The following is a 57,671-nucleotide window of genomic DNA, read 5'->3' as shown; positions in this document are numbered from 1 at the left end:
CGGAGGATTCCCGTGACGCAAGCCAGTAAGATCAAGAAAACAGCCGCCCCAGACGCCGCCCAGTTGGCGCAAGATGCTGAAGCCGGGGCACTGACAGCCCTTCAGGCACTCCTCAGAACCGCCCTGCCTGACCTGAACTTAGACGTGCGTGAAGCCGTCAATCCCGCCGCACTGAGTGCCGCCCTGACGCGCGCGCACGAGGCGTGGGGATTGGGTCTTCGGCACATTGTCCATGAAGTCCGGGCGGAAGAAGGCGGCGCATTGGGCCTGTACGCAGATGGCGCACGCGTGGGAAGCGCCCAAGACGCCCCTGAAGTCTTGGCTTCGGCCTACGCCACCATGCAGGCGCTTGACGCCGATGGCCTGAGCAGTTGGCCTGTGCTGCCCGAAGGCCACCGCTTCATGCTGGAAGCTGGAACCCGCCAGATTCGCGTATTGGTTGAAGATGGGCGCGACTTTGAGAGCCAGTGGACGCTGCATACGGGCGGATTGCATTTTAGAACCGGGCGGCGTGGCGATGACCTGTGGGTCGAAGCCTTCCGTGCTGCACCGGGCCGCGATCTGGTACAAGACGCGGCTTGGGAAGTCGTGGAACGGATTAAAGACCGTGCCCTACGCCGTGAACTTCAACGCCGGGCCGAAGAAAAGGGCATTTTGGGTGCGGTGCTGGGCGCACGGGGCGAAGCCGTAGAAGCCAGCATGCGCCGTTCGCCGGGGCTCCACTTTACGGTGAGCGCCGCCGTGATGCATTCCTCCACTCGCACACTAGAAGCATGGAAGGCATTACAGAAAGAAGCGGTAGCTGCACTGGAAGCCGCGCAGAAAGCACAGGTAGACCGCTTGGTAGACCTGCTGGGACGCACTGGACGCTGATAACTTAGCCACCAACTCAAATCTACGTCATCCCCGCCTCACTGATTTCCAGTGCAGAGCGGGGATGCTTTATGCATTACAAAGCTCCCTTTGATCAAAAATAAAAATGTAACTACTGTTACTAAATGTAAGTTTGCAACTTTTGCACTTCCAGCTTAAATGTTTGCCGAGTAGTAGGCCAAGTTCGACAGTTTCAATCAGCAGGGGTTGTTGACTCAATTCTTATGGACTTGATCAATTCGGCATAAACCCTAACCCAAGACAAACCTCGGTAGGCATTAAGAAAACACTCAGCAGCGGGGCGAGGCACTCTGCTTAAACTTGCTCCTGACCCTGACGGACGGCCTGAACACAGGGAACGCTGGTTGTTTGTGTAAGACCGGACATTCAGGACTACATGTATTTCCCTATCCCCTTCACCGGAGGTTTTCCCATGACACAGCCCCAACTTGCACTGCTTTCCGAACTGACCCGCACGCACGGCGACACCCTGACTGGAGAAGGCGTCTATTTGCCTAACGGCAGCATCGCTTACGGTACCAACGGCGAGAAGATCGGCACCATTCGTGACGCCCTCGTCGATCCTTCCAGCGGCAAGTTGCGCTACCTGATCGCTGATGTCGGCGGTTGGTTTTCTTCTAAGGAAGTGCTGATTCCAGTAGGCCACGCCCGCATTACCGACGACGGCGTGTACTTCGACAGCCTGACCCGTGAGCAGGCCCGCGATTTGGGCGAGTACCGCTCCGGCGAAATGTACGCCGACGAGTCGTATGAATCCGACGAGCGCGTGCTGCTGGGAGCCGACAAGACCGCCGCAGTTGACGAAACCGCCCGCGCCGCCTACAAGGAAACCGCCTACCGCACGCCTGACCGCTTGCAACTGTTGGAAGAGCGTCTGGTCGTCAACAAAGACCGCTTCCAAGCCGGAAGTGTAGAAGTCGCCAAGCGCGTCGAAACCCGCGAACAGCAAGTGAACGTAGCTCTAGAGCGCGAAGAAGTGATCATCGAGCGCCGCGCCGTAACCGATGGGCAAGCTGTTGTCGGGGCTGTGTTGGGCGAGGGTCAGACCACGATGCGCGTGGACTTGGAAGCCGAGCGTGCCAACGTGGGCAAAGAAGCCTACGTGGTGGAAGAGATCGAGATCGGCAAGCGCACCGTGACCGACAGCCAAGTCGTGACCGAAACCGTGGGCCGCGAAGTGTTGGACGTGACCAAGACGGGCGAAGTCCGCATCGACGAGGGCAGCACGACGACCACCGAAACCAGCACCACCAACCGCAAGGTCTGAGCTTTAAAACGCGGCTGCTGATCAGATTTGCCGTAGACCACTGACCATCACTCGGAGCAGCGTGGACACTATCCGCCCTGCTCCGAGTGTTCCGTTTCCGACGCTGCACCTTACCTTTACCGTCCAACTGCGAGGCTTCCCATGACTGACCCACGCGATCACGCCAGACCAGATGACGACCTCTCCCTATTGCCCGGTCAGCTGCCAAGCACTCCGGCCAGCACGGGCTTAAGCGCCTCTCCCGAACTTTTGGCCGCCTTAGAACAGCAGCGGTCTTCCAAAGTCCATCTCGAACATATGACCTTGCACGAGGAACGCGCCCGTGTAGATGTGACGCGTGAGGTCTACGGCTCCGTGACCATCAATAAAGTGGTGACTGAAAGGCAGGAACTCGTGCCTGTGATGCTGCGAACAGAGAAGCTGGAAATTACGATTGCGCCCGGTGCAGGTGAAGTGACGATCGACGGTGTGGCCCTAGAGCCGGGGCGCACCCATGAAGTGCTGCTGCTGGAAGAGCACGCCACTGTTCAGAAGGAAGTGTACCCAGCCTTAAATGTTCATATCTGGAAGGAAAGCCGCGTGGTGGATCAGAGCGAAACGCTGTCGCTACGGCGCGAGGTGTTGGAAGTGATCGATCCGATGGGCTTGGCGCACGAGAGCAGCCAAATAGACGCGGCTGTGTCTCCCACTGCGAGTGCGGCCAATATTCAAACTGAGTCTGACGATCAGAAGCGCCCGTAAATAGGCCGGAAATAGGCGGGCGTCCTTAATTGTCGCCTTGCCGCGCAGGTTGCAACACCGCTTGCTCTGCGAAAGCCAGATGGGCCACGCCCTTAATTTCTGCGGCGGGCAGAGGCCGGGCAAACAAGTAACCCTGAACATGGGTGCATCCCAAGATTTGCAGGACTTCCAATTCGGAAATTTCCTCGACGCCCTCGGCCACCACCATGATTCCTAGGCGGTGGCCGAGCAAAATGACGGCGGCTAAGAGTGCCTGACGCCGGGTGTGTTGCGCGACGCCCTTCACAAACAGCCGGTCTACTTTGAGCACATCAATTGGCAGCGTGCCCAACACGGCCAAGCTAGAAAAGCCGGTTCCGAAATCGTCGAGAGCTACCCGCATTCCTAGGTCACGCAATGCCTGAAGGCGGTTGTTGACCAGTTCCATATCCTGAATGACGACAGCCTCGGTAATCTCCAGAATGAGGGAAGAGGCCGCCGCGCCAGTGGCTTCCAGTGCCCCCAGAACTTGCTCTAAGAAGTCGCAGCTCATCAACTGGGTAGAACTGACATTCACGCTGATGGACACGGGCTTGTTCCATGCTTGCGCCCAAGCTTTGCCTTGCCGGAGGGCGCAGTGCAGCACCAGCGCCCCCAATTCGTGGATCAGGCCGCTTTCCTCGGCCACGCGGATAAATTCCAGCGGGCTGACCCAGCCAAGTTCAGGATCGTGCCAGCGTGCCAAAGCTTCAAAGGCCACCGCTTGCCGCCCCAGCAGGCTCACGATGGGCTGATAATGCACGCTGAGACCTTGGGGAAGCAGCTCTTGGGCATGCAGGGCACGTTGGTGTGAAACCGGAGCAGGGAGCGCTTGGGGAAGGAAATTTTGGGCCTGTAGGGCAGCCCGTAGACGCCGTTCCAACCGGACTCGCCGCTCCTGAATGGCCGATAGATCGGGTGTAAATAGACACCAGTTGCCCGCCCCGATGCGTTTGGCCTCATGCAGCGCCAGATCGACTTGGCGGTACAGTTCGCTGGCCGCCGCGCCCTCGTCTGGGCTGATGCAGATGCCCACGCACACGCTGACATGAAATTCCATATCGGCCACGTCCAGAGTCTCTGCCAAGCGTTCGAGGAGCAGGGTGGCCATCTGGCCCGCTTCCTCCTCCCTCACGATAGGCAACAGCACTCCAAATTCGTCGCCAGCCAGCCGAATCACTGTGCCACGCCCTTCGCAAACTTCCGTCAGTCGCCGCGCCACCGCCTGAAGGAGCGAATCTCCGACATGATGCCCAAAAGTGTCGTTGACGGTCTTGAATTGGTCTATGTCTAGCAGCAGCACAGCGGTTTTGGCCTGCGGTTCTCTGGCCAACTGCTCCAGCGACCAGTTGAAGACCCGGCGGTTAGGCAGGCCGGTCAATTCGTCTTCGCGCGCCTGCCGCTCCAGTTGTTGGCGCATCCTATAGGCCTCGGTCACGTCGGCAAAAGAGACGACAGCGCCCCGAAAGACTCCATCTTCTGCCAGCGGAACGGCATTAATGGAGACCAAAATGGCCCGCCCATCTGGACGCACAAATTCTATGACCGCGTCGCGTACTGTTTCGCCCGTCGTGATCACATGAGCCGCCGGATACGCGCTGACCGGAAGGAGTTGACCCGCTGGGTCGCGCAGCCCCCACGCCGTATCGAAGGCTGAGGGGAACACCGCTGTGCCGCTGCCTCCCACGCCTCCAGAGTGGTCCCCTTGAACGTCCAGGCCAAGGCCGGTCAGCTGGTAGGCGGCAGGGTTGGCAGCCACCACGTTGCCTGCAGCGTCAAACAGCAGCACGCCCTCGTCGAGCGCCCGCAACGTGGTTTGGGCTTGGCGTTCGCTCCGCTCCAGCGTTCTGAGCAGGTGGGCGCGTTGCAGAGCGGGGGCCAGCTGAGGTTGCAGCCAGCGTAGATGCTCCAGCACGTCTTGGCCGGGTTCTGGATGTCCCGTAAAATTCAGCGCGATCAGGGCTGTCAGCTGATGTTCGTGGTTGAGGGGCACCAGGAGGACAGGGCCGACCTCACTTAACAGACTCCGGTGAGGCGTCCCGGGAACGCCGGGCAACACTGCGTCCGGTAACGTTGGGTCAGGCAATTCGTCATGCAGCCAGAAGGGGAGGCCGAGGGTGATGGCGCGCCCAACACTGGACTCTGGCGCGGCCTGAAACTGGCGCAGGTGGCTCAAGATGCGTGCGGGTATTTGCCCGGCGTGCAGCACCCGGAATGTTCCGGACAACGCTCCAGCCGAGTCTAGTGGGCCAGCCATGAGGGCGTGCGGCGTTCCGGCAATGTCGGCCACCGCTTGGAGGGCGTCGCGGTAGACGCTCAGCGCTTCGGTGGCTTGCCCCAGTTGTGCCAGCAATTGCCGTGCGCCGCCTTCCCACCGCAGCTGGCGCTCCTGCTCCGAGACGTCCCGGATGGCGCCTACCCAGCCGCACACCTGCCCCGATTCATCTTGCACAGGCACGCACTGCACCTCGGTGGCGCGGAACTGGCCGCTGTGGTGGTGCAAGCGCACCCTCATTTTGAACGAGTGACCGAGGGCGGTCTGGGCTTGTAACTCATCGCTGGCGGCCTGTTGATCGGCTGGATGAACCGCCGCCATATAGCCGAAGTCCCGGTGCTGCTCAAAGGGTTGGCCCGTAAAATATTCCCAAGTCCGTAGGGGCCGCGTCACCCTGAATTCGGCGTCCACTTCCCAGATCACTGCGTGCGTCGTTTCCAGCAGGGTGCGGTAAAGACCCTCGTTGCGCCGCGCTTCCTCGAACAGTTGGGCGCGCTCTATGGCGCTGGCGCACTGGGCGGCCACCACCGTCAGTTTGCTGCGGGTCAGCAGGTCTACAGCCCAAGGCTGCTTCATGCTCAGGGCCAAGCTCCCCAGCACCCGCCCGCTGCTCCGGAGCGGCAACACCACGATCTCCTGGGTCTGCGGGTCGATGGCCAGGGCCGGATAGCGGGCTTCACATTCGGCCCGGCTCATGACCATCAGGCGGCCCGTCCTGAAGGCTTCGGCCAGCGGCACGGCAGCGTCTGAGGCAATTCGCAAATAGGGCTGAACGACTGATGGATCAAAATTGACGGCGTAGCGCACTTTCAGCACGTCTTCTTCGGGGTCGTGGAGAGCCACCAACACCCCGTAGGTCTCTTCCTGTAGGTGCTGGAGGACAGTTTTCAACACTTGATCCAGATGGGTTGCGGCGTTCAGCGATTCGGTCAGGTTCAGCAGGCGCGAAGCATTGCGGCGGGCGTGCCGAAACGACGTGATGTCCTGAAAGAACACTTCTACTCCTTCTGGAGTCGGGAACGTTTTGACATGAAAATGCACGCCCAACGGTGGATATTCGGCATCGAAGGCCACCGACTGACCACTGTGGATGACTGTTGTATGACGCTCGATCAGCGCCCAAGCTTCTGGGAACTCGTCAGGCAGGCGGCGGCCCACCAACTGAGCGGGCGTTTTGCCGGTGGCTTTGGCAATGACCCGGTTCACATACGTAAATCGCCACTCGCGGTCTAGGGCGACGTACCCATCGGTCATCGCCTCCAAAATGTGACGATCACGCTGATTCAGAAGCTTTTTCCCGGAGTGGTCACGCTGGCCCATGCTGGCATGATCCCGCAACCTCAGCCGTGAGTTTCCTCGCGTTCCTGACTTCTCGTCTTTTCCTCATGTCGCGCCGAATTCATTCTCTGGGTGCGTCGGGTGTATTTGGGTCTGGCCCAGAACGACCCGCTGGAGCTCTTGTGCAATTGCCCAGTCAGGTTGTGGTGTGAACGATAGGCCAAATTTCGTCCTGACCCTCTCAGGGCGGTTTCACCCTACGGGTGCAGGCCCAAGTAGTGGTGGATTAGGGCCACCGCCATGCTGCCCTCGCCGACGCTCGACGCCACCCGCTTAACAGAGTCGTGGCGCACGTCGCCCGCCGCAAAGATGCCCGGCACACTGGTCTCGAGCAGCAGCGGAGCACGCTTCAGCGGCCAGTGGGGAGCGGCAACGGCGCTTCCTGTCAGCACATAACCGCGGCTCTCCCGAACCAAAGCCTCAGGCAGCCAATCGGTGCGGGCGTCCGCTCCGATAAACACGAAGAGGGCGTCCGTTTCGATCTGTTCTTCAGCAGCGTGGGCGTGGCGTACCGTCAGCCCCGTCAGCTGAGTTTCGCCGTGCAAGGCCACCACTTCGCAGCTCAGGCACACCCGCACATTGGCTTTGCCGCGCAACTGGTCTATCAAATACTGAGACATTCCCGCTTCCAAACTGGGGCCACGAATAAGCAGGCTCACGCGCTCGGCGTAGCCCGAAAAATGCATGGCCGCTTGCCCAGCAGAGTTGCCGCCGCCGATCAAATACACGTCTTTGCCCCGCGTGCCGGGCGCTTCGGTGCGGGCCGCGCCGTACCACACGCCGCGCCCGCTGAGTGCTTTGGCTCCTGCCAGCGGCAAGGGCCGCCATTCCACCCCAGTAGACACGATGACCGTGCGGGCTTGCAGGCGTTCGCCGCCTTCTCCTGCACTCCCGTCAAGAGTCACCGTATGGCAGCCTGTCCCCGGTGTGGGGCTGGGCGTCAGGGCCACCGCTTCACGGGTGGTCACCACTTCGGCCCCGAATCGCCGCGCTTGCCGCAGGGCGCGGGCGCTCAGGTCATCTCCAGACAGGCCAGTGGGAAAGCCCAAATAGTTTTCGATGCGCGACGAGGTGCCTGCTTGCCCACCGGGAGCGTGTTTTTCGATCAGCAGCGTACACAGGCCCTCTGACGCGCCGTACACCGCTGCCGCCAGCCCCGCCGGACCACCGCCCAGAATGACGATGTCGTATTCGGGCCGCTCGGGACGGACTTGCAGGCCCACCTGCACAGCCAAGTTGCGCAGGCTCGGGCGGGTCAGCACCTCGCCGCTCGGCAAGATGACCGTGGGCTGAGGCAGGTGGGCCACCTCCGGCGGAATCAGCGCGGCTAGGGCGGGTTCTTCCGGGTCAAGCCACCGAAACGCAATCTGATTGCGGGCCAAGAAATCACGCAGCTCAGCGCAACCGGATTCGGCGCGGCCGCCGATCAGCAGGGTCACGGCCTGCGGCGTTTCTACAGCCAGCCGTTGCAGGTCGCCCACCCGCCGCGTCATGTTCCTCAGTACCCGCGACGCCACCGCATCCGAACGCGCCATCAGCGCATAAAAATCGGGCGCTTCCAGCCGCATGACCCGCGAATTTTTCTCTGCCCGGATGCTGGCAACTGCTCCTGATCCCAGCAGCAGCGGCACTTCTCCAAACGCCTCGCCGGGCAGGTAGCGGGTGATCACATGTTCGGCCCCTGCCGTTTCCTTGCGGACCTCCAGTTCCCCTTTCAGCAGCACAAAAAATGCCCCGGTGTCGCCCTCCTGAATCAGCCAGTCTCCTGCATTCAGGTACACGTCTGCGGCGACCAACGCCAATTCTTCATGTCCGGCTGGGTCGAGGTCGGCAAAAAAGGTGAGCTGGCGCAGGTCGTGTGAGGTGATCAACTGGAATCCTTATTTGGGCAGGCGGCGGAAAAGGTGGGCTGGTCTCCAGTGTGCATTCTGTCAGCTTTCAGCTCCTTGCTGCCGTGTGCCTGCACGCACTGGAGAGCTACACCCGGACTCTTCAGGTCAGCCGAAGGGCGGCCAAAGGCCAGCTTTATGAGAAATTCATGTGTAGCCTGATCTGTTGCGCCACACTCAGAGCATGATCTCTGTCCTCTCGCTGCTGATGGGAAGTTCCAGTGCGCTGAGCGTGCTGACGCTGGTGCTGCTGTTTACGGGCAACCTTTGGGCGATGGCTGCCGCCGCCGCCGCCGCAATGGTGCTGGCCGCCTTGGCTATTCCGGCCCTCGTGCAGCAAGAAGATCTGGAGCAGGGACAGATGGGCCAGTTCGGTGCAGCCGAGCTTTAAGGTTCAGAGGGTGGCCCTCAATCCGGCTTAGGCGGACCACAACTTCCTCGCTCAATCAGTTTGCCCGGAAACGTGATGCTTTCGCCCGTCGAGCCGCCTTCTAGGGCGGCGATAATTTTAAGCGCTGTCGCTTCGGCCATCGCTTCTACCGGCTGCTCTATGACCGTAATGGGCGGCTCTACCAGCGCTGTCCACGGGTAATTGTCGAAGGTGAGCAAACTGACGTCGCCCGGAATATGCAGTTCACGTTCACGCAGTGCCCGGTAAGCGCCCACAGCTTGCGTGCCTGCCAGCGCGATCAGGGCCGTGGGCGGCGCAGGCAGACTCATCAGGTCGTGCGTCAGGCGGTAAGCGGTGTCCTCGGTGAGCAGTGTGACGCGCTGGTATTCGGGCGGCACGGTGAGGCCATGCGCGTTCATGGCTTCCGGAAAAGCGCGGCTGCGTTCTTCAGGGTGGATGCTCGGGTGGTAGGTACCCAGTGCAGCGACTCGGCGGTGGCCTAGCCTGTGCACATAAGCGACGGCGCTGTACATGGCAGCGGCGTTGTTCAGCATCACGTGGGTATAGGGACTGTTGGGCGACGTGTAATCGAATTCTACGACCACCACGCCCCGCGCCACCATGCGGGCCAGATATTCACGGCTTTCGGGGCCGTAGCCCGCCCGAATCATGATGGCCGCCACCCGTTGCCCGTACAAGCGGCGCAGTTCTTCCACTTCACGGGCGGCGCTGTACTCATTTTCGGTAATGATCAGCGTGTATCCGGCCCGGTTGAGGGTACGGGCGGCGGTGCGGGCAAACTGGGCAAAAAAGGGTTCGACGATGCTGCCCAGCACCAAACCCACCGTTTGGCTTTGGCCTCCGCGCAGGCCGCCCGCGCGTTGGTCGGGTTCGTAGTGCAGCGCTTCTATCGCGGCCTGCACGCGGGCAAGGGTTTCGGGCGTAAGTTTATCGGCTTCACGCAGGGCACGTTTTGCAGTGGTGGGGGAGACGCCCGCGAGTCGCGCGACGTCTTGAATGGTGGACACGCGGGCCATTCTATGCGTCATAGCGGTAAAACACGAGTCGTCCGGAATGGCGCTGATGTGCGGGCCTCATCCGAGTGGAACGAGCGGCAACACGGAGAGGACGGCGGCCATCCACGAACATCTGGTGTCGTTGCGGATGCCCAGGCCTCAAAGCAAGTCCGTATCACGCGGCTCTCCTCCTGCCCAGTTCGGCAAGCCTGAGGGTATGCCCCAGATAGGGCGGTTGGCGATCAACATACGCGGCATACACAGACTCCTAGAACGCTCTGAACGACTCCACGATACGCCAATGGTCACGAGATCATTGAACCAAGTGTAGAGAATACGCTTAGGGCTGGACATTCGGTGAAAGATGTGGTTCACTAATGGTCACGAGACCATCAATCAAAGTTCTGGGTGAAAGCGGTCACCCGGTCTGCCCGGTACGCCTGTGTACCGCGTTCCTTGCCGCCTCATCCTCTTCCTGCCGTCGTATTGGCGGCACGCGCCCCGGAGGCTCACCCATGCAATCGATTTCAAAGCGGTTCTCGTTCAAGCGTTCTCTGACCTTGGCCCTTTCGCTCGGCACTGCCGCCGCTCTGTCGGCTGCGTCGGCGGCCAGCACCATCACGATTGCCACCGTCAACAACCCCGACATGGTCACGATGCAGGGCCTGACTGGAGAGTTCAACAAAAAGTACCCTGACATCACCGTGAAATGGGTGGTGCTGCCTGAAAACGAACTGCGCCAGAAGATTACGCTGGACGTAGCAAGCGGCGCGGGCAGCTTTGACGTGGCCACCGTCGGCGCATACGAAGTGCCGATCTGGGCCAAGAACGGCTGGCTCGATCCCCTGACGCCCCTGTTTGCCAAGAATGCAGCCCTCGCCAAGAGCTACAACGTGAACGACATTTTGCCCAGCGTGCGCGGCGCTCTGACCGTGAAGGGCAACCTCTACGCCGTGCCGTTTTACGCTGAAAGCTCCATGACGTACTACAACAAAGACCTGTTCAAGAAGGCCGGCCTGACCATGCCTGTTCAGCCCACTTGGAGCCAAGTGCAGGGCTTTGCCGCCAAAATTCATAATCCCGCTGCGGGCGTGTACGGCATCTGCCTGCGCGGCCTGCCCGGCTGGGGGGAGAACGCCGCGTTCTTCAGCACGCTGGCCAACACCTTCGGCGCACGCTGGTTCGACAACAACTGGCAAGCCCAGCTGAACAGCCCCGCTTGGAAGAGCGCCCTGACGTTCTACGTCAACCTGATGAAGAAGTCTGGCCCTCCCGGAGCCACCTCCAACGGCTTTACCGAAAACCTGACCCTGATGAGCCAGGGCAAGTGCGGAATGTGGGTAGACGCGACGGTGGCTGCTGGATTCCTCAGCGATCCCAGCAGCAGCAAAATCGTCAAGAGCGTCGGGTTTGCCAATGCGCCCGTCGGCCCCGGCACCCCGCGCGGCAACCACTGGTACTGGAGCTGGAATCTCGCCATTCCCAAGAGCAGCAAACAAGAAGACGCGGCTTTCAAGTTCATCACGTGGGCAACCAGTCAGGAGTACATCGCGCTGGTCGCCAAGACCAAAGGCACGTGGGCCAGCGTCCCTCCCGGCACCCGCGCCAGCACCTACAGCAACGCCAGCTACAAGAAGGCCGCCGGAGCCTTCAGCGGTCTGGTCATCAACGCTCTGAACACCGCAGACGTGAACAAGGCCACCAAAGACCCCGTGCCCTACACCGGGATTCAGTTCGTCGCCATTCCTGAGTTCCAGGCCCTTGGCACAGTCGTCGGGCAGTACATTGCGGGCGCACTCAGCGGCCAGACCACCATCGATCAGGCCATCAAACTGGCGCAGGACGCGGCCAACAAGACGGCCAAAGACGGCGGCTACCAGAAGTAAATTCTGCTGACAGCGGGCCTGTTCTAGCAATTGAAACTTGATGGCCTGCATGGGGCGGCAGTGTTCCGCCCCATGCAACCGTTTCCCCGGAAAATGAACTCCCTTCTGTTCAGCTCAAGCCCCGCTCCGGTTCCGAACTGACCAGCCCTCACTGGCTGTTTTTGCTTAGAAGGTGGATCCCATGACTGTCGCTCAGAACCTCGCTGCCACCAGCCCGCCTGCTCCGCGCCAACGCTTCCGCTTTACGCCTGCGGCACTCATCTGGCCCGCCATGCTGTACCTGATCCTCACCACTCAGGTGCCGTTTTTCATGACGCTGTACTACTCGCTGTTCCGCTATAACCTCGTCGACCCCACCAACCGCCCGTTCGTGGGGCTGGGTAACTACATTTCGCTGCTCACCGATGCCAGCAACCTGCGAATCGTCCTCAATACGCTGGTGTTGGCGGGCGGCACACTCACGGTCACGCTCATTTTGGGCGGCTCGCTCGCCATGCTGCTCAACCGCAATTTTCCGGGCCGTACCCTGCTGCGTACCCTGATGATCAGTTCGTTCTTGGTCATGCCCATCGTGACCGCTGTGGTGTGGAAGAACATGCTGCTGAACCCTGTGTTCGGGTTCTTCTCGTGGGTGGTCAGTTCGCTGGGCGGCGTGCCCGTCGACTGGTTGGCCCAATTTCCGATGGCCAGCGTCATTGCCATGATCGCGTGGGAATGGACGCCGTTTGCCATGTTGATCCTGCTGACCGGACTGCAAAGCCTGCCCGAAGACCAGTTGGAAGCCGTGCGCCTTGACGGAGCCAGCCCTTGGCAAGAGTTCCGCTACGTGGTGCTGCCCCACTGGACGCAGGCCATTCAAGTCGTCGTGTTGATGGAAACCATCGCGCTGCTTCAGGTCTACGGGGAAATCTACGGCAGTACGTCGGGCGGGCCGGGTGTGGCGACCACCAACTTGCCCTACTTCATCTACCAGAAGGCTTTTGCCGAGTACAACATCGGCCTCGCCAGTGCCGCCGGCGTGCTGACCGTGATTCTCACCAACATTCTGGCGGTGTACCTGCTGCGAATGATCAACCGCACGCTGGCCCACAACAAGGGGGACTGACCATGACTGCCGTACCCACCACCCCTTCCCCAGTCGCGCCGCCCCCAGCCAAACGGAGCAGCGCTGCCGCCCGCACACGCGTTCAGAACATCGTGCTGACCACCATCACCTACATCATCGCCATTTCCTTCCTCTTCCCGCTGGTCTGGATGATGATGGCCGCCTTCAAAACAGAAGCTCAGGCTTTCGCGGTGCCGCCTGTCTTCTCCTTTACGCCTATTACCGACAATTTCCAGCGGGCTTTGCCCAGCTATTTTCCGGCGCTGGTCAATAGTCTCATCGCCGCTATCGGCAGCACACTTCTGGCCTTCGTGCTGGGTCTGCCCGCTGCCTTTGCTCTGGCGGTGTATCCCACCAAACGCGCCCAAAACACCCTGACTTGGATGCTGTCTACCAAGATGATGCCCGCAGTGGGCGTGATCGTGCCGCTGTTCCTGCTGTACAAAAGCCTCGGCCTGCTCGATACCCGCTTGGGCCTGATCCTGATGTACACCACCATGAACTTGCCGCTGGTGGTGTGGATGATGCACTCGTACCTCACCGAGATTCCGTATGCGATCTATGAGGCCGCTAAAATTGACGGCGCGAGCGTCAGCCAAGAATTCTTCAGAATCGCGCTGCCGCTGAGTATGCCCGGTGTGTCGGCGACCGCGCTGCTGTGCTTGATCTTCGCGTGGAACGAAGTCTTCTTTGCCCTGAACCTCACCACATCGGACGCCGCGCCGCTCAGCGTGTATATCGGTTCGTTTAAAACCAGCATGGGCCTGTTCTGGGCGCAACTCAGCGCCGCCGCGACCCTCACCGTGTTGCCTGTGCTGATCTTCGGTTGGGTCGCCCAGCGTCAACTCGTGCGCGGCCTCAGTCTCGGAGCCGTGAAGTAAAGGTTTTCAGCGTGGGACGGGCAACGGGGGCTGCCCCAGCCCACGCCAAACCTCAATCCTGAGACAAAGTAACTGGAGACTGTTCCAAGAGACAGTGGGCGCACCTTTCAGGCTCTGAACCGCCGTCAAGCGCTTCAGGGCCGCGTTGTTTGGGGCGTAAATCCACACAAATGACAGCGTTTCAAAAGTTCTTCTTGAGAGCCCCCTAGGTTCTGCGCTCGCCCTGCTCGTCTCTCACGACTCAACACCAACCACTGACAGAACAGAATCACAAGAACACCTTCAGCATTGTGGGAGTCCCGATATGGTCAAACTCAACCGATCAGCCCTAGACGCACTGAGTTCCAGCGTTCTGGTTCCCAACTACGATCCTTCAACCCTTCAGTCCGGCATCGTTCACTTTGGCGTAGGTGGGTTTCATCGCTCGCACGAAGCCATGTACCTAGACCGCCTGCTGAACGCGCGAGGCAGTACCGAGTGGGCCATTTGCGGGGTAGGCGTGCTGCCTCACGATGCCCGGATGCAGGCTGTTTTTGCCGCCCAAGACAACCTTTACACCCTCATCACCGTATCGCCAGATGGTCAGTCGGAGGCCCGCATCATCGGGGCGATCAACCGCTTTCTGTTTGCGCCCGATGATCCTGAAGCAGTGCTGGAAAAACTGGCTGATCCGGCCACCAAAATCGTCTCTCTGACGGTCACCGAAGGCGGCTACAGCGTTAACAACGTTACAGGCGAGTTTGAAGTGTCCAGTCCGGCTATTCAGAATGATCTGAGAGCGGGGGCGACGCCCCAAACAGTATTCGGGTTCATCACCGAAGGGCTGCGCCGCCGCCGTGAACGCGGTATCGCGCCCTTTACCGTGATGTCCTGCGACAACATGCAGGGCAACGGCCATGTGGCCCAGCATGCCTTTACTGCCTTCGCCCGCCTGAAGGACGCCGAACTGGGCGAGTGGGTGGCGCGACAGGTCGCCTTCCCCAACTCGATGGTAGACCGCATTACGCCTGTGACCAGCGAGCAGACCAAGCAAGAATTGGCCGCCGACTACGGCGTTGAAGATGAGTGGCCGGTATTGGCCGAAACCTTTACCCAATGGGTGCTGGAAGATAACTTTACGATGGGACGGCCTGCGCTGGAAAGTGTGGGCGTACACGTTGTAGACGATGTGGAACCTTACGAACTGATGAAGCTGCGGCTCCTAAATGCCTCGCATCAGGCGATGAGTCATCTGGGGCTGCTCGCAGGCTACACCTATGCCCACGAAGTTCTTCAGCACCCGCTGTTCGTGGATTTTTTGCTGGGTTACATGGCGCAGGAAGCCACGCCCACTTTGCAGGCCGTGCCGGGAATCGACCTAGCCGCCTACCACCACCAACTGATCGAGCGCTTTGGCAGCCCCGCCATTCAGGACACGCTGGCCCGCTTGGTGGCCGAAGGCTCAGAGCGTATCCCCAAGTTCCTCTTGCCCGTCATCCGCGAGCAACTGGACACGGGCGGCGAAATAGAGCGTTCGGCCCTCGTCGTGGCGGCTTGGAGCGTGTACATAGAAGCGGCCCGCGCCGGACGCTTTCCCCTCGTAGATCCCCGCGCCGAACGACTGACGGCAGCGGCCCTGCGCGAGAGCCAGCAGCCGGGAGCGTTCTTAGAGCTTGAAGATATTTTTGGCGATTTGGCCCACAGCGAGCGCTTCCGGGCAGCGTATCTGGCAGGCCGTGAGTGTGTGCAGCGTCTGGGCGCACTCGGCGCACTAGAAGAACTGGCCACCAAAACTGGGAGCAAAACCAGTGTGGGCGCGGGTTCAGCCTGAAGCCTGTGAATCAAACCCGTGTGAGCCTTCTCAATCCCTTCAGCTCACTTCTTCCTCTTTCATTTCCCCTTAAGGACAACCCATGACTCAGGCTCCCACTTCTTCCAACATCCTTGATCTGTTCAAACTAGACGGCAAAACGGCCCTTGTCACGGGCGCGGCGCAGGGCATCGGCTTTGAAATTGCCAAAGCGCTGGGCGAAGCGGGTGCGACCATTATCATTGCCGACATGAATCCGGCGGTGGGTGAAGAAGCCGCGTCCAGCATCGGCGGCACCTTTGAAGTGCTGAATGTCACCGATTCGGCGGCAGTGAAAACTCTGGCTGAGCGGTTGGGGCGCGTGGATGTGTTGGTCAACAACGCCGGAATTGTTCGCAACGGCCCCGCCGAAGAGGCCTCCGACGATGACTGGAATGCGGTCATGCGCGTGAATCTGGACGGCGTGTTCTGGTGCTGCCGCGAGTTCGGCAAAAAGATGCTGGATGCCGGATCGGGCAGCATCGTCAGCACCGCCTCCATGTCCGGCATGATCTCCAACCACCCTCAGGCACAAGTGTCTTATAACGCCAGTAAAGCGGCAGTGATTCACCTGACCCGCAGCTTGGCGGGCGAGTGGGCGGGGCGCGGCGTGCGCGTGAACGCGGTGGCCCCCGGTTACACGGCCACTCCGCTGACCAAAAAAGGGCTGGCGATTACCGAGTGGAGCGACGTGTGGTTGCGCGAAACCCCGATGGGCCGCGTAGCCGAACCGCGTGAAATTGCGCCCGCCGTGCTGTATCTGGCCTCCGACGCCTCCAGCTTTGTGACCGGACATACATTGGTAGTAGATGGCGGTTACACGGTCTGGTGAGAGCCTAAATAGGGCGGCTGTAGGAGTGTCTTGTCAGCAGTGCCTCAGTAATAGATTCCAATTTTTCAAAGTAGCTAAATCGTCAGTCATGCGTCTAAGTCCGTAGAGGTCTATGGCCTGTGCCGCTGCTGATGCGATCCGACCTAGCAGCCCGACCAGTTCATGATCTAAGAGAACGACATCTTTTCCAAGCGGGCGGGTGAGTCGGTGTAGGCAGGTTGGCGATTTCTAATCCAATCACAGTCCACTCCAACCAAACAGAGAATCAATCTTCCCAAATATCTAATTCCCGCACGTTCAGTTCCACTTTAGCATTGTAAAACTCCCCATGACTTGACCGAAGGAGCACCTTCTATGACCGTACTCGATTCCCAAACCGCAGTCCTCACTGGACACCGTTCTCTGGGTTGGGAAACCCGCCCGGTAGCCGCGCCGGGGCCGCATGAAGTGCGCGTAAAAGTGCGGCGCATCGGCGTGTGCGGCAGCGACGTGCATTACTACACGCATGGCCGCATCGGAAACTTTGTGGTAGAAGGCCCGCTGGTGCTGGGGCACGAAGTCAGCGGCGTGGTGGAAGCAGTGGGCGAAGGCGTGAGCCGCGTGAAAGTGGGCGACCGCGTGGCGCTAGAACCCGGCGTGCCGTGCCGCCGCTGCGCCTACTGCAAATCCGGCGCTTACAACCTGTGCCCAGACATGACGTTTATGGCGACGCCGCCCATAGACGGTGCCTTATCGCAGTACATCCTGTGGCCCGACGACTTCGTGTTTCCCGTACCTGACAGCGTGTCTGACGATGCGGCGGCGCTGCTGGAACCGTTGGCGGTAGGCGTGTGGGCGGCCCGCAAAGGCGCAGTCAAAACTGGAGACAGTGTAGCGGTGTTCGGCGCTGGCCCCATCGGCTGCACCACCATTCAGGCGGCCAAAGCAGCGGGCGCGACCACCTTAATCGCCGTCGACCTCGAAGATTTCCGGCTGGACTTGGCGCGGCAAGTGGGGGCCACCCACACCTTCAATGCCCGTACTGGCGATCCGCTAGAGTTTATTCGTAGCGTCACGGCGGCGCGGGATGGCCTGCCCCTGTCTCACGCGGGCGTGGATGTCAGCTTTGAAACGGCGGGCAGTTTGCCCACCACGCGCCTGAGCTTGGCGGCCCCAAAGCCGGGTGGCGTCACCGTGCTGGTGGGCCTGCCGCCAGACCCCGAAGTCAGCCTCGATATCGTGAGTGCGGCCAGCCGGGAAGTCAGCATTCGGGGCGTGTTCCGCTACGCCAACTGCTATCCCGCTGCTATAGAACTCGTTGCCAGCGGCGCGGTGAACCTAGACTTGTTGGTCACCCACCGCTACGACTTTGCCCACACGCCCGAAGCCTTCGTGTTTGCCGACGCCGAGAAGAAGACCAGCATGAAGGTCATGATTGAGGTGAATTCCGATTGAACGCCGTGTTTTTTGGGCGTTCAAGTCAAGTGGAGCACGTAGGAATGGAAGCGGGCTGCGTGCAATGGACGGACATCCCGTGCTGTTTGGGATGTCCGGTAATGGAACGGAGTCCGTCTGATGTCTTCTGAGCTTTTATTGGGCATAGATGTCGGCACCTATTCCAGCAAGGGTGTATTGGTTACTCCTGCCGGGGAAATCCTGCGCCAGCACGTCATCCCACACACGGTTTCCTTCCCTGCGCCCGGCTACGCCGAGCAAGACGCCGACGCCGTGTGGTGGGCCGATGTACAAGCCATTCTTGCCGCGCTGCTGTCTGGGCCGTATTCGGGCGAGGATGTAGCGGGTGTGGCCCTCAGCGCCATCGGCCCCACACTGCTGCCGCTGAATTCGGCGGGCCGTCCGTTGCGCCCCGGCATCTTGTACGGCGTCGATTCCCGCGCCCAAGCGCAAATAGAAGCGCTGGAAGCCGAAATCGGCGCAGACGCGATCTTTGCCCACAGCGGCATGAGCCTCACCAGTCAAGCCATCGGCCCCAAAATTCGCTGGTTGCGTGAGCAGGAGCCTGAGCTTTGGGCGAAAACGGCCACCCTCACCACCGCCAGTGCCTACCTTACCTACCGCCTCACCGGGCGGCACGTCATGGATCACCACACGGCCAGCCATTCCATGCCGCTGTACGATCCGGCCTCGCGTCAGTGGACGCCCCAATTCGCCGTGCCTGTGCTGGGGGACTCCGACCTGTCGCGCCTGCCCGAACTCGGCTGGAGCGATGAACGGGCCGGAACGGTGACTGCCGAAGCCGCCCGCTTGACTGGACTGCGCGAAGGCACGCCTGTGGCGGTGGGTGCGGTGGACGCCCTCAGCGAAGCCCTCAGCGTGGGTGTGGTCAATCCCGGCGACCTGATGATCATGTACGGTTCCACCACCTTCTTTATTTTGGTGCAGGACATGCCCACGCCCGATTCCCGCGTGTGGACGGTGGGCGGCGCGTTCGAGGGCCAGCACAATCTGGCGGCGGGCATGGGCACCAGCGGCAGCCTGACCCGCTGGTTTGCCGATGAATTCGCCCGTGACCAACCTACCAACGAGGCGTATGACACGCTGTTTGCTGGGGCCGAGGCCATCGCGCCCGGTTCGGATGGCCTGCTGGTCTTGCCCTATTTCAGCGGCGAGCGCACGCCGATCAATGACCCCCACGTACGCGGCGTCTTTGCCGGAATGAGCCTGACCCATACCCGTGACCACCTGTTCCGCGCCGTGCTGGAAGGCGTGGGTTACGGCATTCGCCACAACATAGAAGCCTTCCGGGATTTGGGCGCGGATGTGCGGCGCGTGGTGGCGGTGGGCGGCGGCGCAAAAACCCGCACATGGCTGCAAATCGTCTCCGACATCAGCGGCGAGGCCCAGCACTTGCCAGAGGTGACAGTGGGGGCCAGCTACGGAGATGCTTTTCTGGCTGGAATTGCGGCGGGTGTGCTGACGCGGGCCGACTTGGATTCATGGGTGCGCCCCGCCGACATCATTTTGCCGAATGCCGCACTAAAACCCGAATATGACCGCTTGTATGGCCTGTACCGTGACTTGTATACGGGTACGAAGGACGTGCTGCACGCCCTCAGGAGCCATAGCTAAGAATCAATCTGGCAGTGAAGGTGTAGCCCCCGCCACAGCCGCCGAATGTTTGCCCGTTTTGTCGGCGTACATGCGGCGGTCACTGCGGTGCAGCAGGCCCAAGCTGTCGGCGGCGTCAGCGGGATAGGAGGCGACTCCGGCGCTGGCATCCACGCTGCCAAAGCCTGCGGCGCGGGTCATCATCACGGCGGCCCGCACCCGGTCGAGCATTCCTGCCGCCTCCGCGCTGCCTACGCCGGGCAAAAGGACCACGTATTCGTCTCCACCCAAGCGGTGAATGCGGTCTTCTTGCCGGAAGCACAGCCGCAGCGCCCGCGCAAATTCCTGAAGCAGGGCGTCGCCGCGTGCATGGCCTTTGGCGTCGTTCAGCACTTTCAGGCCGTCCAGATCAATCGACAACACGCCCACCTGTTCACCAGTGCGGGCAGCCCGCAGGAGCGTGGCTTCCAAATCGGCCTCCAATGCGCGGCGGTTGCCCAAGCCCGTCAGGGTATCCACGCTGGCGGCGGCTTCCAGCGCCTGCAAATGCCGCTTCCGCTCTATGCCAGCCGCCAAAGTTCGGGCCGCTACCGTCAGGACATCTCGTTCGAAGGGGAGCCACGTGCCGGCCCGGTTTGCTGGGGCACTTTCACCCGGAGTGGCCCGCACATCGGCGCTCGGTCCGGTGTGTTGATAGGCCGCCAGCACCACCGCCCGCTCCGGCACGTCCAGCGCCACAGGCAGGAGCGCCACGCCCTGCACATCGGCGGCGCTCAGGGCGCCGGGCAGGCTGGCCCGGTCTAAGAACTGGCTCTCACCTTCCAGGACGCCGCCCCCAAAAGTGCTGAGAGGAAGCCCCGCATCTCGCTGCTGCCGCACACTCACGGGCAATTCTCCTTGCCACGCCAGCGCCCGGAACACGTCGCCCTCACGCCGCCACAGCACCAGCCCGCCGCTGCCCAGTGCGCGGCTGACCGCCAAGAGCGCCGACTGTGCCACCAGTTCCACGGCTTCTTGGGCGTCCAGCAAGTGCGAAAGCTCCAGCAGCGCCTCGGCCTGTTCGCGTGCCCGCACGGCTTCTTGCCGCGCCTGCACCAAGTCTGTGACGTCGTAGGCCACGCCCACGCTGCCCGTCAGGGTTCCGTCGGCGTCCTTGAGCGGGCCGTAGCGGGCATCGAATATCCGGGTTCCGATGGTCACGCTGGACTGAAAGGCTTCGCCGTTCTGGGCGCGGGCTACGTTGTGAATGACGTCTGGCACCCGCGCAAACACGTCTTCTACACGCTGCCCTACTACTGCGCCCGGCGTGCTGCCAATGGCCCGCAGTCCCCGCCCTTCAGAGAGGGTCACGGTGCCGTGTGCGTCAGTGGTCCACAGCACCAGTGGCGCGGCGTCCAGCGCCAACTGCAGCTGCTCCTGAGTGCCCCGCAGGGCGGCGCGGCGGGCGCTTTGCTCGGTGCCTTGCCGCACGGCGCGGGTCACGGCTTCTACCAATTGACGGTCATGCGCACTCCACGGCTGATCTTGCCCCAGCCTCAACATCGTTAGGACGTAGGTGGCGGTTCCGTGCGTGCTCAACACCGTTGCCATCACTGCGTTCGGCTTTGGCTCAGTATGAGGTGACCCGGTGTGAAGCGGCCCAGTGGGAAGCGACTCTGCGTGGAGTGTACTGGCCGGTACATCGTTGCTGAACAGGGGCGCAGCTCCGGCCTGAGCTTTTGCCTGCGCCACCACTCCTGCTACGCCCAGCGGCAACTCCTGTTTCTGCGCGACCTCATGCATAAGCCGTTCTCCAGCTGCGCTGTGCCACACGGTATGAATCTGGGTTTGTCCCTGCTCGAGCGTCACCAAACCGCTCCAGTCCACCTCCAAGTTTGCGCTGGCAAGTTCGGCGGCATGCCGCAGCAGTTCGCCGGGCGCAAGGTCAAGATCGGTCAGGCCGCCGATGCCCAACAGCAATTGAGACAACAGGTGCGCGTCCTTCAGCTGCCGCATGACCCGCGCCCGTGCATCGCCCTCGCGCACCGCTTCCAACGTTTTCAGCCGCAGTTCTAACTCATCTACCACCAACGCAGCCAGATCGGTGAGGGTGTCGCGCTCCCGCTGGGTCAGCGGAGGGCGCAATTGGTCGTCGATGATGCATATCGTACCCAGCACCACGCCACTCGGCGCAACCAGCGGCGCACCCGCATAAAACCGGATGTGGGGCGGCCCAGTCACCAGCGGATTGCTGCGGAAGCGGGGGTCTTGCGTGGCGTCCGGAACAATCATAACTTCCGGCGAATGCAGTGCATGGGCGCAAAAACTCTGTGAACGTGGGGTCTCGCGCAGGTTCAGGCCAAAACAAGCCTTAAAAAATTGCCGGTCTGAATCCAACAGCGAAATCAGGGCCATCGGCGCGTCGAAGAGGCGGGCCGCCAGCGTGGTCAGGCGGTCAAAAGCCTCTTCCGGCAGCGTATCCATGACGGCATACCGCGTCAGGGCTGCCCTACGCTGCTGTTCAGATTCCTGCGTGGGCGTCGTCACGTCAGCCTCACCGTATCAGGCACAACCTGACTTGGCGCGGGATTCTATCACAGAGGAGCCAGTTGACCAGTCGAATGTGTGGTTTGGGGCGAAGGGGCGTCAACGGTTGCTGTGTCTAAGGGTCAAGGCTCTAAGAGTCTACGAAAAGATTGCACTCTACCCTGCCAACCCCACACCTTGCGCCTGAACGCCCTACCCTCTCCAAACCAGAGCAAGCGTCAGGGCAACTCTGGCGGCCCGCGCTGTGCAGCCCTTCCAAATCGGCCACTCCATGCGCTTGAATAGGGCATCTTGATGGTCTGATCTGCCGCGCCCGACTTGCCACGCTTCGGCGGAAGCAAAAAACTTGCTGGCCCCCGCCGTTCCCACTCTTGTCTGTTCCCGCCTGTCTGTTCAAGGAGTCTGCATGTCCGAACCTGTTTCCGCCCCACCTTCTGCCCACCCCGCCCACGCTTTGTCTGACCGTGACGTCGTTATCGTCGCCGCCGTGCGCTCGCCCATCGGGGCTATTCGCGGCAGTTTGTCCGGCGTGCGGCCCGACGATTTGGCCGCCAGCGTGATCCGGGCCGCCGTGCAGCAAGCCGGAATAGACCCCGCCCTGATCGAAGAAGTGATTTTGGGCTGTGCCAACCAAGCGGGCGAAGACAACCGAAACGTGGCGAGAATGGCGGCGCTGCTGGCGGGTCTGCCCGAATCGGTGGCGGGCCTGACCGTGAATAGGCTGTGTGCGTCGGGCCTCAGCGCCATCAACACGGCGGCCCGCGCCATTCGCAATGGTGACGGTGATGTATACGTGGCAGGCGGCGTAGAAAGCATGACCCGCGCCCCCCTCGTGATGCCCAAAGGCGGGCAGGCGTTTGCCAGCGGCAACGTGACCGTGTTCGATTCCACCCTCGGCTGGCGCTTTCCGAACCCGGCGATGGAAGCCCTGTTTCCGCTGGAGGCGATGGGCGAAACCGCCGAAAACATCGTAGAACGCAGCCGTGCTGGAGACTACAGCTTCGCTGAAATTACGCGGGAGGAGCAGGACGCCTTCGCACTGGAATCTCAGCGGCGCACGGTGGCTGCGCTGAATTCGGGTGCGTTTAGGAGCCAGATCGTGCCGATAGAAGTGAAAGGTAAGAAGGGCGTGACGGTGTTTGACACCGACGAACATCCCCGCTACACGCGTACGGGCGAGCAGTTTGAATTGGCTACCGACGCCGCGACATTGGCTGGACTGAAACCCGCCTTCCGCAAGGGCGGCACGGTCACAGCGGGCAACGCTAGCGGCCTCAACGACGGTGCGGCGGCGCTGGTGCTGATGAGCGCGGGCAAGGCGCGGGAACTGGGCATTGTGCCGCTGGCCCGTTGGGTGGGCGCGGCTTCGGCTGGCGTCGATCCGCGTGTGATGGGCCTCGGCCCGATTCCGGCCACCCGCAAACTGCTGGAACGCACAGGCGTAAACCTGAACGACATCGACCTGATCGAACTGAACGAAGCCTTTGCCGCCCAAGCGTTGGCCTGTATCCGGGAACTGGGGCTGGACGAGGAGAAAGTGAACGTGAACGGCGGCGGCATCGCGCTGGGGCACCCGTTGGGCATGAGCGGGGCGCGGTTAGTGGTGGCCCTCATGCACGAACTGGCGGCGCGGGGCGGGCGCTACGGCCTAGCGACCCTTTGCGTCGGCGTCGGCCAAGGCGAAGCGGCCCTGATCGAGAGGGTGGAGGCATGAAAACTGTCCCGATCATCTCCGTGCAGGAAGCGGCGGCCCTGGTCAAGCCCGGAGACCGTCTGCTGGTGGGCGGCTTCGGCATGACCGGAAACCCGGTGCATCTGGTTCATGCGCTGGCCGAGACAGACACGGGCGACCTGACCTACATCGCCAACAACGTGTCTGAGCCGGGCCTCAGCGGGGGCCTGCTGCTCCGCAACGGGCAACTGAGAAAGGCCATCGGCTCGTATTTCACTTCTAACCCGGAAGCGGTAAAAGCACACATGGCGGGCACGCTGCAAGTGGAACTGATGCCGCAGGGCACGCTGGCCGAGGCGATCCGGGCGGGTGGGGCCGGACTGGGCGGCTTTTACACGCCTACCGCCGCCGGAACCCTGATCGCCGAGGGTGCCGAAACCAAGGTGATCGGTGGACGCGACATGGTGTTCGTGCCTGCTCTGCGCGGCAACGTGGCCTTTATTCGGGCGTGGCGGGCCGACACGGCGGGCAACTTGCAATACCGCCTGACCGAACAGAATTTCAATTCCAGCATGGCGACTGCCGCCGATCTGGTGATTGCTGAAGTGGAAGAAATCGTGGAAGTGGGCCAGATTGCGCCGGAGCAGGTGCATACGCCCGGTCTGTACGTAGATTATCTGGTGCAAGCCCACCTCACGTTGGCCGATTTGGGCAGCAGTGCCGACGTGAAGGGTGGGGCCAAACGGATAGACGAAGGCCGCATGAACATGGCTCGCCGTGCCCTACAGGAACTCCGGCCCGGCGCGGTGGTCAACCTCGGTATCGGCATTCCTACGCTGGTGGCCGACCTGATTACGCCCGAACACGGCGTGAATCTGCACACCGAAAACGGCATGTTGGGCGTGGGGCCAGCGCCCGATGGCGGCGGCGCGATGGACTATCCGGTGAATGCAGGCAAAATTCCGGTCACGGCCTTGCCGGGGGCCAGTTACTTCGATTCGGCGGCCAGCTTCGGCATGATTCGCGGCGGCCATGTGGATATTGCCGTGATGGGCGGCCTGCAAGTGGACGAAGCAGGCAACTTGGCGAACTGGGCCGTACCGGGCAAACCGCTGCTGGGCGTAGGCGGCGCGATGGATTTGGCGGGCGGAGCAGGCCGCCTGATCATCCTGATGACCCACAGTGACCCCGACGGCACGCCCAAAATCGTGCCCCGTTGCACTCTGCCCCTCACCACATCCGGCGCAGTGGACATGATTATCACGGATAAGGCGGTCTTTAGTTTCGTAGACGGCCAATTGACGTTAACGGAGCTGATGCCCGGCGCGACATTGGATGAAGTTCGCCTGACCACCAGCGCCAGCTTTATAGACCGCACGAAACAGACATCATCAGTGTGAAGAGCTGGTCATTTGAGGATTCGTACCCCTAACCGCGAATAGGGGTTGACAGAGCCGGCTAGAAATGCGCTAGGGAGAGGGCTCATGACCCCTCCAGATTTGACGTTTCTACCGCTGCCCGCCGCTGTGACGCACCTCGCCCACTGGATCGCTCCACACATCCCAGCGAAATTGCTGCATCCGCACGAGAAAGTGCCAGATGCTGAACTCCTCGCGGTTGCCCTGCTTCAGAAGCTTCATAAGGTGACCTATTTCAGCCGGTGGTGGCGGTTTCTGAAGCTAAACCACTTCCCGCATTTTCCATCTGAGCCCCAAGCTCGCATCCGACTCGCTCGACTGACCCCAGTAGTCGAGCGGCTCGCGACCGAAGTCCAGACACTGGACTTCGTGATTGTGGATTCCGAACCCCTGCCTGTCTCAACGTTCAAGCGCGCACCGCGTTGTAAGTTTCGCGGAGCGCGTCACGGATTTAGCACCGCTGGTTCGGTCTATGGCTTCAAACTGCACGCTTGGAGCGCCCTGAACGGCAAGCTCGTCAAGTACGAGATTCGTCCCGCAAACGAACACGATTTCAGCGTGCTGTGCGAGATGAATAAAGATTGGCCAGCCTACGGCGGGCCGAAACAGATTGGGGATAAGGGCTATCAGTCCGGAACGTGCCTCACACCTCCCAAAATCAATGCCAAGCAAATTGACCCGCGCTGGAAGGAAGAGTACGGGGCCGCAAGGAAAGCGATCGAATCAGCCTTTTCCGTCCTCGTGAGTGCGGGATTGCGCTGGGGACAGGTCAAGACCTATCTCAGTCTGCGCTTGAAGGTCGCGCTTGGCATCTTGGCGCACAACATGAAATTCATTGACCTCAGCGGCTGAGTGCCGCCCTGTAGATGCCTAGTTGCGGTGCGTGGTGGAGCTCCTTGTGTTTGGCCCTAAGCATCTGTATGCTATACATATGGGAAAGACCACGAAGGCTCGCCTTAACCTGACCATTGACCCAGACATCTACCGGGACGCTCGGCGCGTGTTCACGGCAATGGACATGAACATGAGTTCATTCGTGGAACTGAGCCTCTCTCAGTTTATGGAAACAGTCCGTCCACTGATGCCTTTGCTTGACGAGGTGGAGCGGGGGGAGCGAGAGCCGGCCGATGTCAAAGCAGCCATGCGAATCTGGCTGGCCCACAGCGTGGGGCAAGAATTATCCGAGCGCCATCGTGTCGTTGAGCCTGGACCACCTCAAAGTACGACGAGTGATTGACCACCACCTGTCCTGATGGGTCATCCACCTGCTGTCGATCACCTGATATCTACCAATCGCCAAGGCTAGTCACCCTTCTGTCAACCCCTATTCGCGGTCCCCAGATACACTTAAGTCAGTTGATCTGAATCACGTTTGAGTAACGACCTAGATGGTAAGTACTGATCTTAACTATTGACAGTGTTTAAAACTAAACACAACGTTGTATGAAGCTGCGTTAAAATTAATGTAGATGCTCAGCCCTGATCTATTCAAATTCTTGCTGCCCTACTGTTTGCGTAGGGCGGCAGGCAAGCTGGGTAGACCGTGGACTCAGCACACGGGACTGTTGCGGTAACGCCGCGCCGGTTGGGAACTCAGGAGGGCTGGCCCTCGCTCTCCTCTGACTTGGCGCGGCAGGAGGTGGCCGAACGTGCCCACGCCGCCAACCGGGAGGCGTGGGCCAGCTTTCAAACCTCGGACTACGCCACCACGCTCCGGTACGCCACCACCGCCCTAGACGCGGCCAGAGAATCTGGCGAGCGCGAGGCCGAAGCGCGGGCGCTGAGTCATTTGGGGCATGTGCAGGCCGGACTCGGCGACGACACGATGGCGCTGGAGTTGCAGCAGCGGTCTATTGCCATTTTGCGCGACCTGAACGAACTGGAAGGGTTGGCACGCCCTATGGCGGGGTTGGCCAACCTTGACGGCGCACTCGGCGATCACGCGGCGCAGCGGTTGGTGTTCGAGGAAGCCTTGGCTCTTGCCCGGAGCGCCGCCGATGTGCAGGGAATTGGCTCCGCGTTGGTGGGGTTGGGCGTCTCGGATTTGGGGGCGGGCCACCCGCAGGAAGCTCTCCGGTGGCTGCGGCAAGGCGTAGACGCTTGCCATCAGGGCGGTCTGGCGATGGTAGAAACAAACGGTGGGCTACGACCATCTGGCCCGCGCCCACGAACAGTTGGGAGAGCTGGAAGAGGCCGAACGGCTGCACCATGTGGTGCTGGCGTTGGCCCAAAGTAGCGGCAACCGCAAGGCGGAAGGCCGTCAGCGGCAACGGCTCGGCTCGTTGCTGACCCGGCTGGAGCGCTGGCCCGAAGCCTTGGCAGAGCTAGATCAGGCGCATACGCTGGCCGTGCAACTGGGCCTGCCCCGGCTGTCCGAGGAAATTCACGCTACCCAGAGCGAGGTCTTTGAGCGCCTCGGAGAATCCAAGTTGGCCCTGAAGCACCTGAGGGCGCAAGTGGAATTGGAGCGCAAGCGACTGAACGAAGAGGCGCGGCAACGGGTAGGCGTGCTGGCGGCCCAAACCCATGCGGCGTGGGCGCAGCGCGAGGCCGAATACCACCGTGGGCAGGCCCGAGCTATGGCGCATTTGGCCCACCACGATCCTCTCACAGGACTGGCCAACCGGGCAGGTGTGGCGGCGCATCTGGCCCTGATGGTGGCCGGATCACCGGACTTGGGCGCAGAGGGCTTGCCTTTTGCCCTCTTGTTTCTGGATTTGGACGGATTCAAGGCCGTCAACGATACTTTGGGCCACGCGGCGGGCGATACGCTGCTGTGTTTGGTGGCCCAAAAACTGAATCAGGTCTTGTCTCCCGGCGATCTGCTGGGCCGCATCGGCGGAGATGAGTTTACGGTATGCGCCCAAAGCGCCCCTGACGCGGCCAGCGCTGAAACCCTCGCGCACCTGTTGGCCGACGCGCTGGACGAACCGTTTCGCGTGTTCGAGCAAGAGGTGTTTCTGACGGTCAGCATCGGCATCAGCCTGTATCCGCAGGGCGGCACCGATCCCGGCACGCTGCTTCGGCACGCCGATTTGGCTATGTATCAGGCCAAACGTTCGGGCAAAAATGCTTGGCGGCACTATGCGCCCGAAATGCAGGACAGCGCCCGCGCACGCCTGCTGGTGGGCAACCAGCTCCGGGCCGCACTGGGACGGGAAGAATTCAGGTTGCATTATCAGCCTCAAGTCGATCCCCAAACTGGCCTGATCGTGGGCATGGAAGCCTTGCTGCGCTGGTTCCCCGACGGCGGCTCGTTGGTGCGCCCCGACGAGTTTATTCCTGCCGCCGAAGATTCCGGTCTGATCGTGCCGATTGGGGGCTGGGTACTGAACGCGGCCTGCGCTCAGGTGGCCCTATGGCGGCGCAGCGGGCGTCCGGCGGCGCGGGTGGCGGTCAACGTGTCTCCTCAGCAGTTTGCCCGTACCGATTTCGTGGCTACCGTTCACGACGCTTGCCAGCGCCATCACCTTGATGCCAGCGCCCTAGAACTCGAACTCACCGAGCGCGGCATCGTGCAAGACCCCGAGTTCACGGCGCGGCAATTTGCGGCGCTGCGTGCCTTGGGCGTCCGAATCGCGCTCAACGATTTTGGGGCCGGAGAGTCTAACCTGTCGCGCCTGCTGCGGCTGCCCTTTGATGTCCTGAAACTTGACCGAGAGTTAGTCCGCACGCTGGGCGAATCGAAGGAGGCGCTGCGGGTGATGCAGGCCATGACCGCTTTGGCCCGCACGCTGAATCTGGAAGTGGTGGCCGAAGGCATAGAAACCCCGGCACAGTTGCAGGCCGTGCGTGACCTCGGTTGTAGCCGCGTACAGGGTTACTTGTTGGGTGTACCGCTTCCAGACTGGTCCAACGAACAGGTAAATTTCGGGGCCGACACGGCAGGGTTGTACTCGCTGTTCAGGCTAGTTCCCGCCGCCAGAGCGCAGGCTGAGGACTTGGTATGGCGTGAAGGCCAGCGTTCTCTGTGGAGCCGATGCCTCCGTGTTCAACGCCTCTTCCAACAAGTTTACCGCCTGCCAGCCGTCCTGTAGCCCCAAAATATCCAGCCCCGTGAGTGTGGCCTGACCGCGTGTGCCGTGTGTTTCGTACAGCCGGACAATAACCGACTCACTGTCTTCAGCCAATTTCAGGGCGCTCAGGCGCAGGCCGGGGCCGCCCTGAAGGTGCAGCAGGCGGGCCGATTCGGGCAAGGTTCTGCCGCTCGCAGCCGTGCGGTAAGCCAGTAACGGCGCGTTCAGATCGTGGGCCTGCGCCACCGTGTCGTTTCGCCAGTCACCCGCGTGTGGGTAGAGGCTGTACATGAACTGATGCTCGCCCTCGTCGGCAGTGGGGTCAGGTGCGATGGGGGAGCGCAAGAGACTCAGGCCCAGCACGTTCCCCGCCGCGCTGTAGCCGTATTTGCTGTCGGTGAGCAGGCTCAGGCCGCTGCCTGCCTCGCCGCTGCCGCCTTCGCTGAGGTCGGCCCAACGGTGGCCGGGTTTCTCGAATTGGGCGGCGTCCCACGGAGTGTTGGTGTGGGTGGGGCGGGTCACTGCGCCAAACGCGGTTTCAAATGTGGCGGTATCGGCCCGCACTTGCAGCGGCACCAGCGCCCGCAGGAAGCAGCGGCGGCCCTGCCAGTCGGCGTGGGTGTGAATATCCAGCCGCTTGCTGCCCGGATTCAGCGTGTATGTTTGCGTAATTACACTGCGGTTGCCCCGCTCGTGCTGACTGCCGCGCCTGACCTGCACTTCCGTTGCACTCACGCGCCGAGGCTGCTCCAGCGCCGTCCACTCCTCGCCCTCCTGCGCGTAGGTGGCGTCCATATCCCACGCTTCCCACTGGCGCGGAATGTCCACGTAGGCCCACAGTTGGTTGCCGCGCCCGTCCACGTCCAGCATGTCACGGTCTTGCTGCTTGTCGTACAGGCTGTCCAGCGTGCCGTCAGCCCTCACCTGCACGCGCAAATACTCGTTTTCCAGCGTCAAGCTGTCGGGTGAAAAGGGGGCGGGTAGAGGCTCGGCAGAAACCACTGGAAAGCTCAGATACCCCAGCCCCGGTACGGTCAGCCCCGGCGGGATTTTCAATCCGTCTAGTCCGCTCAATTCCCCACTCAACGGGCGGTCTTGCAGCGTCAGATTCCAGACCACCACACGGTTTTCTGGCCCCGCTACTGCGTCACTGAGGGCTTGTAAGGCCGCGTCGCGCACCTGTGCTGCTGCCACCAACGCTTCCCCCATTTCGCCGCAGGCCACCATATTCACCGCCTGTACACTGCTTCCCGGCAAAATATCGTGAAACTGGTTTCGCAGCAGCACCTTCCAGAGCGCGTGCAATTCGGCGTACGGGTAAGGGCGATGAATGAGGCGGGCGGCCAGCGCACAGGCGGCCTCGGCATCGGGCAAGGTATGTTCCAAACGGCGATTCAGGCGCTTGATTTCGGCCTGCGTGGTATAGGTTCCCCGGTGCAACTCGAAGTATTGCTCGCCCACCCATACGGGCAAAGTGGCCTGCGTTTCCTCAGAAATCCGGCTATAGAAGTCAGACACCCGCGACATGTGCAGCTTAGGCAGCCCCGGAAAATCGCGCTGGCGGGCGTAGCGTTCCAGCATTCCAGCCGTTGGGCCGCCGCCGCCGTCGCCGTAGCCGAAGCTGAGCAGGCTTTCCCCATGCCGCCGCTTGCCCCGAAACGCCTTCCAAGTTTCGAAGGTATCCAGCGCCTTGATGTCGCCGTTGTAGCCCTCGGCAGGATTGGCGAAACTGTGCGCCAGCACGCGGCTGCCGTCCAGTCCCTCCCAGTGGTACAGGTCGTAGGGAAACAGATTGGTTTCGTTCCAATTCAGCTTGGTGGTAAAAAAGTTGGGCAAGTCGGCCAGCCGGAGGAGTTGCGGCAAGTTGGCGGCGTACCCAAAGGTGTCGGGCAGCCAGCAGACCCGCGCCTGCACGCCAAATTCCTTCTGAAAGTAGCGTTGGCCGTGCAGCAGTTGCCGCGCCCACGCCTCGCCGCTGGGCAAGTTGCCGTCCGGCTCCACCCACATGCCGCCCACTACGTCCCAGCGCCCTTCTTTGACCCGCGCCCGAATCTGCTCGAACAGCGCGGGATCGTCTTCCTGTACAAATTCATAGAGCTGGCCCATGCTCTGGTTGAAGACGAACTCCGGGTACTGCTCCATCAGGTTCAGCACGGTGGCAAAGGTGCGCCGGGCCTTGCGCCGCGTTTCTGAGAGGGGCCACAGCCACGCCAGATCAATGTGCGCGTGTCCGGTCAGAGCCAGCTTGCCTTCTGCCGGATACTCGGCCCGGAGTGCGTCTAGCGCGGTGTGCAACCACTCCCGCGCCGCTGCCAATCGGGGTTGCCACTCCGCCGGGTAAGGCAGCGGGCTGACCGTTTCAAAGTCGTATTCGTCCCAGAGGCCGTCCAGCGTGGCCTTCAGAGCCGGGTTTTCTACCGCCCGTGCCAGATACGCCGCGCTGTTGCCCCGTTCCAGCGGAATTTGCCGAAAGGCCGCGGCCAGCAGGTCGGTCAGGCGCTCGGCAATGGCGGGGCGGCCTGCTTTCAGCAAATGCTGGGCCGCGTCGTACATGGCCAGCAGGTCTTCGTACAGCGCCCGCACCCCACGATCAGGAACCACCAAGCGGGCGCGGTGCAGCGCATTTTTCCGTTCTGGCGAACCAAAAAGACCTTTGGGGCTGGCTTCGATTTCTAGGCTCAATACTTCGCCGCCCATCGCTGCGGCCAATACCCGAATCTCGGTATGAAATGGATTTAGGCCGCCCACGCTGGCCCCGTTCACGCGCAGCAAGCCCTCGCCCCCGGGTAACAGTTGCACGGTCACGGCTTGTCCCGCCCAAGCGTCCGGCACCGTGACCTCAAAGCGCATGACCACCGGAAAGGCCCGCGACGGCCACGCCCCGCCTTCTTCAATCGGCCATTCCTGCCCTGCCGCGTCCCTAAAAATGCCCACTGGCAGCGGCAAAGTCCGGGCATCGGCCCAAGCGTGCAACTCGTTCAGGCGTTGCAGCAGGCGCACGAGGTGCTGCGCAGTGGTCAGGGCGTCGGGCATGGCGCTTATGGTGACACGGAAGGGGAAGGTTGAGGCGCAGGATTGCAAACAGGCCGCTTTCTGGCGACACAGAACAGGGCCGCCGGGAAGCAATTTCTGGCGGCCCTGAGTCCAAATTGTTTGAGATAAACGGTTTTAGAGTTAGACGGTTGCCGCGACAGGCTGAGCTTTGGCCGCCTGCTGGGCGCGTGCCACGGCCTCGGCCAGGATTTCTTCGCCTTTGCTGGGGTCGAAGGCCAAGCCTTCAGCCAACAGCACTTGCACGTCTGTGACGCCCAAAAAGCCTAAAAAGGCCCGCAAGTGGCTTTGAGAATGCTCCATGCCCTGTCCGGGGCCATCGCTCCAGACGCCGCCGCGTGCTTCGGTGATGAACGCCTTTTTGCCCAACGCCAGTCCTACGGGGCCAGTGGCGGTGTACTGGAAGGTTTTTCCGGCGACGGCGATGGCGTCCATGTAAGCCTTGACCATCGGAGGGTAGCCAAAGTTCCACATAGGCGCGGCAAACACGATCACGTCGGAATCGAGAAACTGGTCTACCAATTCACCGAGGCGCTGCACTTTGACGGCTTCGTGGTGGCTGAGTTCCGACTGTTGGGCCAATTTGCCCCACGCAGTCATCACTTCTGCATCAATCAGGGGAATGTTGCCCTCGTACAGGTCGAGTTCAGTGACCTGTGCGCCCGGATGTTCCGCGGCGTAGGCATCGACAAAGCTCTGGCCGAGGCGAAGCGAATAAGACTGCTCGGTGCTCTTGGGATTGCCCTTTACGAATAGTACTTTAGTCATGTGGATCTCCTCTGTTGCTGAAGGGGGGGAGGAAGGTAACGGCTGCGCACGAGACCTGGCTTACGGCAAAAACATCTTTCTCAACTGAATGTATTCTGCTCTAAAGCACTTTACTTTGTCAAGCAATGAGTATGAAGGACCGATTTAAAAAATATTCTAAGCTTGAGCCGAAGTGGTGGTGCAATCTTTGACACAGTGTCTCTCGCGTTGCCGGGCAGATAAACTTAAACTGAAGGCCAGCACACTCAGTTCAGGGAGGTCACCTATGCCCGATTCTTTTCCGCAGGCTCATCCCGACAGCCGCCAGATCATTCAGGACAACCGCGACTACACGCTGTTTTCGTGGAGTGTGCAGAACACAACCAACCCGATTCACATGACGGGCGGGAAGGGCAGCCACTTTTTTGACGGCGACGGCCATACGTGGCTGGATTTTTCCAGCCAACTGATCAACATCAACGTGGGCCATCAGCATCCCCGCGTGCTTCAGGCCATCAAAGATCAGGTGGACGTGATGTGCTTTGCTGGCCCCAGCTTTGCCACCGATGTCCGTGCCACGCTGGGCAAAAAGCTGGCCGAAGTGACGGGCTTAGGCAAGAGCTTTTTTACCCTCGGCGGCAGCGAGGCCAACGAAAACGCCATGAAAATGGCCCGTCTATACACGGGGCGCGACAAGATTATTACCCGGTACCGCTCTTATCACGGCGCGACGATGGGCAGCATGACGGCTTCCGGCGACCCGCGCCGCTGGCCTGTGGAACCCGGTGTGCCCGGAATCGTGCGGGCCTTCGATCCGTACTGCTACCGCTGCCCCTTCGGCAAAACGCCCGACAGTTGCCAGCGCGAATGCGTGTCTCATATCGAAGAAATTATTCAGATGGAAGGCCCGCACAACGTCGCCGCGATCATGGTGGAAGGCATCACCGGATCGAACGGTCTGCTGGTGCCGCCCGACGATTATTACCCCAAGCTCCGCGCCCTGTGCGACAAATACGGCATTCTCCTCATCGACGATGAAGTGATGAGCGGGTTCGGCCGCACCGGAACTTGGCTCGCCACACAGCATTACGGCATCAAACCCGACATCGTGACCTGTGCCAAGGGCCTCACCAGCGGCTATATGCCCCTCGGCGCGATGATCGTCAGCGACGCCATTGCCGAGTATTTTGAAACACACTTTTTGGCGGGTGGCCTGACCTATAGCGGGCATCCGGTCAGTCTGGCCGCCGCAATTGGCAACCTCGCCGTGTACGAAGAAGAACACCTGTTCGAACATACCCGCGAACTCGGCGCGTACCTTGGGCAGCGGCTGGAGGCCATCAAAGCCCGCTTCGCCTGCGTAGGCGACGTGCGCTACAAAGGCCTGTTCAGCGTCATCGAACTCGTAAAGGACAAGGCCACCAAAGAACCGCTCGCGCCCTTCAACGGCACCTCGCCCGAAATGGGACGGCTGGCCGCGCACATCAAGAGCAAGCACGTCTACGCCTACAGCCGCTTCAATTTCTTGTGGGTCTGCCCGCCCTTGGTCGTGACCAAAGAAGAACTCGATCACGGCCTGAGCGTCTATGAAGAAGCGCTGGCGTTGGTGGATCAGATGATTGGAGAGCCAGTGGCGGCAGATTGAAGAGCATTCGCGGTGCTCACTTCCCTCTCCCAGTCTCCCACTCAAGGGTGAGGAGTAAACGGTGATGGGCTTCAGTCTGTTCTCGCCCCCCTTAAGGGGGGACTGTTGCGAAGCAACTGGGGCCGAAGTGAGCGAAGCGGTTCTCCTTTCCCCAAGCCTCTCCTGACACTTCACCCCCCTCTCCAACCGAGGTTCTTCCATGACTGCAACCGCCCCCACCCCCACCGTCCACACCCTTGCCCACTGGCTCAACAACGCCCCTGCTGCCGGGCAATCGGGCCGTACCGCGCCTGTGTACAATCCCGCCACCGGACAGATTCAGGCGCAAGTGCCGCTGGCAAGCACCGCCGAAGTTGACGCCGCCGTGCAGATTGCTACTGCTGCGGCCAACATCTGGCGCTCGACGTCGCTGGGCAAGCGTTCCGAAGTCATTTTCAAGTTCCGTGAGCTGCTGGTGGCCCGCAAGGACGAATTGGCCCGCATCATCACCCGCGAGCACGGCAAGGTGCATTCCGACGCGCTAGGTGAGATTGCACGCGGCATCGAGAACGTAGAATATGCGTGTGGCATTCCCAATTTGCTCAAGGGCGGGTACTCTGAACAGGTCAGCACGGGCGTAGACGTGTACTCCATCCAGCAACCGCTGGGTGTGGTGGCGGGCATTACGCCGTTCAACTTTCCGGCGATGGTGCCGCTGTGGATGCTCGCCAACGCGCTGGCCTGCGGGAACGCCTTTATTCTAAAACCCAGTGAAAAAGACCCGTCTTCGGCGCTGTTTTTGGCTGAACTGCTGAAAGATGCTGGCCTGCCTGACGGCGTGCTGAGCGTCGTTCACGGCGATAAGGAAGCCGTAGACGCGATTTTGAATCATCCTGGCATTGCCGCCGTCTCCTTCGTGGGCAGCACGCCGATTGCCCGCTACATCTACGAGACGGGAACCAAAAATGGCAAGCGCGTACAGGCGCTCGGTGGAGCCAAAAACCACATGCTGGTGCTGCCCGACGCTGACATTGGTATGGCTGCCGATGCCGCCGTGAGTGCCGCCTACGGTTCGGCGGGCGAACGATGCATGGCGATTAGCGTGCTGGTGGCAGTGGGCGATTCTGGCGACAAGCTGATCGGGGCCATTCGGGAGCGCGTTCCCGCCCTGAAAATCGGCCCCGGCGACGTGGCAGGCAACGAAATGGGGCCACTGATTACCCGTGAACACCGCGACAAAGTGGCGGGCTACATTGCCTCAGCACAGGAACAAGGCGCAACTGTCGTTATAGACGGGCGCGACGCTCAATTCGACGGTGACGGGTTCTTCCTCGGCGTGTCGCTGCTGGACAATGTGAAGCCCGGAATGGCCGCTTACGACGACGAAATCTTTGGCCCGGTGCTGTGCGTGGTGCGGGCCGACACCTATGCCGAAGGGTTAGAACTCATCAACAGCAACGAGTTCGGTAACGGCACCGCCATCTTCACCCGCGACGGCGGCGCGGCCCGCCAATTCCAGTTCGATGTGGAAGTCGGCATGGTGGGCGTCAACGTGCCCATTCCTGTGCCCGTCGCGTATTACAGCTTCGGCGGTTGGAAGGCCAGCCTGTTCGGAGATACGCATATGTACGGCCCGGAAGGCGTCAAGTTCTACACCCGCTCCAAGGTCATCACGTCGCGCTGGCCCGATCCAGCGAGCAGCAAAGTCGATTTGGGCTTCCCACAAAACCGCTGATCTGCTGTTCTGGTCAGTGCAAATGCTCTAGCCTGCGCCCATGACTGCACCCCATCCCCGCGTGCTGGGCCTGATGAGCGGCACCAGCGCCGATGGCATAGACGCTGTACTGACCGAGTTTGTCGGCTGGCCTGCGCTGCATGGACCAAGGCTATATGAGCCACAGTTGGGGCAGGGGAGAAGCGGGCCGCCCGCGCTGGCCGATGTGGTGGGCACAGTGCGGGTGCTGGAACACCGCTTTACCCCGTTCCCCGACGACTTGCGGGCTGCAATTCTGGCTACCGGACGGGATACTTCCAGCACATCCGACCTCGCCCAACTGCATTTTTGGTTGGGCGAAGTGTTGGCTGAAGCCGCGGCTGAACTCTCCGACAAAGCCGACCTGATCGCCTCGCACGGGCAGACAGTGATGCACATTCCGCGCCTTGATGTGGGCCGGGGCTGGGTGACGCGGGCGACCCTACAACTCGGTGAAGCCGCCGTGATTGCCGAGCGCACCGGGAAACCTGTCGTCTCCGACTTCCGGCCCGCAGATTTGGCAGCGGGCGGGCAGGCCGCGCCGCTCGTGCCGTTTGCCGACCAAATCATGTTTGCGGGTGCGGGCGTGCGGCGGGCGATTCACAACTTGGGCGGAATTTCTAACCTGACCTACTTGCCGGGCATGGGCGAAGAAGTCTTGGCGTTCGATACCGGCCCCGCTAACGCCCTCATAGACGAAGCCGCCGCCTTAGCGGGCCTGCGTTACGACGAAGGCGGGCACTTGGCGGCCAGTGGGCAAACCGACCAAGCCTTGATCGATCTCTGGCTGCAAGACCCACAACTCTCGGCCCCGCCGCCCAAAAGCACAGGCCGCGAATACTGGACATTGGCGCATCTGCCTGGTGCATCGGCGCTGTCGGTGCCCGATTTGGCCGCCACTGTGACCGCCTTCAGCGTGCAGGCCATCGCCCAAAGTTACGCCCGCTTTGTCCTGCCACACGGCCTAGACGAAATCGTGGTGGCGGGCGGCGGAGCCTTCAACCCGGTGTTCATGGTGCAGTTTCGGGCGGCCCTTGCCCCGGTTGCGGTGCTGACCTTCGAGCAAAAGGGCTGGAACTCTGCGGCGCGGGAAGCGGCAGCCTTTGCGGTGTTGGGCTACTACGCGGCGCAGGGCTGGCCCAATACCTTGCCGCGCACCACCGGGGCCAAACACGCCGTCATTGCAGGCAAACTGTCGTTGCCGCCAAGGTAAAGAAGTGCGTGTGCTAACACTTAAAGTTTGCTCCAGACGCCAGCGGAGTAGCATCAGCACCGAACGACCCATCTTGCATGACCGGAGGAAGACCCATGAACAAACTGGAACAACTGAAAAGCATGTCCATCGTGGTAGCCGATACGGGCGATATCGAGGCCATCAAGCTGTATCAGCCGCGCGACTGCACCACCAATCCGTCGCTGATTCTGAAGGCGGCGCAGTTGGTGGGCTACGGCTCCCTGCTCACGGCGGCAAAGAGTGGCGTGGCAGGCGGCGAAAACGTGGACGCGGTGATCGACCGCCTAACCGTGCAGATCGGCGCAGAACTGACCCGCATCGTGCCCGGCGACGTGAGTACCGAGGTAGACGCCCGCCTGTCCTTCGATAAAGACGCCATGCTGAGCCGTGCCCGCCACCTGATCGCGCTCTATGAAGGCCAAGGCGTAGGCCGCGACCGCATTCTGATCAAGCTGGCCGCTACTTGGGAAGGCATTCAGGCCGCGCAGATTTTGGAGGGCGAAGGCATCCGCTGCAACCTCACGCTGATTTTTGGGCTGGAACAAGCGATTGCCTGCGCTCAGGCGGGCGCGTACCTCATTTCGCCGTTCGTGGGCCGCATCACCGACTGGTACAAAAAGTCCACCGGAATCAAGGATTATCCCATCGACGAAGACCCCGGCGTGCAGTCGGTTCGCAAGATTTACAGCCACTTCAAGGAGCAGGGGTACGCGACCGTCGTCATGGGCGCGTCGTTCCGCAGTGCCGCACAGGTAGAAGCGTTGGCCGGATGTGACCGCCTGACCGTCAGCCCGCAACTGCTGGGCGAGTTGGCCGCCGATGAGGGCGTGCTGGAGCGCCAGTTGCAGCCCAGCGAAGGCAAGCGCACCGAGACCGCCATCACGGAAGCCGACTACCGTTGGAGCCTTGCCGAAAACCCGATGGCAGGCGAGAAGTTGAACGAAGGCATTCGGGGCTTCCATCAGGACACCCAGAAATTGCGTGAGTTGCTGGCTCAAGCTTAAGCGCCTGACCTCTTTCGCGCCGTTCCCAATTCGGGGGCGGCGCTTTTTGCTGCTTCGGCAGCGCAAGCTGACAATCCTGAAAATATCTTTCACCGGAAAATGTGGAGACGGGATCGGGCAGTTTAAACCAGCTTTCCAGTCAAATCCGACAGCTTCTGAATTTGATTAATGTCGACTGGGACGAAATAGGCTGAGATTTTCACGTCTCCACCTTCCGCCGTTTCAAGGCTGCTCTCCCCAAAGCCCGGCCACTAAAACTCTCTCACCTCCAGATATTGGCTGAAATTTTCAGATAGGGGCTTGACATGGGTAATTATTTTTATCATGATAGAGACACAACCAACACAGTTGCACTTAGTCAACAGAACAGCAGCAAACAGCGCAGCAGTTGTTGTCCACCTGTTTTCAGGAGGTTACGCATTGCCCACCGTTCCCCAGACTATTTCTGCGCCGCCTGCTGGCGTGCTGGGCCGTATCCGGTTGCAAGCTTCCGCCCTCTCGCCCAGCCTCAAACGGGTTGCCGAACATGTGTCACACGACGCCGACACCGTGATGCACCAAACGATTACCGAGTTGGCCCTACACGTCGGAGTGGGGGAGGCCACCATTACGCGGCTGTGCCGCAAGTTGGGATTCGCCGGATTTCACGCCTTCAAAATTGCGCTGGCCACCGATGTGTTGGGCCGCCCAGCACCGCCACTCTCCGGCCCCAGTGAAACGCACGCGCAAACCTTGGTTCGCCAATGCGCCCAGACGCTTGAAGACACCGCTCATTTGCACGATCCCGCCGTAATGGACGTAGTGGCCGAAGCCTTAGCACGCGCCCCACGAGTCGACCTGACCGGGCAGGGGAACAGCGGTTTATTGGCCCAGTATTTCGCCCACCGCCTGATGAGACTGGGCATCACCGCCGTCGTCCACACCGATCCTCACCTCGCCGCTGTCAGTATCAGCGCCATGCCACGCGGCGGAGTCGTGATCGGCCTCAGTGGAAGCGGCAGCACCATCGACACCGTGCAGCACCTCAAACTTGCCCAGCAAGGCGGCCATTTCACCGTATCTATTACCCACCGCGCCAGCAGTCCCGTCACCCGTTATGCCAGCGCCGTTTTATTTGCCTCGACTCAAGAAGACCCACTCACCGACAACGTGTTGGGCACACTCACTTCTCAGGCGTTGGTGCTGGAAATGTTATACGCCGCCGTGCTGGCCCGCCGTCCCGAAAGCCACGCCATGCTCAGAGTGACCGCAGAAAGCGTGGTGGACAAGAAATACTGACCGCCCCTGCTCAAGCTGCATCTTCCCGGCCTCTCGGCCAGTTGTAAGGAGTTCATATGAAATACGCCCTGCGTCTGCTCACCCTCGGCCTCGCATTTAGCGCCACTTCCGGCCACCTCAGCACCGCCGCCGCCCAACAGCCCGTGGAAATCCAGTTTTGGACGTGGTACCTCAGCCCCAAATTCGATCCCTACATCAAGACCACCATCGCCGCCTTCGAGAAGGCCAACCCTACCATTAAGGTCAAATGGTTCGATAAGCAGGCCACGATGGTGCAGGATTTTATCGCCAGCGTGAACATGGGCGGCGCGCCCGACGTGGTGAACTTGAACATCGACGAAACCGCCAAGGCCGCCCAGAACGGCTTCCTGCGGGCGGTGGACGGCCTGACCGCCCCTGCCACCCTCAAAACCACGTTCTACCCGCAAACGCTCCGTAACTTTACGATTGGCGGCAAGGTCTACGGCTACCCCTGGTACGGCTCGCTGAACGAAGGCGTGTTGCTGTACAACCCCGATCTGCTGAAAAAAGCAGGCGTAAGTGCGCCGCGCAACATGACCGAAATGCTGAACATGGTCAAGGCCGTGAAAGACAAAACCGGCGCTTATGCGTGGGTTCCGGCCCTCAAAGACCCCGGTGGCGCGTCGTTCCTCGGCTACTTCTTCTCCGATGGCCTGCCCATCTACAACGCCAGCGGTCAGGCGGCCTTCAACTCGCCCGCGCATATTGCCCTGCTACAACGTTACGTCGACCTGTTCAAGGGCGGCTACCTGCCCGAAGACGCGCTGAGAAAAGAAGCTTTCCAGTTGGCCACCGAATTGTACGCCCAAAACAAAGTCGCCATGATCGTGGGCGGGCCGCAAGCCCTGAACCGAATCAAGGACTCTAACCCCAGCCTGTACGCCAAAACGGTAGTCACGACTGCGCCACTGGGCAAAGCAGGCGTGCAAACCGGCACCAGCATGGGCATGGTCATTCCCACCGCCAGCAAGCACCCCGCCGAGGCTGCCAAACTTGCCGCCTTCTTCACCAACAACGTCAATCAAATGGAATTTGCCAAGATCGTGCCGATTGTGCCGACCACCGCCGCCGCACAAAATGATCCTTACTTCAAGAAAGTCAGCGCCGATCCTATTGCCAAGGCCACAAGCTTGGTGGGCGCGTCGGGCCGCTTCATCAACCCCGGCTTCAAGGTTCCCGGCAACAGCGACGACTTGTACAAAAACTTCAGTGACAATATAGAGGCCGCGATGTTGGGCAAGAAAACGCCCGCTCAGGCACTGAATGACACCGTGAGTTATTGGAATACGAATATGAAGAAGTGAGGGCTTGGGGCGTGGAAGCTTGACTTCCTAGCCCCACCCGAATTGGCCCGCCTGCTGAATGCTGGGGCGGGCCTATGTTTGGACTGAGTCCATTTAATAAACCAGTCGTAAACTAAAACCACCCACTCTTTCCACAGCCATTAGTTTTATACAGTCATCAAGTTTCTACAGTTATCAAGGAGGTGCTCTATGACCCGTGCCCAGCGCAGCCTCACACCGCGCACCCGTTCCAGCTTTTCGTGGCGCGATACGCTGATGTCGTATGCATTTTTGGCCCCCGCCCTCATTTTGCTGACGCTCTTTACCTTCTATCCGCTGGCTTACGGCAGCTATTTGGGTTTTACCGAATACGGTGGGGCGCGGTTTGGGCAGGGCCTCCCGCCCAAATGGATCGGCATAGAAAACTTCCGCACCTTGTTTGCCGATCCGCTGTTTCTGACCTCATTGGGTAACAGTGTCAAGTATCTGGTGGTGGTGCCCGTCTTGCAGTTGGCCTCATTAGCGGTGGCCGTGCTGGTCAACAAAAACCTGCCCGGCATGACTTTTTTCCGGGCGGCCTACTACGTGCCCGTCGTCACCAGTATTTCGCTGGCCGCCGTGATGTGGGAATGGGTCTACAACAAAGACGGCACGCTGAATTGGGTGTTGGGAGCGCTGCATCTGTTGCCCAACGGCGCAGTCGGCTGGCTCAACGGCGAGGCCACCGCGTTTTGGGCCGTCATGTTGGTCACCTTCTGGCGCGGCTTCGGCTATTACATGGTGCTGTATCTGGCGGGTCTTCAGGGCATCCCCGAAGAACTGGAAGAGGCGGCGGTGCTGGACGGCGCGTCGGCGTGGCAGCGCTTCTGGCAAATTACCGTGCCGATGATGAAACCCACCATCTTGCTGTGCAGCCTGCTGTCCACCATCGCCGCTCTGCGCGTGTTGGAGGAGGTGTTGGTGCTGACTAACGGCGGCCCGCTCAACAGTACTTATACGGCGCTGATGTACGTCTATTCCAAGGCGTTTCAGGGCTTCAACTTCGATTACGGGCTGGCAAGCGCGGCGGGTTTGGTGGTGGCGGTGGTGGCCTTGGCCCTGTCTGTCGCCAACTTCCGCCTGTTCCGCGAGAGCGATGGAGAAGGCACATGAGCGCTGTCACTAGACCTATTCCAAGCGTGGTACCGCGCCGCAAAAGCAGCAAAAAGGCGCTTCGGCTGGTGCTGCGCTACGTCCTGCTCTTCAGTGTTCTGATCTTTGCCGTGTTCCCGTTCGTCTGGACGTTCGCCATTGCCATTACAGACAAACGCGCCGGAACCAGCATCTACGATTTTCCCGCCAGCCTGTTTCCCAAAGCGGTCACGCTGAACAATTTTATTGAGGTCTACCGCACCTTCGAACTGGGCAAATACGTCTGGAACAGTATTTCCATTACGGCCCTCACGGTAATCGGTACGCTGATCGTGTCGGCGTTGGCGGCCTATCCGCTGGCCCGCTTCCGCTTTCCGGGCAAACACATCATCTTCGCCATCATCGTCGCTACGCTCGTTCTGCCGGGCGAAACCACCTTTATCGTCAATACCCTCACCCTCAAAAAGATGGGTTTGCTGGGCACTCATCTGGGCGTGGTCATTCCCACCATCGCGGGCGCGTTCGGCATTTTCCTGATGCGGCAGGCATTTTTGAGCGTGCCCACTGCACTACTGGAAGCTGCACGGCTGGACGGCGCAGGCGAGATGACCATTTTGACCCGCATCATGTTGCCACTGACCAAGCCTTCGTTGGCCGCGCTGGGTATTTTTACGTTGGTGGGCACGTGGAACGCCTACTTTTGGCCCATGCTGGTGCTGTCTGCCGCGCCCGACAAAGCGCCACTGAGTGTGGCGGTGCTGCGCCTGAAAGGGCAATTCAATTACGATCCCTTCAACATTGCCGCCGGATCACTGATCATGATGCTGCCTGTACTACTGGTGTTTTTGGCGGCCCAGCGCTATTTCATGAAGGGGATGGAAGGAGCCGTGAAGTGACCCTGGCCCTGAACCGCACACTGATCATCGACCTGCCCGGCCCTGACCTCACCCCCGAACAGGCCCAGTTCCTCGCCAGGCACAGTTTCGGCGGCGTGTGCTTGTTTGCCCGCAACTTCAGTACGCCGCAGCGCACGGCCCAACTGGTGAGGGATATTCGCGATGCGCTGGGCCACGACGCCCTCATCGCCACCGATCAGGAGGGGGGCGCGGTGCTGCGGCGACTCGACCGGCCACTTGCGCCGACGCCGCAGGCATTGGGCGTCATCGGCAGCGAGGAAGCGGCGCGGGAGGCGGGCCGAATCGCTGCACGTGGGCTGATCGAACTGGGCATCAACTGGAATTACGCGCCGAGTTTGGATGTAAACGTGAATCCGCTGAACCCGGTGATTGGCGAGCGGGCTTTTGGCAGCGACCCGGAATTGGTCGCCCGGCTGGGCGTGGCATGGGCCTTGGGCAGCGAAGAAGAAGGCGTGCTGAGCGCCGTCAAGCATTTTCCGGGGCACGGCGACACCACTCAAGACAGCCACCTGACTTTGCCCACCGTAACCAAATCCCGCGCCGAATTGGAACAGACCGAATGGCGGCCCTTCCGGGCAGCGGTGGCCGCAGGTGTGGGCAGCATCATGACCGCCCACATCGTGTATCCCGCGCTGGACGCCGTGCAGCCTGCCACCCTCTCGCCTGCCTTCCTGACCAAGTTGCTGCGTACCGACTGGCACTACAACGGCGTAGTCGTGACCGACGCCAGCGACATGCACGCTATTGCAGACCGCCACCCACACGGCGAGGCGGCACCATTGGCGCTGCTGGCCGGGGCTGACGCCGTACTGAGTTGCGGGCATGGCGACCTGACCACCCACGCCGAACATGCCGCCGCCTTACACCGGGCCGTGCATGAGGGCCGATTGTCGCCAGAGCGTGTGGCCCAAGCTATAGGCCGTCTGGAACGCGCCGCCGCCCGTTTTCCCGGTATGCCGCGCCCCTATTCGCAGTCTCAGCAACTTGCCGACCAAAGCCAGATTGAGACTTGGGCGGCCCAAAGCCTCAGCTTCAGCGGCCAGTGGCCCACGCTCGATCCTACCGCCCCCCTTCTTCTCATCGTCCCTGAAACCAGTGATCTAGGCGGCCCTTACGGTGATGCGCCCAGCGGTGCAGCCCTAGCCGAAGTGCTCCGCCCCCACTTTCCCGCCTTACAGGTGGCTCTATTGCGTGATGACTCGGCAGAAGCGTTGGCCTTGCTCGCTCTCTTTCCCACCGTGCCCGTGCTGTTTGCCACCACCAACCGCTGGAGACTCAGCCCACTTCAGACGGAAGTAGTGCGGGCGCTGCACCAACGGGAACAGGTCTTGCATCTGGCCCTTTGGAATCCGGAACATGCTGCCGCCTTGCCGTTTCCGGCGTTGGTGTCGCATGGATTCCGGCCTGCCAATTTTAGCGCGGTAGCTCAAGTATTGGTGCAGCGGCACCCGTGACCATCAATCAAGCCCACTTCCTTTCAAGCGCTTTGCCCGGCCACCAATGCCGGCACATGTGGCAGCATCGGCAGTTCTACCGACTCATGCCCCCGGTTCACGATTCGCCCACCGCTGTAGGCCACCACGCTGTCCAGCACGCGTTCCCAAGTGATTCGCTGCGCCGCGTGAACGCCCAGAATGTAGGCGACTCGGTCAAAGCGCGAGTGGGTTCGCATGACCGACTCCACTTGCACCACCATTCGCCCAGCCTGTGACCCCGGCAGCACCCGAAATTCGGAGGTTCCGGCGTCGGGGTGAAGGCGCAGCGTGCGGGCGCGGAAGCCCAAGTCGTCTACGTGTTCGATGATCACCCGTGCGCGGCGCGTGCCCAACAGCAAAATCCACAATCGGTCTCCCTGCGCTATGGGCGGCGCGGCGTGATCCAGCCCCCGGAACCAAGCCAACGCTTTGGGCGCGTGCTGGGGCAAGCGGCTGCGCCAATCGGCGGCCATGTCCTGCGGCGTGCGCGTGGCCCCCTCCACCTCGGCCCAGTAGCGGCGGCGGGTGAGTGGCCCTACGCCGTCTGCGGGCGTGCTGGGGCGCAGCGGATCAGGCGGCCCACGCACGATGAATGCGGTCAGGGCGAGTGCGGGCAAGGCAAGCAGAGTAGTGCGGCGGAACATGACAGCCTCCAACTTGAGAACGGGCGCTTTGTGTGACTTGCAACAGTGTGGGCAAGATAGCGGTTCACGGCCACTAAACATCCGGCCCATCCTTTAGGCAGCCCAAAGAAACCGCAGAATGCCTGCCACCTGCTCAGCTTCAGCCGTGCGCCGTTATGTCTTCTCCCTTCACTTAAAGTTTTGCCCAGTCAGCTCTTACGTCCATCACCCTTTTCTTGTCTACCTTGGCGGCATGTATAAAGGCGTTATTTTTGATATTGACGGCACGCTCGTAGACAGCAACGACGCCCACGCCCGCGCTTGGGTCAGGGCGTTTGCCGATGAACAGTTGACCGTTTCTTTTGACCAAGTGCGCCCCTTGATCGGCATGGGCAGCGATCAGATGATTCCCCGCCTGACCGAGATTCAAAAAGACACGCCCGAATTTAAGCGACTAAGCGAACGTTGGAAGCAGCATTTTCAGGCTGAGGAACTGCCGCACCTGAAGGCCCACCCCGGCGTGCGTGCCCTCGTGGAGCGGCTGCAAGCGCGTGGCCTGCGCCTGATCGTGGGCACCTCGGCAGATGAGGCTCTGGTGGCCGACCTGCTTAAAGTGGCTGGCGTGGCCGATTTGCTGACCGAATACACCACCGCCTCGGATGTGGAAGCCTCCAAGCCGGAGCCGGACATCGTGCTGGCCGCCGTCAGCAAACTGGGACTGACCCCCGGCGAAGTGTTGATGGTAGGCGACACGCCCTTTGACATTGCAAGTGCGCGGAAGGCTGGCGTGGCGACCATTGCTCTGCGTTGTGGCGGCGACACCCGCTTTGAAGGCGCGGTGGCGGTGTACGCCGATCCCCAAGACTGGCTGGAACAGTTGGATCAGTCGCCGCTGGGCAAGGCGTAAATACAGTTCAAGACAAAAGGCGAGCCGCTGGATCGGAATACCCAGCGGCTCTGGTCTTTGGTGATTGCAACAGTTTAAATGTCGCTCCCTATGGCAGTGGTCAACATCAGCCGCCTACTCCACAGCTGACTTTAAGCGCTAGGTTGCGCGGCCAACGCCTGAAGCTGTTGCGTGGCGTTTTCGTTGACCAAGCCGCCGTGATAGGCCAGCACCGCCTTTGCCGGAAGCTGGGCCAGTTTCGCTATGCTCCGCAGGGCTTCGGGCATATCCGCCGTTCCCTGCGGCCAAGGCAGCGTCAGCGTTCCGTCGTGGCTGCCCAGTGCGTCGCCGGAAATCACCACTCCATCGGCCTCCACGAACAGGCTCATGTGGCCCACCGTATGCCCCGGCGTGTACACCACGCGCACGCCGCCCGCGATGTCCAGCCGTTCGCCGTCTTGCAGTACCTGATCAACTTTGGCTTTGGGTGGGTTGTCGAATACGGCCAGCATTTGGGGCGACATCCCGGCCCGCATTTCCGGCGTGGGCTGCTTTTGGCCCGGCAGGTCGCCCTGCACGTAGGGCACCTCTCCTCCCGAGGTCATCACCCGTGCGCCAGTAGCCTCCACGATGGCGGGCAACGAGCCGATATGATCGAGGTCATGGTGCGTAATGATGACGCGCTTGATGTCGCTCAGGCTCATGCCGATGTTCTCCATCGCGGCCCCGATCTTGTCCTTCATGCCGGGTACGCCCGTATCTACCAACGTCGCGCCGTGCACGTCGTCCACGATCAGCGACACAAACAGAACCGATGGGCCGCTCCCCATGATGGTATCGAGTGGCAAGGCGTAGACGTGATCGCTGATTTTCATAGGGTGAGCCTAACACCGCGCCTCAATGTTGCTGTATCCATGCAGACGGCGCAGGCTTTGAGGTTTGCTTAAACAACGTGGTTTGTAGCAAGTCATCATTCTCTTCGGCTGAGCTGGCTTATGCGTGGCCCAGAGCCTTACAGTAAAGGGCAATGGAAGCTCACCGCCCATGACTGCCTCCCGCCCCGCCCCTTGGACGGCCCCGCAACGCTGGACGTTGGCGGCCACCGTGCTGGGATCGACGATGGCCTTCCTTGACGGCTCTGTGGTGAATGTGGCGCTCAGTGCGCTGCAACGAGACTTTGGCGCGACCTTGGCGGCGGTGGGCTGGGTCGCCAACGCCTACACGCTGATGTTGGCCGCCCTGATCCTGGTAGGGGGCGCCCTGGGCGATCTGTACGGGCGCAAACGAATCTTCGGCCTCGGTGTGGGCCTGTTCGCGGTGGCCTCCCTGCTGTGTGGCCTCGCGCCTCAATTGGGCGTTCTAATTGGGGCGCGGGTGCTTCAAGGCATCGGCGGGGCCTTGCTGATTCCGGGCAGTTTGGCCCTGATCAACGGCGTTTTTCCTCAACAGATGCGCGGGCGGGCCATCGGCCTTTGGTCGGCCATTACCAGCATGGTGCTGATTTTCGGGCCAGCCTTGGGCGGCGTGTTGGTCGATACGGCCTCGTGGCGCTGGGTCTTTTTGCTGAATTTGCCGCTGGCCGCATTGGTGCTGCTGGCCCTGCCCCGCGTGCCCGAATCGCGCGACGAAACCCGGCAGGGCACGCCGCCCGATCTGGTGGGATCGCTGCTGGCGGTGGCCGGACTGGGCGCACTCACGTACGGCCTGATTACGGCGGGCGAGCGCGGCTGGAACGGTGTGGCGCTTGGGGCGACGCTGGCGGGCGTGCTGGGCGTGGCCTTGTTCGTGGTGTGGGAGGCCCGCTCCCGTTCCCCCATGCTGCCGCTGTCTTTGTTTCGTTCGGCGGGCTTTGCGGGCACCAACTTGTTGACCTTCTTGCTGTACGGCGCCTTGGGATCGGCACTGTTTTTCTTGCCGCTGGTGCTGATTGGCGCGTTGGGGTTCAGTGCCACCGCCGCCGGCAGTGCGCTGCTGCCGCTCTCGCTGTTGCTGGCGGGCTTGTCGGGCGTGTTTGGTGGGCTGGCTGACCGCATTGGGCCGCGTTTGCCCCTCACGGTGGGGCCGATGTTGGCGGGCGTGGGCTTTGCGCTGATGGCCCGGGTTGGCGTCGGTGCTGCGTACTGGACAACCATTTTGCCCGCGATGGTGGTGCTCGGGCTGGGCATGGCCATCACGGTTGCGCCGCTGACCACTGCCGTCATGGGCTCGGTGGGGGCCAGTTATGCCGGAACCGCTTCGGGCGTCAACAATGCCGTGTCACGCGCTGCCGGGCTGCTGATGCTGGCGCTATTTACCCTGCTGACACTGGGCAGTTTTGAGCGCTCGCTGGACACCCGGCTGGCGGGGGCCGCCCTGCCCAGAGCTGCACGGCAAAGCATGCTCGCTCAAAGTGACCAACTGGCGCGGGTGCCTCTGCCGAGCACCCTCACGCCGGCGCAGGCAGCAACAGCACAGCAGGCTGTCAAGCTGGCTTTCGTCGACAGTTTCCGGCTGGTGGCGCTGTGGTCTGGAGTATTGGCCGGGCTGGCAGGCTTGGTGGGCTGGTTCGGGCTGAATCCCAAGCGCACTGGCAAGGCTAGCGGCAGTCCATTGACTTAATGCCCCATGATGCCTGTCAGCTGTCTTTCAGAGCGTGAAGGACGTTGGAGAGGCCAGATGGGCACCAGTCAGACGCCGTATTCAGTGCCCTGCTTCCTGAAGTCAGCGGACTCCCAGTATTGATAGTGGCCAAAGTCTGAGTTGGTTCTCGGTGTCAATCGAACCTGCTAGGCCGAGCCGGAGAATCCGGAGCAGAACGGAACTAACGCAAACTTACGCCGTTGTCACTGATGTACAGCTTCAGTCATCAATTGATGTTTCGGGCAAACACTGTGAGCGCAATGGGCGCGCCAGATACAGTGCGTCCACGAATACTCTTGGCGGCCTGTAGATTCAGCGTAACCCGGCGGGAATTCAGTCCTGCATAAGTGAAACTACCTTGACCCAAGAAATCAGTCGTCAGCCGAACCTGTCCATTGGTCAGGGTCGCCGTGGTGTCGGTTTTGTCGGCGCAAGCCGAATACTGCACCAAAACCCGCTGACTGCCGTTGTTGGCATCTGACACAGGGCGAGTCCATTCGTCCGCACTGGCGAGGGCGCTGCGAAGGACAAAATAATAAGCGGTAAATTCAAAAGGAGTGGTGCATCGACCGCCCACTACCGCAGACGAGGTTAGAACCAGAAGATTGTTGCCTATCGCACCCGGAGCACCGGTCGCCGCTGATCCTAGGTCAATCAGTGTACCGGGGTTGCCTATGCTGACAGCCCGTCTTACGTCGTCGGCAATAACGTTGGCAGCCATTTGAGCGTCCCTGATTCCGGAGGAGTTGGCAATGCTCAGTTGCGAAAATTGCGATGATGACTGCATCAATTGCGAGGCAATGCCAAACACTACCAGCGAAAGTGCCATCGCAATTAGCAATTCCACGAGAGTAAATCCTGCTTTGCCATTCATTTGAGGCTCATTTCTGTGGATGCGATCAGGGAACCGCGCCCGACTGTGGAAGAAGTGTAAGCAATAGAGAGCCGCATCAGCCTGGCCGTGCCACTGGGTGTGAATACAGGCTGGGTCGTTTGTGCCACTGGAGCGGTTTTGCAATTGAAAGTAGACACATCAACTTCACAGACTTTCACGGTCCAGGAGTAGCCAGACAAAGGAGTGGGCTGTTGTGTGGCTGCGTCCAGCCTTCCAAACGCAGTCGAATCACGCCAACCATCCTGAACACTTTCTATATACGCTTGAGCCGCTTGATTGATGGTCATCCGACCGCGAGAGGAGGTGTTTTGCGCTGCAGACGTCAGGAGATATCCCGACATCGTCATCACAATCGCAAAAATAGCTATAGCGACCAATACTTCTATCAAGGTAAATCCTTGGCGAGAGCCAACCAGAGTAGTCATGGACTGGTCACCTTGAGCATCGCTGTTGGACCCAGAAGATAAGCGGTACGGCCGCGGTTAACCACAGCCAAGCTGAATTTAACGTCTTGCGGCAACGCTCCATGCGGAGCCAGCAACTCAATTTCATTGCCAACACATACGGATCGGCAAACGCTAGTCATTGTATCAACACTAAGTTTTGTGGTGTTGACAACAGCGCCAGACTGGCTCAAGGTGATTGTCTTTGTTGTGCTATTCCAGGCTAGTTTGACATTTTTGTTGGTATTCCGAACACGATTCTTCGCTTCGGCAAATACGCCTACCAGTGCGGTCACCGCCTGATCGGCCTGAGAACTCCGAATAGATCCAATCAGACTCACAATGCCTATGCCTGCAATGATACCTATAATCGCCAATCCAACCAAGACTTCGAGAAGAGTAAACGCCTGAGTTCTCATCAGTTACCGCTGACTTCTTTCCAAGTATTGGCGTTGCGGGTGATGACAGGTGTCGAAGGAATGATGACCTGCGCTTTTAAATCGAGGAGGAGGCTGTCTAACAGAGGTTTGTCATAGCAAATCTTGGCGTCGTGGTTTCCTGTATTATTGCAAACGCCTATTTTTGCGGTTCCTGCGAGTTTAAAGTCGGCATTGTTGGCTTCTGTACCTGTTTCAGCAACCAAGGCCCCCGCAATAGTTCCGTTGCCCGTCATACTGATTCCGCCCTTGTTGTTGATGACGTACAAGAGGCCAAAAAACGACGAATTGTTATTCTGGATACTCACGCTCGAGCCTGGTGGCAGTTTTGACCCATCGACAATTAGAACGCGTGGGCGAGGTTTCAGCGGTGCCAAGGGTGCAGGACAGTCGGCCAAATTGGCACTCGCACTTGCTCCTAAGGTCAACCACTGCACGGTGTTAGACCCAGTGGGATTGGGACAAGAGTCCGTCGTCACCTTATTGATTGCGGGCAAACTCGCTTCAAAGGTTGTTTTGGTGACTCCAAAAATCGTCTGGAACAACTGGTCTGGTGGAATGTCCATCTTGTTGCAGTTGTAGGTCACGCATGTATCACCTGTGTTCGACCCATTGGTGCTCGAAGTACCGTAGGTTAAGAGTGACGGGACTTCTGTTGTGGGAGCGAGAATTGCGCCGTTTGTCAAAGACGTCGGCGTAAAAATCTGGGTTACTTGCTTACCATTGCCCTGCACCGTGGTCAAAGCGTTCTCACTCACTGCAGTGAGGTCGGCTGTTGTTGTTTTCAGTCCAGTAAAAGGACTGGTGGTGGTGGTCACTTTGGTCACCTGGTAAGTGATGCTCGACTTGGGGTCAGTACTCGCTACGTTGTACGTGACGTTTTGTCCCTCGACAGGAGGCGTCCCAGTGACTGTGGTGGAGTACGTCACGGGCGCACCTGTGCCCACACAATTACCCAACAGTCCGACCGCGCAGGCAATGGTAAATTTTTGGGCGTCAACGGGTGCGCCAGCGACCCCTTGAATCGGGGCATTGCCGCTATCGACTGCGCTGCCCGTGGTCGTGATCGCCGCAGGAGCCATCAATTTAACATTGCCCAAAGGCGGCGGAAGAACAACGCTCACCTCCAAAGTAACCCTGCGCTTCCCGCCTCCCAGCGACGTTCCTTCAGAAGCCAGCACCACTTTAGGACCAACGGCAGTGGCCGTTACCACAAAACTGCCTCCCTCTAACGTGCCGCTTCCGGTGGAGTTGAGTGCGGCAGCCAAAGCAATCGCTCCCGCTTCTGATGTGGTGGCCGTCACCGCAGGTGGAGTGGACGTAAGAAGAAAAGTCATGCGGGCCATACTTCTCTCTAAACCAGCGTTGGCCACATAAAAAGCTGGGATTTTTCTCGCTTCAGCCCCCACCGCTTGCAAAGTGTTCACTGAAGTGATGGTAGTTACAGAGACAAGTAAGAGAACCAGCATGGTCAGGCTGAGCACAATGACGAGCACAAAGCCGTTTTGTCGTACTTGTTTCATAACTCCCCCTTTGTTATTTAACTTCCAGTGACGACAGCACTGGACTATTTTAAAATTTTGCCCCAAACCGATCCGTGACAAGCCATATATTTTCGTGGCCTATGCAGGTTCAGATGTATTTATAAGATGCATGGCTGACAGGTAGTAAAGATGTGCGATCATCGACTTTTACCCCCATTTGTACGGGTTATTTTCTTTTCAAATCGGGAGGCGCAAAGTTATTTACATGAATTGTGGCAATGAATCTAATCTATTTCAAAACTTGGGACTATACCACTTTATATCATCCAAACTCTCACAAAATAAGCACTATCAAAGAGTTAAGTAGCTGTCGGGTAAAAATCCTTCTGTTCGTCAGACTCACGATCCCGTCCCGGGGCGACTCCCAATCTCATTCGCCCTGGGGCGGATGATGCAATTCACTCCCGCTGGATATTTAATGGTAGTCCGTTGAGTTGTCTTGGTGATCCCAGAAACACGTCGTTTTTCGCGGCGTGGGTTGGGCGACCTCAGCGATGGACACGGCCTCTGGCTCGTTCGTCAGGCTCAGTCAACGGACTACCAATAAGGCCTCCCCTCTAAGGCGGGGCGTTGCGTCAGCAACGGGGGGGCTACGCTGCCAAATTGCTGAGGCACAGCAAATTTTCTAGGAATACTACGGAATTGAACTGAATGCTTGACAAGGGGCGGGAACGTTTGCCCGGTGGCCCCTCACCCGTTGCTCCGTAACGCCCTCTCCCACAAGGGGCGAGGGGATAAAAATTAGCCAAACGCCGTGTTAATTGCGTACTATTCGGCCGAATCCAAGCACATTCCACAGCAGAATGGACGCCCATACGGACGCCCACCTCTCTGCTCAGTTACCACAATACCTTCTCGACAACGCCTGCTTTAGCGCAGTTGCCCTTCATCTGCCCTGCCCATCTGGTCTGGGGTCAGCACGCTCAGAGGATCGGCGTCGAGTATGTGGGCGGGGCGGCTGATGGCCTGATAGCTGCGGCTGCGGTAGTAGTAGGCGTCTAGCAGAGCTTTGCTAAGGGCGACGAGGGGGACGGCAATCAGCACACCCATGACCCCGAACAGACCGACACCGAAAGTAACAGCCAGCACCACTGCTAGCGAAGACAGATTGGTGTTTTGGCCCACCACCCTAGGTGAAATGACGTGAACCTCCAACTGATCGGAGAGGAGGAAGACAGCGGCCACCAGTAATACCTTGAACCCGCCCAACGGAACGGCCAGCAGCAGCGCGGGAATCAGGGCCACCCAGACGCCCAAGTACGGCACGATATAAAACAGGGCCGCCACAAAGCCGATGCCGAGGGCCGAGGGATGCCCGATGATGCTCAGGCCCGTGCCGACCAGCACGCCAAAGGTGAGGGCCACCACCACTTGACCCCGGAAGTAGCCGCCTACCGCGTGCCCCACATGTCCGCTGACATCGGCGGCTATTGGCTGAAAGCGCTTGGGCAACAGCCGCAGCAAAAATGGCCCGATGTGTGGATAGACCGCCATCATGTAAATGCTGATGACGGCGGCCAAGGCCACTTGCCCAATCACGCCCACTGCGCCCAACAGGCCACCCACCAACACGCCGCTGGGCGAGAAGACTTCTCCCAACACCGCTCCCAGATTGGTCGACAGGTTGTGCGTTATTCCGTTGAGCCAGACTTCGACTTCCTGCTGCACGCCTGCCAACGCCGGACGCTTTTCGGCCAGTTGGCTGAGCCACGCGCTGAAGGTATCGGCCAAACTGGGAAGGGCCTGCACCAGCGCCGACACCTGATTAAAGACGACGCCCAGCAGCGGGCTGATGGCGGTCAGCACGCCCAAGACCGCCAGAATCAGCAGCGTGATTCCAAAAGGCCGCCGGATGCCGTACCGTTCTAAGCGCTGCAAGATCGGCTGAACGAGGTAAGCGATCAGGTAAGCGGCCAGCGTCGCGATGATCACCGTTCTGAGCCGTTGGTACAGCCACAGCAGGACGAACCCGAGCATCACGTAAACGATCAGGCGAAACCAAGCCGATTTCCAGAGCGTGCCGAGGGTGCTGGGTGGAGCGACGGGAACCGGGACAGGGGGCGGAAAAGATGAAGACATGGGAAGTTCCTCTGAGGACGAATGAAGGGGATTGAACGCAACCCTACAATAGAGGAACAGACGGCGCAGGACTGAGGGCAAAAGCGTGTGGCGGGGCGGTAATTATGAACTGGAGCCGCTGCCGTCCCGCTCTGGTGGCCGCTGCCCCGCATTTTTGCGCGGTAGCCCACTTGAGAAGGGTGGAATGTGCCAGCGAATAAGCTGCCGCCCTTGCCCCTCTCTCCATACCCCCTCGTCCGCGCAGTTTGGCCTAAAAACACAGCATTTGGAGACTGGGCCATCTGCCATATTGGGGAATGACCGATCAACAAGCCGCCGAGTGCGCTTGGGCCAGCCGAATGAGCGACCCGGCGGCGGCTTGGGCTTTTGCGGAGTTTACCCCTACAGAACAACCAGTCCAACAGTCGGCACAGGCCTTGGTCTTGCGGGCCTACTTGAATTGGCGTGAGGGGCGCTATCCGGAAGCACTAGAGGACGTCGACGCCGCAGAACCGTCGTTGCGCGAAGCGGGTCAATTGGTCTGGCTGGCACGGGCCGTAAACGTGAAAGGTGCGGTGCTGATGTCCATCGGGCAGGCTCCGCAGGCGTTGGCTCTGTTTCAGGAGCAATTGGCCCTCGCTCAGCAAGCTGGAGACGCTGAAATGGCGGCGCTGGCCCATAACGACATTGGCGTGCAACTGATCTGGGACGATCCAGAGCGGGCGCGGCTGCGCTATCAGATGGCCTTTGATGTGGCCCATGAAGCCGGGCCGGGCCTAGAAGCGACGTTGGGTTTGGCGGCTTTTAATATCAGCGTGGCCGAGCAGGATTTGGGCCACACGGAACGCAGCCAAATCATGCTGGATGTGGCCGAAGAACAGGTCATTGCCGCCCACGCTTGGCCGTATTGGGTGGGCGTGGTGAGTCAACAGGCGTTGCGCTTGGCAGCGGCAGGCGAGGTGAGCGCGGCCCGCACCCGTCTGACCGCTGCGTTGGCCCGCAGCCTCCCCTTAGAAAGTTGCCGTTTTCTGACCTTTCATCTGGCGAAATTGGAAGCACAGCACGGCGATCCCGCGTCCGCACTCGCGCACTTGGATGAGCTGGCAGCGTGGGACACCACCCGCGTAGACATGCTGGACGATGTGTTGCAGGTGCGGGCCTCGGCACAGGCACGGCTGGGCGAGTTTCAGGCGGCCTACCTGACCTTGCTGGACATGGTGGCTGCGGTCAAAACCCGCCACACAGAGGAACTGAGCACCCAACTCAAGGTAGTAGAAACAGTTCACCGCACCGAGGAAACACGCCGGAATATGGAACTGTTGCGCCGCACCATGCACGCGCTAGAGGCCCGGCAAGACGACCTGAAAACGGTCAGCGTGACCGACGAATTGACGGGCCTCAAAAACAGGCGCTATTTCGAGCAATGGTGCGGCGAGAAAGTGGCTTCCGGCTCGCCTCTCACGCTGGCTTTCATCGACATAGACCACTTCAAGCACATCAACGATAGCTTTGGGCACACTGCCGGAGATCAGGTACTCCGGGAACTGGCGGCCCTATTTCTGCGCTACACCGAGCCGGGTGACCTGTTGGCGCGGCTGGGCGGCGATGAATTTGTGGTGGGAAGGCTCCAACAAAATCCGGACAGCTTGGCCGCGACGCTGGAACAGATTCGGGTGGCCTGTGAAGCGCAGTGGGCGGCCAGCCCCCTCCGGGTCACGGTCAGCGCCGGAGTGACTTCTGTGCGGGGCGCGCTCAGCGACGGCCTGCGCCAAGCTGACCTGAGCATGTACACCGCCAAACGCGCCGGACGTAACCGCGTCTCGGTGTTCGATCCGGCTGTGGACGGCTATTAGGGTGTGTTTCAGAGGTTCTGAGTTGTTAAAAAGTCGAACACAGGGCTATTCAATCTGAGCAGGGTTAATTTGGTCAGGGGGCAACCGTACCCGATTGGCCTCAAGGCACTGCCAACCCTGCCCGCCCGCTAGAGTCTGCCTATGAGAGTCTGCACATGAAAGCCGTCATGTATACCGCGTTTGGCGAGCGGCCTGAACTCGTGACTGTGCCCGATCCTGTTCCCGCCCCCGATGGTGTGGTGGTGCAGGTGGGGGCCACAGGCGTGTGCCGCAGCGATTGGCACGGCTGGATGGGTCACGACCCCGATATTGCCTTGCCCCATATTCCGGGTCACGAACTCGCCGGAACGGTGGTGGCGGTGGGCGCACAGGTGCAGCAGTGGCGGGCCGGAGACCGCGTGACCTTACCATTTGTCTGCGGCTGCGGGCGCTGTTCTCAGTGTCAGGCGGGGCATCAGCAGGTGTGCGAGCGGCAATTTCAGCCCGGATTCACGCATTGGGGATCGTTTGCCGAATACGTGGCGCTCGGGTTTGCCGATCAAAATCTGGTGCGCCTACCGGGCAGCATGGACTTTGTGACCGCTGCCAGCCTCGGCTGCCGCTTTGCCACCTCTTTTCGGGCGGTGGTGCAGCAGGGCCGGGTGCGCGGCGGCGAATGGGTGGCCGTGCATGGCTGCGGCGGCATAGGCTTGTCGGCCATCATGATTGCCAAAGCGCACGGAGCCAGCGTCATTGCCATCGATATAGACGATGCCAAGCTAGACTTCGCCCGCCAACTGGGTGCCGATCAGACCGTCAACAGTCGCACTCTTCCGGACGTGGTGACCGCCGTGCGCGAACTCTCTGGGGGCGGCGTGCATCTTTCCCTCGATGCGCTGGGGCACCCGCAGACGTGTTTCAATTCGGTGCAAAACCTGCGAACGCGGGGGCGGCATGTGCAAGTGGGCCTGTTGCTGGCCGATCAACGCCACCCCGCTGTGCCAATGGACGCCGTAATTTCGCGCGAACTCGAAATCTACGGCAGTCACGGCCTCGCCGCCCACGCCTACCCGGAGATGCTGAGAATGATCGAAGGCGGCCTGCTGAAGCCAGATCGACTGATCGGCAACCGCATTTCGCTGGCCGAGTCTATTGACGCACTGATAAACATGAACCAGTTCGCAGGGCTAGGAATGACGGTGGTGGACAGCTTCGTGTGAAATCTGTTCTGCTCAGACTCTCAGAGAATGTGCGAATAATACGAGTTTAAAAAGAGTCCCGAACAAGAAGTTCTTGCCCTCTCCACCTGCGGGACTCGCAACGCCCTCTCCTACAAGGGCAGAGGGATAAAGAATTGAACGCTGCAATACATTTAAAATCCCCTCACCACAGCGGGTGAACTTGTGCGCGAATCAGGTCGTCGTACACGGCCTGCACGCCCTGCATCTGCTCTTCGGTCAGGGGCGGAAGCGCTGCCGCTGCCGTATTGTCGGCCACCTGCTGGGGCGTTTTGGCTCCGGGGATGGCGCAACTGACTTCCGGAAACATCAAAATCCAGCGCAGGGCAAATTGGGCTAACGTCGCGCCCTGCGGCACCAGCGGGCGCAACCGCTCCACCGCCTCCAGCCCCGTGTCGTAGTCCACGCCCGAAAAGGTCTCGCCCCGGTCAAAGGCCTCGCCGTGACGGTTGAAGCGGCGGTGATCGTCTTCGGCAAAGGCGGTGTCGCGCCTTAGCTTGCCGCTGAGCAGGCCACTGGCGAGCGGCACCCGCGCGA

General features: G+C 60.6%; 43 protein-coding genes and 1 pseudogene (1 of these 44 only partly in view). 30 read left to right on the top strand and 14 right to left on the bottom strand.

Going from position 1 to position 57,671, the window contains the following annotated elements; genetic code table 11:
• Positions 1-12 precede the first annotated feature (12 nt).
• The 3 genes from E7T06_RS01650 (at position 13) to E7T06_RS01640 (ending at position 2,902) form a co-directional block, all read left to right on the top strand.
• On the top strand, positions 13-873 hold the full coding sequence (locus E7T06_RS01650; RefSeq protein WP_136364114.1) for a DNA repair protein: 861 nt from the start codon (positions 13-15) through the stop codon (positions 871-873).
• 433 nt (positions 874-1,306) lie between these two features.
• On the top strand, positions 1,307-2,161 hold the full coding sequence (locus tag E7T06_RS01645) for a DUF2382 domain-containing protein (protein ID WP_168733319.1): 855 nt from the start codon (positions 1,307-1,309) through the stop codon (positions 2,159-2,161).
• 141 nt (positions 2,162-2,302) lie between these two features.
• Complete coding sequence (locus tag E7T06_RS01640; RefSeq protein ID WP_136364113.1) at positions 2,303-2,902, top strand: YsnF/AvaK domain-containing protein; 600 nt, start codon at positions 2,303-2,305, stop codon at positions 2,900-2,902.
• 25 nt (positions 2,903-2,927) lie between these two features.
• Here E7T06_RS01640 and E7T06_RS01635 read toward each other — a convergent pair whose 3' ends face one another.
• Complete coding sequence (locus E7T06_RS01635) at positions 2,928-6,515, bottom strand: EAL domain-containing protein (RefSeq protein ID WP_136364112.1); 3,588 nt, start codon at positions 6,513-6,515, stop codon at positions 2,928-2,930.
• Positions 6,516-6,730: 215 nt separating this feature from the next.
• Positions 6,731-8,404 carry an FAD-dependent oxidoreductase gene (locus E7T06_RS01630; RefSeq protein ID WP_136364111.1) on the bottom strand — a complete coding sequence of 558 codons (1,674 nt, stop codon included), beginning with the start codon at positions 8,402-8,404 and terminating at the stop codon, positions 6,731-6,733.
• Between the two features lie 202 nt (positions 8,405-8,606).
• Here E7T06_RS01630 and E7T06_RS01625 point away from each other — a divergent pair, with 202 nt between their 5' ends.
• Complete coding sequence (locus E7T06_RS01625; protein ID WP_136364110.1) at positions 8,607-8,813, top strand: hypothetical protein; 207 nt, start codon at positions 8,607-8,609, stop codon at positions 8,811-8,813.
• Positions 8,814-8,830: 17 nt separating this feature from the next.
• On the opposite strand, the gene E7T06_RS01620 is transcribed toward E7T06_RS01625, so the two are convergent.
• A complete protein-coding gene (locus E7T06_RS01620) occupies positions 8,831-9,850 on the bottom strand; it encodes a LacI family DNA-binding transcriptional regulator (RefSeq protein WP_136364207.1) in 1,020 nt (339 codons plus the stop codon).
• 494 nt (positions 9,851-10,344) lie between these two features.
• Between E7T06_RS01620 and E7T06_RS01615 the strand changes: the two genes are divergently transcribed.
• The 7 genes from E7T06_RS01615 (at position 10,345) to E7T06_RS01585 (ending at position 19,430) form a co-directional block, all read left to right on the top strand.
• Positions 10,345-11,715 carry a sugar ABC transporter substrate-binding protein gene (locus E7T06_RS01615; protein WP_136364109.1) on the top strand — a complete coding sequence of 457 codons (1,371 nt, stop codon included), beginning with the start codon at positions 10,345-10,347 and terminating at the stop codon, positions 11,713-11,715.
• A 181-nt stretch (positions 11,716-11,896) separates the two neighbouring features.
• Positions 11,897-12,820: a sugar ABC transporter permease gene (locus E7T06_RS01610; protein WP_136364108.1), complete on the top strand. Its 924-nt coding sequence runs from the start codon at positions 11,897-11,899 to the stop codon at positions 12,818-12,820.
• A gap of 2 nt (positions 12,821-12,822) precedes the next feature.
• Entirely contained in the window at positions 12,823-13,701 is an 879-nt protein-coding gene (locus E7T06_RS01605) for a carbohydrate ABC transporter permease (protein ID WP_240740793.1), read from the top strand.
• Positions 13,702-14,005: 304 nt separating this feature from the next.
• Complete coding sequence (locus E7T06_RS01600) at positions 14,006-15,511, top strand: mannitol dehydrogenase family protein (protein ID WP_136364107.1); 1,506 nt, start codon at positions 14,006-14,008, stop codon at positions 15,509-15,511.
• 82 nt (positions 15,512-15,593) lie between these two features.
• A complete protein-coding gene (locus E7T06_RS01595; RefSeq protein ID WP_136364106.1) occupies positions 15,594-16,361 on the top strand; it encodes a glucose 1-dehydrogenase in 768 nt (255 codons plus the stop codon).
• Between the two features lie 354 nt (positions 16,362-16,715).
• Entirely contained in the window at positions 16,716-17,795 is a 1,080-nt protein-coding gene (locus E7T06_RS01590) for an NAD(P)-dependent alcohol dehydrogenase (RefSeq protein WP_136364105.1), read from the top strand.
• Positions 17,796-17,915: 120 nt separating this feature from the next.
• Complete coding sequence (locus E7T06_RS01585; protein ID WP_136364104.1) at positions 17,916-19,430, top strand: FGGY-family carbohydrate kinase; 1,515 nt, start codon at positions 17,916-17,918, stop codon at positions 19,428-19,430.
• 3 nt (positions 19,431-19,433) lie between these two features.
• Here the strand turns inward: E7T06_RS01585 and E7T06_RS22030 are convergent, their stop codons facing one another.
• Positions 19,434-21,935 (bottom strand): diguanylate cyclase, encoded by a 2,502-nt coding sequence (locus tag E7T06_RS22030; RefSeq protein ID WP_276605541.1) that lies wholly within the window; start codon positions 21,933-21,935, stop codon positions 19,434-19,436.
• Positions 21,936-22,341: 406 nt separating this feature from the next.
• Between E7T06_RS22030 and E7T06_RS01575 the strand changes: the two genes are divergently transcribed.
• The 6 genes and pseudogenes from E7T06_RS01575 to E7T06_RS21600 all read left to right on the top strand — a co-directional run.
• Entirely contained in the window at positions 22,342-23,649 is a 1,308-nt protein-coding gene (locus E7T06_RS01575) for a thiolase family protein (RefSeq protein ID WP_136364103.1), read from the top strand.
• A complete protein-coding gene (locus E7T06_RS01570) occupies positions 23,646-25,007 on the top strand; it encodes a 3-oxoacid CoA-transferase (RefSeq protein WP_136364102.1) in 1,362 nt (453 codons plus the stop codon). The genes E7T06_RS01575 and E7T06_RS01570 overlap by 4 nt, the downstream gene beginning before the upstream one ends.
• 84 nt (positions 25,008-25,091) lie before the next feature.
• Positions 25,092-25,877, top strand: a complete 786-nt coding sequence (locus tag E7T06_RS01565) for an IS982 family transposase (protein WP_136364101.1) — start codon at positions 25,092-25,094, stop codon at positions 25,875-25,877.
• Positions 25,878-25,956: 79 nt separating this feature from the next.
• A complete protein-coding gene (locus tag E7T06_RS01560) occupies positions 25,957-26,262 on the top strand; it encodes a hypothetical protein (protein ID WP_136364100.1) in 306 nt (101 codons plus the stop codon).
• Between the two features lie 306 nt (positions 26,263-26,568).
• Entirely contained in the window at positions 26,569-27,261 is a 693-nt protein-coding gene (locus E7T06_RS01555; protein ID WP_136364099.1) for a tetratricopeptide repeat protein, read from the top strand.
• 343 nt (positions 27,262-27,604) lie between these two features.
• Positions 27,605-28,846, top strand: a pseudogene (locus tag E7T06_RS21600) (EAL domain-containing protein); the annotation flags it as partial.
• A gap of 87 nt (positions 28,847-28,933) precedes the next feature.
• On the opposite strand, the gene E7T06_RS21595 reads toward E7T06_RS21600, so the two are convergent.
• Entirely contained in the window at positions 28,934-32,074 is a 3,141-nt protein-coding gene (locus tag E7T06_RS21595; RefSeq protein WP_136364097.1) for a glycoside hydrolase family 38 C-terminal domain-containing protein, read from the bottom strand.
• 141 nt (positions 32,075-32,215) lie between these two features.
• On the bottom strand, positions 32,216-32,860 hold the full coding sequence (locus tag E7T06_RS01540; protein ID WP_136364096.1) for an FMN-dependent NADH-azoreductase: 645 nt from the start codon (positions 32,858-32,860) through the stop codon (positions 32,216-32,218).
• 265 nt (positions 32,861-33,125) lie between these two features.
• Here E7T06_RS01540 and E7T06_RS01535 point away from each other — a divergent pair, with 265 nt between their 5' ends.
• The 9 genes from E7T06_RS01535 to E7T06_RS01495 all read left to right on the top strand — a co-directional run bounded on the left by E7T06_RS01535 (position 33,126) and on the right by E7T06_RS01495 (position 44,538).
• A complete protein-coding gene (locus E7T06_RS01535) occupies positions 33,126-34,484 on the top strand; it encodes an aminotransferase class III-fold pyridoxal phosphate-dependent enzyme (RefSeq protein WP_136364095.1) in 1,359 nt (452 codons plus the stop codon).
• 199 nt (positions 34,485-34,683) lie between these two features.
• A complete protein-coding gene (locus tag E7T06_RS01530; RefSeq protein ID WP_136364094.1) occupies positions 34,684-36,198 on the top strand; it encodes a CoA-acylating methylmalonate-semialdehyde dehydrogenase in 1,515 nt (504 codons plus the stop codon).
• 40 nt (positions 36,199-36,238) lie between these two features.
• Positions 36,239-37,429 (top strand): anhydro-N-acetylmuramic acid kinase, encoded by a 1,191-nt coding sequence (locus E7T06_RS01525; protein ID WP_136364093.1) that lies wholly within the window; start codon positions 36,239-36,241, stop codon positions 37,427-37,429.
• 95 nt (positions 37,430-37,524) lie between these two features.
• Positions 37,525-38,454: a transaldolase gene (gene tal, locus E7T06_RS01520; RefSeq protein WP_136364092.1), complete on the top strand. Its 930-nt coding sequence runs from the start codon at positions 37,525-37,527 to the stop codon at positions 38,452-38,454.
• Between the two features lie 420 nt (positions 38,455-38,874).
• Positions 38,875-39,732: a MurR/RpiR family transcriptional regulator gene (locus E7T06_RS01515; protein ID WP_136364091.1), complete on the top strand. Its 858-nt coding sequence runs from the start codon at positions 38,875-38,877 to the stop codon at positions 39,730-39,732.
• Positions 39,733-39,788: 56 nt separating this feature from the next.
• A complete protein-coding gene (locus E7T06_RS01510) occupies positions 39,789-41,057 on the top strand; it encodes a sugar ABC transporter substrate-binding protein (RefSeq protein WP_136364090.1) in 1,269 nt (422 codons plus the stop codon).
• 189 nt (positions 41,058-41,246) lie between these two features.
• Entirely contained in the window at positions 41,247-42,188 is a 942-nt protein-coding gene (locus E7T06_RS01505; protein ID WP_136364089.1) for a sugar ABC transporter permease, read from the top strand.
• On the top strand, positions 42,185-43,063 hold the full coding sequence (locus E7T06_RS01500; RefSeq protein ID WP_136364088.1) for a carbohydrate ABC transporter permease: 879 nt from the start codon (positions 42,185-42,187) through the stop codon (positions 43,061-43,063). The genes E7T06_RS01505 and E7T06_RS01500 overlap by 4 nt, the downstream gene beginning before the upstream one ends.
• Positions 43,060-44,538, top strand: a complete 1,479-nt coding sequence (locus E7T06_RS01495; protein ID WP_136364087.1) for a glycoside hydrolase family 3 protein — start codon at positions 43,060-43,062, stop codon at positions 44,536-44,538. Before E7T06_RS01500 ends, E7T06_RS01495 begins: the two co-directional genes overlap by 4 nt.
• A gap of 23 nt (positions 44,539-44,561) precedes the next feature.
• Here the strand turns inward: E7T06_RS01495 and E7T06_RS01490 are convergent, their stop codons facing one another.
• A complete protein-coding gene (locus E7T06_RS01490; RefSeq protein WP_136364086.1) occupies positions 44,562-45,203 on the bottom strand; it encodes a DUF1990 family protein in 642 nt (213 codons plus the stop codon).
• 232 nt (positions 45,204-45,435) lie between these two features.
• On the opposite strand from E7T06_RS01490, the gene E7T06_RS01485 reads away from it, so the two are divergent.
• Positions 45,436-46,089, top strand: coding sequence for an HAD family hydrolase (locus E7T06_RS01485; RefSeq protein WP_136364085.1), 654 nt, complete (start codon positions 45,436-45,438; stop codon positions 46,087-46,089).
• Between the two features lie 131 nt (positions 46,090-46,220).
• Here E7T06_RS01485 and E7T06_RS01480 read toward each other — a convergent pair whose 3' ends face one another.
• Complete coding sequence (locus E7T06_RS01480) at positions 46,221-46,943, bottom strand: MBL fold metallo-hydrolase (RefSeq protein WP_136364084.1); 723 nt, start codon at positions 46,941-46,943, stop codon at positions 46,221-46,223.
• A gap of 169 nt (positions 46,944-47,112) precedes the next feature.
• Here E7T06_RS01480 and E7T06_RS01475 point away from each other — a divergent pair, with 169 nt between their 5' ends.
• Positions 47,113-48,666 (top strand): DHA2 family efflux MFS transporter permease subunit, encoded by a 1,554-nt coding sequence (locus tag E7T06_RS01475; RefSeq protein ID WP_136364083.1) that lies wholly within the window; start codon positions 47,113-47,115, stop codon positions 48,664-48,666.
• A gap of 247 nt (positions 48,667-48,913) precedes the next feature.
• On the opposite strand, the gene E7T06_RS01470 is transcribed toward E7T06_RS01475, so the two are convergent.
• The 5 genes from E7T06_RS01470 to E7T06_RS01450 form a co-directional block, all read right to left on the bottom strand.
• Complete coding sequence (locus E7T06_RS01470; protein ID WP_136364082.1) at positions 48,914-49,561, bottom strand: prepilin-type N-terminal cleavage/methylation domain-containing protein; 648 nt, start codon at positions 49,559-49,561, stop codon at positions 48,914-48,916.
• Positions 49,558-50,007 (bottom strand): prepilin-type N-terminal cleavage/methylation domain-containing protein, encoded by a 450-nt coding sequence (locus tag E7T06_RS01465; RefSeq protein WP_136364081.1) that lies wholly within the window; start codon positions 50,005-50,007, stop codon positions 49,558-49,560. Before E7T06_RS01465 ends, E7T06_RS01470 begins: the two co-directional genes overlap by 4 nt.
• Positions 50,004-50,444 (bottom strand): prepilin-type N-terminal cleavage/methylation domain-containing protein, encoded by a 441-nt coding sequence (locus E7T06_RS01460; RefSeq protein WP_136364080.1) that lies wholly within the window; start codon positions 50,442-50,444, stop codon positions 50,004-50,006. Before E7T06_RS01460 ends, E7T06_RS01465 begins: the two co-directional genes overlap by 4 nt.
• Complete coding sequence (locus E7T06_RS01455) at positions 50,444-51,985, bottom strand: hypothetical protein (protein WP_136364079.1); 1,542 nt, start codon at positions 51,983-51,985, stop codon at positions 50,444-50,446. Before E7T06_RS01455 ends, E7T06_RS01460 begins: the two co-directional genes overlap by 1 nt.
• A gap of 891 nt (positions 51,986-52,876) precedes the next feature.
• The gene (locus E7T06_RS01450) at positions 52,877-54,085 is read right to left on the bottom strand and encodes an AI-2E family transporter (RefSeq protein WP_136364078.1); all 1,209 of its coding nucleotides are present in this window, start codon (positions 54,083-54,085) and stop codon (positions 52,877-52,879) included.
• 296 nt (positions 54,086-54,381) lie between these two features.
• Here E7T06_RS01450 and E7T06_RS01445 point away from each other — a divergent pair, with 296 nt between their 5' ends.
• Positions 54,382-55,917 carry a sensor domain-containing diguanylate cyclase gene (locus E7T06_RS01445; protein ID WP_136364077.1) on the top strand — a complete coding sequence of 512 codons (1,536 nt, stop codon included), beginning with the start codon at positions 54,382-54,384 and terminating at the stop codon, positions 55,915-55,917.
• A 155-nt stretch (positions 55,918-56,072) separates the two neighbouring features.
• A complete protein-coding gene (locus E7T06_RS01440; RefSeq protein WP_136364076.1) occupies positions 56,073-57,116 on the top strand; it encodes a zinc-dependent alcohol dehydrogenase family protein in 1,044 nt (347 codons plus the stop codon).
• 163 nt (positions 57,117-57,279) lie between these two features.
• On the opposite strand, the gene E7T06_RS01435 is transcribed toward E7T06_RS01440, so the two are convergent.
• Positions 57,280-57,671: the 3' portion of an aldo/keto reductase gene (locus E7T06_RS01435; RefSeq protein ID WP_136364075.1), read on the bottom strand. The gene runs 592 nt beyond the window's last position; only the last 392 of its 984 coding nucleotides appear in the window; its start codon lies beyond the right edge, outside the window; it ends in the stop codon at positions 57,280-57,282.

It is taken from the genome of Deinococcus sp. Arct2-2 (genome assembly GCF_004801315.1).
In the GTDB taxonomy this organism is placed as follows: domain Bacteria; phylum Deinococcota; class Deinococci; order Deinococcales; family Deinococcaceae; genus Deinococcus.
The sequence above is the reverse complement of the archived record's forward strand: the minus strand, read 5'-3'. Positions and strand labels throughout refer to the sequence as shown.

Bases quoted from the DNA above. Each gene is read 5' to 3' on its own strand.
- E7T06_RS01445 (WP_136364077.1), top strand. From the start codon at position 54,382: ATGACCGATCAACAAGCCGCCGAGTGCGCTTGGGCCAGCCGAATGAGC.
- E7T06_RS01525 (WP_136364093.1), top strand. From the start codon at position 36,239: ATGACTGCACCCCATCCCCGCGTGCTGGGCCTGATGAGCGGCACCAGC.
- E7T06_RS01595 (WP_136364106.1), top strand. From the start codon at position 15,594: ATGACTCAGGCTCCCACTTCTTCCAACATCCTTGATCTGTTCAAACTA.
- E7T06_RS01465 (WP_136364081.1), bottom strand. From the start codon at position 50,007: ATGACTACTCTGGTTGGCTCTCGCCAAGGATTTACCTTGATAGAAGTA.
- E7T06_RS01605 (WP_240740793.1), top strand. From the start codon at position 12,823: ATGACTGCCGTACCCACCACCCCTTCCCCAGTCGCGCCGCCCCCAGCC.
- E7T06_RS01440 (WP_136364076.1), top strand. From the start codon at position 56,073: ATGAAAGCCGTCATGTATACCGCGTTTGGCGAGCGGCCTGAACTCGTG.
- E7T06_RS01635 (WP_136364112.1), bottom strand. From the start codon at position 6,515: ATGGGCCAGCGTGACCACTCCGGGAAAAAGCTTCTGAATCAGCGTGAT.
- E7T06_RS01530 (WP_136364094.1), top strand. From the start codon at position 34,684: ATGACTGCAACCGCCCCCACCCCCACCGTCCACACCCTTGCCCACTGG.
- E7T06_RS01615 (WP_136364109.1), top strand. From the start codon at position 10,345: ATGCAATCGATTTCAAAGCGGTTCTCGTTCAAGCGTTCTCTGACCTTG.
- E7T06_RS01565 (WP_136364101.1), top strand. From the start codon at position 25,092: ATGACCCCTCCAGATTTGACGTTTCTACCGCTGCCCGCCGCTGTGACG.
- E7T06_RS01600 (WP_136364107.1), top strand. From the start codon at position 14,006: ATGGTCAAACTCAACCGATCAGCCCTAGACGCACTGAGTTCCAGCGTT.
- E7T06_RS01475 (WP_136364083.1), top strand. From the start codon at position 47,113: ATGACTGCCTCCCGCCCCGCCCCTTGGACGGCCCCGCAACGCTGGACG.
- E7T06_RS01610 (WP_136364108.1), top strand. From the start codon at position 11,897: ATGACTGTCGCTCAGAACCTCGCTGCCACCAGCCCGCCTGCTCCGCGC.
- E7T06_RS01535 (WP_136364095.1), top strand. From the start codon at position 33,126: ATGCCCGATTCTTTTCCGCAGGCTCATCCCGACAGCCGCCAGATCATT.
- E7T06_RS01450 (WP_136364078.1), bottom strand. From the start codon at position 54,085: ATGTCTTCATCTTTTCCGCCCCCTGTCCCGGTTCCCGTCGCTCCACCC.
- E7T06_RS01640 (WP_136364113.1), top strand. From the start codon at position 2,303: ATGACTGACCCACGCGATCACGCCAGACCAGATGACGACCTCTCCCTA.
- E7T06_RS01480 (WP_136364084.1), bottom strand. From the start codon at position 46,943: ATGAAAATCAGCGATCACGTCTACGCCTTGCCACTCGATACCATCATG.
- E7T06_RS01570 (WP_136364102.1), top strand. From the start codon at position 23,646: ATGAAAACTGTCCCGATCATCTCCGTGCAGGAAGCGGCGGCCCTGGTC.
- E7T06_RS01585 (WP_136364104.1), top strand. From the start codon at position 17,916: ATGTCTTCTGAGCTTTTATTGGGCATAGATGTCGGCACCTATTCCAGC.
- tal (WP_136364092.1), top strand. From the start codon at position 37,525: ATGAACAAACTGGAACAACTGAAAAGCATGTCCATCGTGGTAGCCGAT.
- E7T06_RS01470 (WP_136364082.1), bottom strand. From the start codon at position 49,561: ATGAATGGCAAAGCAGGATTTACTCTCGTGGAATTGCTAATTGCGATG.
- E7T06_RS01560 (WP_136364100.1), top strand. From the start codon at position 25,957: ATGGGAAAGACCACGAAGGCTCGCCTTAACCTGACCATTGACCCAGAC.
- E7T06_RS01455 (WP_136364079.1), bottom strand. From the start codon at position 51,985: ATGAAACAAGTACGACAAAACGGCTTTGTGCTCGTCATTGTGCTCAGC.
- E7T06_RS01620 (WP_136364207.1), bottom strand. From the start codon at position 9,850: ATGGCCCGCGTGTCCACCATTCAAGACGTCGCGCGACTCGCGGGCGTC.
- E7T06_RS01540 (WP_136364096.1), bottom strand. From the start codon at position 32,860: ATGACTAAAGTACTATTCGTAAAGGGCAATCCCAAGAGCACCGAGCAG.
- E7T06_RS01510 (WP_136364090.1), top strand. From the start codon at position 39,789: ATGAAATACGCCCTGCGTCTGCTCACCCTCGGCCTCGCATTTAGCGCC.
- E7T06_RS21595 (WP_136364097.1), bottom strand. From the start codon at position 32,074: ATGCCCGACGCCCTGACCACTGCGCAGCACCTCGTGCGCCTGCTGCAA.
- E7T06_RS01490 (WP_136364086.1), bottom strand. From the start codon at position 45,203: ATGTTCCGCCGCACTACTCTGCTTGCCTTGCCCGCACTCGCCCTGACC.
- E7T06_RS01500 (WP_136364088.1), top strand. From the start codon at position 42,185: ATGAGCGCTGTCACTAGACCTATTCCAAGCGTGGTACCGCGCCGCAAA.
- E7T06_RS01590 (WP_136364105.1), top strand. From the start codon at position 16,716: ATGACCGTACTCGATTCCCAAACCGCAGTCCTCACTGGACACCGTTCT.
- E7T06_RS01625 (WP_136364110.1), top strand. From the start codon at position 8,607: ATGATCTCTGTCCTCTCGCTGCTGATGGGAAGTTCCAGTGCGCTGAGC.
- E7T06_RS01460 (WP_136364080.1), bottom strand. From the start codon at position 50,444: ATGAGAACTCAGGCGTTTACTCTTCTCGAAGTCTTGGTTGGATTGGCG.
- E7T06_RS01575 (WP_136364103.1), top strand. From the start codon at position 22,342: ATGTCCGAACCTGTTTCCGCCCCACCTTCTGCCCACCCCGCCCACGCT.
- E7T06_RS01645 (WP_168733319.1), top strand. From the start codon at position 1,307: ATGACACAGCCCCAACTTGCACTGCTTTCCGAACTGACCCGCACGCAC.
- E7T06_RS01505 (WP_136364089.1), top strand. From the start codon at position 41,247: ATGACCCGTGCCCAGCGCAGCCTCACACCGCGCACCCGTTCCAGCTTT.
- E7T06_RS01485 (WP_136364085.1), top strand. From the start codon at position 45,436: ATGTATAAAGGCGTTATTTTTGATATTGACGGCACGCTCGTAGACAGC.